Genomic DNA, 55766 nt, shown 5'->3' with positions numbered 1-55766 from the left:
GCGATCCCGCCGGAACTCCTGCCTCGGCTCTTCGACCGATTCGTGCGGGGTGACCCCGCCCGGGAGCGGTCGAGCAGCCATCACGGCCTTGGCCTCGCCATTGTCCGAGCCGTCGCCGTCATGCACCGCGGACGAGTGTTCGCTCATTCCCAGGATGGCTGGACCGCCGTGGGCCTCGAGTGGCCTTCATCTGCGGCGGCGGGCGAGCAACTGCCGCCGTGACATCGCCGACCCGCTTCACGGATTCAGTGCCGGTTCGACGAGCCTGACCTTTGTCACCGGCCTTCGTCACCGCCTACCCAATGCGATAGAGACCCGCCCCATGCGCCGGCAGCGTCTGCGCGAACCGTCCTACCGCCTCGCCCAGCGGGCGTCTCGCCCACAGATCTCGCACCGGCTGTGCCCCGTCGAGCGCCAACTCCCGCAACGCGATCGACACCTCCCGCGCCTTGTCGCCGGTATTGAAGAGCGCCACATACCTCCCCTTCCCATCCGCCGGCCGCGCCGACCAGATCCGCACGCCGTCCTCGAGGAAATGGGGCCGGTTGTCCGAGCTGGCCTGGTCCACCGCCAGCATCTCGGGATTCGTGAGCAGCGCCAGCGTCGCCTCATCCAGGTGTCTCAGATCCCCGCCCATGATCAGCGGCGAGCGCGTGATCGCCCACAGCGTCATCAGCGTGCACTGCTCATCCGGCGTGAACTTCGTATCCCGCTCGCCCAGCGCCAGGCGCCCCAGCGGCAGCATGTCCGGATCCGGCCACGCGCCCGGCCGGCGCCACGGGTTCCAGTTCTCCAGCCGCGTGAACTGCGCCTCCAGCATCTTCCAGTCGTCCCAGAAGTCGTCCGAAATTCGCCACATCTGCGCGTGCTCGCGCACATGCTCGCCACGGATCACGGGCGTCTCGCCCGGCGACAGGCTCAGCACCATCGGCCGCTTCGTGCGACCGATCGCGAGATGCGCCGCCTCGATCTCCGGCGCGTGCGCGTCGTAGGGCCGGCTCATGTCGTCCATCTTGACGAAGTCGACGCCCCACGAGGCATAGAGCGCGAAGACGCTGTCGTAGTACGCCTGCGCCCCCGGCTTGCGCATGTCCACGCCGTACATGTCGGGATTCCACGTGCAGACGCTCGAGGTGTCGGCGATGTCCGCGGCGCGGTAGGGCGTGCCCAGGATCGGCAGGTTGCGCTTGACCGCGAGCCGCGGAATCCCGCGCATCAGATGAATGCCGAACTTCAGTCCCATCGCATGGACGTCCGCCGCCAGTGGCCCGAAGCCGCGGCCGCCGGCGCTCGACGGAAAGCGATTCACCGCGGGCACCAGCCGGCCGTGCTCATCCATCGCGGGCTCCGGATTCGCGCTGTATGTGTAGCTCGACGCCGTCGGCTCGTACCACTGGATGTCGATGGTGAAGATGTCATAGCCCGCCGGCAGCAGCTTGTCGGCCATGATGCGCGCGGTCTGGCGCGCCTGCGCCTCGTTGATGGTCGTGGCGAAGCTGTTCCAGCTGTTCCAGCCCATCGGCGGCGTCGGGGCGAGCACCTTCGGCGCCGCGCCGCTCGCGCTGTCCGTCGCGGCGATGCCGGCCGTTGCGCCGGTTGCAGCTGTTGCGGCCATGCCGGCCAGGCCCGTGCGGATCACCGCGCGACGACTGATCATTCCTGTCTCCGTGAGTTCTGCTTGCAGGGCGCCGCCAGGCAAGGCCTGGCACCGCGACGGCGCCTCCACGTCGAACGGCGGAGGCGGCAGGAAACTATCACGTGCCGTGACGGCGTCCGTGCGGCCGCGCGATCACAATTTCCGGCCCATCGATATCCAAGCCGATATCAACCCGGGCCCGCAGCCGCGTCGAGGACAGGCTTGAGGGCCGCGTGTGCCCCGATGGCGCCACCGATCGCCATGGCGGTGCGCGGATCCGCGCCGCGATCACGGTCCGACATCGGACGCGCAAGCGGAGCGGCCGCCGGGCTCGCCGCCGATGGCATGGCCGTCATGCCCTTCGTCAGCGACTCCCGGGACGCCGCCATCCGCGCGCGCTGACCCGCGTCCGCGGCCGGCTCGGCCTTCCCCGGCAGCCGTTTCGCGAAGAACAGCGGCACCTTGTGCACGCCAGGCTGCTCGCCACCGCGGGACTTCATCAGTTGCTCCAGCGCCTGCGCGCCATCGGCGGGACGCGATGCCACCAGCGCCCTCAGTTGCTCAGCGTCCGGCACGGTGACGGTCGCCACCGATTGACGAGTCGCCATCACGCCGCCGATGACGCCGCCCGCCGCCGCCGCGGCCCCGAGGCCGAGCCCCGCCTGTCCCGCCAGACCCAAGGGCGTCGCCATCAACGCCACGCGCGCGCGATTCGCGGCGTCCTCCGACAGCTTCGCGAGCTTCGTGTTGCTGGCGCTGCCGAGGTCGACGATCTCCGCCTGCCGTGCCGATACCGACGCGCGAAGCTTGTCGCCCGCCCCGGGCACCAGCGCATTCATGTCGCCAACGATCTGGTCCGGCACGACGGCCCTGGCGTCGATGGCCTGGAAATGACGGGGCAGCCGGTCGATCAGCGGTCCGGCGAGCTTTCTGCTCAGCACCTCGCCGGTCTGTCCCGCGCTCAGACGCGCGAACAAGGATCCTGGCGCCGCGGCCGCGGCCGCCACGTGATCCACCTCCGCCGAAGCGCTGGTCACGCCCTGGCGCAGCACCGAATGGACCAGCGGCACCGTCCGGTCCAGCCAGGTGGCCGATCCCTTCCCATAGGCCACGGCGGCTGCGTGGGCGTCCAGCTGCGCGGCCCCCTGCCCCAGGTCACCTCGCAGCGCCGATTGAAGCGGCGCGCTGGAGACCACCGGCCGCATGAACTGCTTCACCGCCTTGACACCGGTGGCGAGCGCGCTGCCGATCATCGACACATTCGGCAAGGCGATGTCCTTCGCCGCCTCCACGACCCGGGGCAGGCTGACACGGCGCGCCGTTGGCGCGCCCGGTTCCGCGCCAGTGGCGGGCGGACGCTGGCGAAGCGCCTCGGGCGATTCGAGCGTCTGCGATCGCGCCGGCTCCGGTGGCGTGGACGAACGCCCGCCGTCGACGCCACTCGGGCCCGTCGCCAGTCCGTGCGAGACGCAGTGGACGCCGCTGGCGCTCATGAGCAGCCCTTGCTCATTGCGTCCGGGTCGCCGTGAAGTCCTGCAGCAGCACGGCAAGCTGCCGCACGGCCAGCAGATCCCGCGCCAGGCTCGCCGAGGTCGCGGTCCCGGCGTCGGCCGTGCCATGCAGCATCAACTCGCCGTCGGGATCGCAACCGATGGTCATGCGGTGCACCGCCAGCAGCCCCGGCGCCTGCGCCAGCACGCTGGACAAGGCCGAGACCGGCATCTGTCCGACGCGCCGTCCCAGACTCACCGAGATCACCAGCGAGTTGGCCTCGGCGGCCCCCAGCGCCACAGGCGAGATGAGGACCGCCTCGCCATCGAGCACAAGCCCGCCATCGAGGGCCGCCTGCTCCGCGGCCTCGGCGTCCATGCCGAGCGCGCGCGCCGCGTCGCGCGTCAGCGCATGAATGCGGGTCAGCAGGTGGCTCGCCTCCGAGGGCGGCCTGAACTCCGGTTCCGCGAAGGGTGTCGAGCGTTCGAAAGTCGTGATCATGGGATCGTCTCCAGGAGGTTTCAGGTTGGCGGGGGCAGCGGTTCGTCCGGGGGCGCCGCCGGGGACTTCGCCGGGGTCGCCGCCGGTGGCGCTGCGCGTGGCGGCGGGCCATCGCCCGGGCGCGGCATCAGGTGGCGCTGCGCGAGCTCCTCGGCCTTGGGCTTCACCACCTCGTTGAACAGCTGCTTGCCGGTTTCCTTGACCGCGGCCTTCGCGGCGGTCTTCGCGATCACGCCGGTGCTCGCGGTGACCGCCTTGCCCGCGCCCGGCGCGGTCGCCACGCTCAGCGCATTGCTGCCGAAGCTCTTGCCCGCGTTGGCCGCGGCCCGCTTCACGTCGCCCCCGTCGATGGCGGTACGCCCGACGTCGAGCCCGCCGGCGATCGCGTTCGTCACCATCGATCCGACCGCCGCCGCCTGGCTGACGAGCGGAATCTTCAGCGCCGCGATCGCGCCCAGGGTGGTCGAGCCGATCTTCTCGAAGATGGACAGCCCCTTCATCACGCCAGTCACGAGGCCCCGGAGCTTGCCGCCCTTCACGGTGCGCGTGTCGGGCTGGTTCCGGCGGCCATCGACCATCTCGCGCACCGCCGCCGGATCGGGCACCGCCGCCCGATCGCGCGGATCGCCCGGCGCGGCAAGAACTTCGTCGCGAGGCGGTGCCTGCGGCCTCGGTCCCGCGTCGACATCGTTGCGCTCGATGAAGCGCCGCAGATCCTTGCGTCCGATGCGGCCGTCGTCCGACGAGCGCCATGCATTGCTCTTGTGCCCCCGCTCCGCGTTGTCGAGCAGGCCGAACAGCACCGGATCGGCCAGCAGCACCCTTGCCGCCTCGACATGCCCGCGCGGCTGGCGCGGGTCATCGGCGATGCGCCGCAGCTTCTCGCGATCGAACAGGCGTCCATCGAAGAAGTCATCGGCATGGCGCTCGATCGTGCGCACGGCGCGGCGTTCCTCCGGACGCAGCTGGATGTTGCGGCCCAGCGCATCGGCCAGCCGCGCGCGGGCGATGCCCTCGTCCTCCGCGCGGCCCGTCATCTGCTCCCATTCGCCGGGGCGGTCCACGAAGTAGCGCGCCGCGGCGATCACCTGCGGCGGCCGCCGGTCCATCGACAGCGTGCCGTCGACGAGCTCCCGCAGCGTCTGCAGCGAGGTCGCCTTCGGCAGGTAGTCGGAGTACTTGTAGAGCTCGCGCGCCGCGTCGGAGCGCGTCATCTCCCGGACCTGCTCGCGCACCTGATCGCCGTTGTCCGACGCAAGGTAGTGGTGGCGGAAGCTCTCCGCGCGGCGGCGGTTGTAGCGGATCAGTTCATGGGACTCGGACAGGTGGCGCAGGTCGCCGCGCCCGATCAAGCCATCGATGCGGCCATTGCTGGCGCTGTCCAGGCCTTGCTTCAATTCCTCGTCCGCCAGCACGGTCCGCAGCGCGCGGCCGAGTTCCGGCGCGGTGTGCGGATCGTCGGCCAGACGGCGCAGGTCCTCCTCGGACCTGGGCTTGTCGAACAGCCGCTCGTTGCGTTGCAGCGTGGAGACGGTCTCCAGGCGGTCCATCGGCACCGGCATCGGCGCCGGCATCGGAGCCGGCACGGGGGCGGACGGCGCCCCGGGCTCGGCGTCCGGACACGACGCGTCGGCCGATCGCCTCAGCGACGTGGTCACGGCGGCGTCCAGGCGCTGCTGGTAGTCCTCAGGAAGACCGGCGGCCGGGTCCGCGCTCGGGCCACCGCTCGCCGGGAACGGCGTCGTGGACAGTCCCCGGTTCACGATGGGCTGCGACATCACTCTTTCCTCTTGCATGGACCGATGAAGACCGGCGCGGCTTGGCAGCGCCTGGACGCATGCTCTTTCAGCGGCCATGGCATCGATCGGCCACGGGCGAAGCGCGGGCCGCCCGGGCGAAGCCGGCCGCGCGACAGCGCTCACGCCGTGCCCGGCTCCGGCGCCCCCACCGTGCCGTGCTGGTGCGGGAACACATCGACGGTCAGGGCCGATCGGCCTATCCGGCTTCGCATGCCACAGGACCGCTTCGCGTCCTCCCCACGCCGGTGCCCGTCTGCACCGAATCTGGTGACTTCCAACGACACGTCCACCAGAGGCCCCCCATGCCGGAAATCCCCAGCTCCAGCAGCCCCGCGCCGCTCCTGTCCGCCAGCACCAGCCCCAGCATCCCGCGCGAGACCTCGCAGCAGACGGCCGCGCAGCCGTCCTCCGACACCTCGGGCTCGCATTTCCTCGGCCTGCGCCGGCGCCCGAAGCGTCAGGGCGACATCGAATCGGGCAGTCCGCCCGCCGGCGACCGGGCGGTGGGCTTCTCCTCCGCGGTGGCGCCCAAGCTGCAGCAGGCGCTGATGAGCACCTACGGCTCCAAGAAGCAGCATCCGATCACCACCACCGGGACGATCCTGGGTTATCAGGCGTGGAATCAGCTCTCCGCGGGCGGCCCGCCCGGCGAGATGCCCAAGGCGCCCAAGCTGCCGCCGCTGGAGCCGGATCGTTTCGCGTTCTCGATCCCCGCATCCAAGCCGGAGCAGTTGAAGCTCGCCACGCAGTTGCTGGACACGCCCGCGCTCGACAAGTGGATGCCCGCGCCGCAGGCGTCGCCGGGCGCCGCCGCGGCCTCACCGCTGGCGCAAATCCTGGGCGCGTCCGCGCAGACCGTGGCGGCGGCTGCCACCGCGGCCCTGCAATCGGTGGGGATCGCGGCCCGTCCCACGGCGACGCTGACCGACATGGCCTCGCCCGAGGCCCGCGCGGCGGCCGCCTCGCGCCCGCCGATGCTTGACGCCCGGGTCGGCGAGCAGAAGGCCTTCATCGAACTGGCCGGGGCGCAGTACGCAGCCCGCGGCATCGAGATCGAGGTCGACAAGGCCGTGCTGTGCCTGCAGGCCGCCGCGGGGGACCAGGGGCCGCAGGTCGAGGCCTTCGCCAAGGGCGTGAAGCCATTGCTGACCGCGCTGCGCCGCCTGCCCGCCGACGCGCCGCCGGAGCGGCGAGAGGAGCTCGAGGGCGCGCTGCGCCGGCAAGGCGCGGCCATCATCGATCTGCCGCCCGAGCTGCAGACGCCGCTGCACCAGGCGATGGCCAAGTTCGACGGCGCCGTCATGGCCGAGGCCCAGGCCACGCAGCGCCATGCGGCCGCGCAGGACCGCCTGTCGACGCTGCAGAACGAGCGCATGAGCACCCTCATCGACCAGGCGCGTGGCGTTCACGCGCCGCTGGGCGAGGTGCTGCGCTCGGTGGCGGACCGGCTGAGCGCACGGCCGGCCAAGGGCGATCAACTGCCGCGCGACACGGTGCTGGAGAACGTCTTCAACGCCGGCATCGTGGCCTTCGCGCCGCGGACGGCGACGGGGCCGCTGAGCCTGGGCGAGATCCAGGCGGCACCGATGACGCACGCGCTGCAAACCCTGGGCACGCTGGATGCGGGCCGATTGGCCACCATCACCGCGGACCCCGGCTCGCGTACGCCCGCGCAGTCCGCCGCCGTGGCGCTCGCACGGGAAGTCGCGGTGCTGCCCCGCGGCGTCGAGATGCTGTCCGCGCTGCTCGCGCCGCCCCAGGCGGGCGCGCCGGCGCTCGACCTGGAGACCTCCGAACGCCGCGTCGCGGCCTTGCGCGTGATGTTCACGGCTGATGCCGCGCTGCAAACCTCCGGCGGCGAGCTGCCGCAGCTGGCGCGCAGCGCCGCCGCTCAGGCGCTGCAGACCTCGGACTTCAAGCTCGACGGTCTGGCGCCCGAGCTGCGCCGCGCTTTCAACGCGGTGCGCAACGGGTTCTTCGAGCAGGGCCCGGGCACGCCGCTGCAGCAGGCTGACAACTACCTCAAGGGTCTGACCACGGACATGCTGTCCAGCGTGTCGCGCGAGAACTCGGTGATGGGCGCGATCGCGCGCGCGCTGCCGGTGGGCGGCGCCACGGCGCTGAACCCCTCGGCCATCGCCTCGGCCACGCGCACGCTGGCGCAGGCGGGCCTGATCACCAGCACGCCGCAGGCGGTCGATGCGATGCGCGGCGGCATCGAGACGCTGCGCGGCGGCGACGGCGCGCTCCCGGCCGAACTCGCGCTGAAGACGCTGGCGCGCGCGCTGGACGCCGCGGTGCCGAAGGAGACGCCGGAGCACCTGCTCAGCGCGACGGTGGCCGAGGTCCAGGTGCCGGTGCGCTTCGGCCTGGATGACCGGACGCTGCAGGCGCATCCGAAGCTCGCCGACCTCTGGGGCCGCTACGCCGAAGGCCAGATCAAGCCGGCCGAGGCCGCGCATCAGCTCGCGCGCGTGGCGGCGGCCGATCTCGCCGCGGCCGGTGAGCCGGAGGTGGCCAAGACCGTCGGCGCGTTCCGCAAGACGCTCGACGGCGCGGTCGGCTCCGCGATCTGGAACCGCGGACAGATCGACAACAAGGAGCAGTTGCTCGATGGCCTGATCTCGATCGCCCGGTTGATGTCGGTGCGGGACAAGTTCAAGTTCAGCGGCGGCAACAGCTACGGCTTCGACACCTCGCGGGTGCAGATGGGCATGAAACCGGCCGACTTCCCCGACCCGCTGTCGCTGACGATGCGCGTGGCCGCGGCCGGCAAGTACCAGCACGACCTGGTGATGGAGATCGGCATGACCACGGCCGCCTATTACCTCACCGCTGGCACGCAGAGCACCGTGGCCGGGAAGCTGGGCTTCGGCGCCGGCGCCTCGACCAGGCTCACGGCCGGCGAGGTGTCGCTGAGTCTTCGCGCCGCGGACCTGACCGCCGCCGCCAGCTACGAGAACCAGTGGCAGAACGGGCTGCAGGTGCGCGTGCCGCAGGACGTGCCGACCCAGCCCAAGAACCAGCTCGAGTTCGAGGACATGCTGCGCCATGCGGTGATGTGGCAGGAGATGGGGCACGCCGGGCCGGTGGACGCGATCCTCAAGAACGTCGACGTGGCCTCGCTCAATCTGCTGGGCAAGTACAACCGCGAGGCCGTCCGCGGCGAGCTGTCCGGCACGGTGCTCAGTCCGCAGATCACGTTCTCGCGGCCGCTGGACGGCACGCCAGCGGCGGGTCCGTCCGCCTCGGAGGCAGTACCGGCACCGGCACCGGCCCCTTCCGCGGCCGGGCAGAAGCTGGCGCAGGTCGTGCAGGGCCGCGTGGCGCTGGCGCAGGGCCGCACCGTCGGCGAAGTGCGTCACGCGATGGCGGACGAGGCATCGGGCTACTACCGCTATCCGGAGGAGCGCGCTGGTGCCCGGACGCTGCAGCAGAGCGGCGCGGCGGCCAACCTGAGCGTGAACCTGAAGCGGTTCGACGATGGCAAGACGATCAACGCCACCGACGTCGCCGGGGCGAGCCGGATGGGCGACCACCTCGGCGGCACCGAAGTGACCAAGCGGCTGGTCACCGTGGACGGCGTCACGGCACCGATGCGCACGCGCCGCATCACCGAGTTCGTCGACCTGCCGCGCTTCGAGCAGGCCATCGAGTCCGACCGCGCGCGGTGGATCAACCACGGCAACACGTACACGAAGTTCCCGGACGGGTTCAAGCAGCCGGCGGACGACTTCCGGCTGCGGCAGCAGTCGTCGGAGTCGGACCTGCGGCAGATCTTCCAGGACGCGGGCAAGCTGGACAACCAGTTCAAGCAGTACCTGGCCGTGGATTGCATGCAGGTGCCGGCCGCGGCCATCGTCGACGGCTACGACGCCAGCGCCGTGCTGGCGCGCAAGCTCGGCAGGCCTGAAGAGGCCGTGGCGATCCACGCGGAGCGCGAAGCCTTCCTGGCCGAGGACTCGAGCTGGCAGCCGCGGCGCATGGCGATCAACAACGTGTTCAACACCGCCAACCAGCCCGGCGTGACGCTGCTCGGCCTGGAAGTGCGCGTCGCCGACAACTCGGAAGGCGCGCACAACGACGTGTTGTTCCCGCGCGGTTGACGGCTTCGCACTGCCACCGCCACCGGCCCTCACCCCTCTCCCGCTTCGCGGGAGAGGGTGAAAGAAGGCTGCCGCAAGCTTCGCAACGCATCGCAGCGCTTCGCCCCGCCGCCTGCCCGCGATGGCTTGGGCTCATAGATTGACTCCTGTCGCAGCGCCCCCGCTGCTCCAGCCTCCGAGGCCCGTCCACCATGTCCGGCGAAAAGACCGAAGAGCCGACAAAGAAGAAACTCGACGATGCCCGCAAGAAGGGCCAGAGCCCCAAGAGCCAGGACGTCAACGCGGCGCTGGGCCTGGTGGGCCTGCTCATCGTCCTGATCGTGATGGCCGAGTCGACGCTGGACCAGCTCAGCGGCCTCATCGTCCGCGCGCTGCGCGAGGGCGTCGCCGCCAAGAGCAACGAGGAACTGCTCGCGCTGACCGTGGACATCGCCCGCGCTGGCTTCCTCGCCACCCTGCCCTTCGTCGCCGTATCGGTGGCGCTGGGCCTGATCGCGTCCTTCGCGCAGGTCGGCTTCAACCTGTCGTTCGAGCCGCTCAACCTCCAGTTCGACAAGCTCAACCCCGCCGAGGGCGTCAAGAAGCTCTTCTCCGTCCGCTCGATCGTCGACTTCCTGAAGATGGTGGCCAAGGCCATCGCGCTGGGCGCGGTGCTCTGGGTCATGATCCGCGGCCTCGTGCCGCTGCTGGTCGGCGCGGCCTACTTCGACGCGGCCGGTGTCGGCGTGCTCGGCTGGAAGGCGCTGATCAAGCTGATCTCCGCCGGCTGCCTGGTCTTCATCGTCGTCGGCCCGGTCGACTTCGGCCTGCAGCTGTGGCTCTTCAAGCGCGACCAGAAGATGTCCAAGGACGAGATCAAGCGCGAGCACAAGGAGAGCGAGGGCGACCCGCAGCTCAAGGGCAAGCGCAAGGAGCTCGCCCACGAGATGGCCACCTCGCCGCCCGAAAAGCGCGTGCCCGGCTCCACCGTGGTCGTCACCAACCCCACCCACTACGCGGTCGCGCTGCGCTACGAGCCGGGCGAGACGCCGCTGCCGGTCATCGTCGCCAAGGGCATGGATGCCGAGGCGCTGCGCATCCGCGCGATCGCCGAGAAATCCGGCGTCCCCATCGTCGGCAACCCGCCGCTGGCGCGCGCGCTGCACAAGCTGCCGGTCGACGACGCCATCCCCGAGGAACTCTTCGAGGCCGTCGCCGCCGTGCTGCGCTGGGTCGCCTACCTGCACACGCTGACCTCGCCGGCGGCCCTCCCCGCTTCGTCCGCGCCCGCCGCTTCCTCCACCGCGCCGCCGCGCCCCGCCGCGCCGCCGCCGTCCCCCTGACCCTTTCCGGAAGGACCCGCCGCCATGGCCGCCCTGCGCCTCAGCCCCACCATGGGCAACGACCTCACGATGGCCGCGCTCATCGTCGCCATCGTGGCGCTGATGATCCTGCCGCTGCCCACGATGCTGATCGACACGCTGCTGGCGATCAACATCGCCGTCAGCGTGCTGCTGCTGATGACGACCCTGTTCATCCCCAACGCGGTGTCGCTGTCCTCGTTCCCGTCGCTGCTGCTGTTCACGACGCTGTTCCGGCTGTCGCTCAACATCGCCTCGACCAAGGCCATCCTGCTGCACGCCGACGCCGGCCACGTGATCGAGAGCTTCGGCAACCTGGTCGTGGGCGGCAACCTGGTGGTGGGCATCGTCGTCTTCATCATCATCACGGTGGTGCAGTTCATCGTGATCTCCAAGGGCTCGGAGCGCGTGGCCGAGGTCGGCGCGCGCTTCACCCTGGACGCGATGCCCGGCAAGCAGATGAGCATCGACGCCGACCTGCGCGCCGGCATCCTCACCGCCGAGGAAGCCAAGCGCAAGCGCGCCATGCTGGCGATGGAAAGCCAGATGCACGGCGGCATGGACGGCGCGATGAAGTTCGTCAAGGGCGATGCCATCGCCGGCCTGATCATCACGATGGTCAACATCCTGGCCGGCATCGTGGTCGGCGTGCTGTACCACGGCATGACCGCGGGCGATGCGTCCAACCGCTTCGCCGTGCTGTCCATCGGCGACGCGATGGTGTCGCAGGTGCCCTCGCTCTTCATCTGCGTGGCCGCCGGCGTGCTGATCACCCGCGTGGCCGACGAGCAGGAGAAGAAGCCGCGCTCGCTGGGCCAGGAGATCGGCGCGCAGCTCTCGCGCAATCCGCGCGCCATCTATCTGGCCGGCGGCCTGACCATGGCCTTCGCGCTGGTGCCGGGCTTTCCGGCGCTGCAGTTCTTTGGCCTGGCGCTGGGCCTGGTGGCCATCGCCCATTGGCTGGGCAAGCGCCAGCGCAAGGAAGAGGCCACCGTGCTGTCCAAGCCCATCGGCGCGCTGCAGCGCGAGGGCGGCAAGGGCGACGCGCCCGCGATCCTGCAGCAGCCGCCGCACTTCGCCAAGCCGCTGGCGATCCGGATGTCGCGCCCGCTGGGCGAGCTGCTCGAGGCCGACCGCCTGGACGAGGCGCTGGAGTCCGAGCGCCACAAGCTGCAGGCCCATCTGGGCCTGCCCTTCCCCGGCGCGGCGATGTGGGTCTCGGCGGAGCTGCCCGGGCACCGCTTCGACGTGCTGCTCAATGACGTGCCCGCGAGCCAGCACACCGTGCCCGGCCGGCTGCTGCTGGTCACCGACCCGGCCAGCCCGCTGGCCGGCTCCGCCCAGCGCCACGGGCCGATCCTGCATCTGGCCGAGTCGCTCTGGCTGCCGCCCGCGGCCGTGCCCGAGGCGCAGCGCGCCACCTGCATGGACCTGGAGTCGGTGATCGCGGCGCAGGTCTTTGGCGTGCTGCGCCGCCACGCCCACCTGTTCATGGGCGTGCAGGAGGTGCAGTGGGTCATCGACCGTGTCTCGCCCGAGTACCCGGGCCTGGTGGCCGAGGTGCAGAAGGTGCTGCCGCTGCAGCGCATCGCGGAAGTGCTGCGCCGGCTGCTCGAGGAGCAGGTGCCGATCCGCAACGTGCGCTCCATCTTCGAGAGCCTCATCGCCTGGGGTCCGAAGGAGAAGGACATGCTGCTGCTGACCGAGTACGTGCGCGGCGACCTCGGCCGCTACCTGGCCTTCGAGGCGACGGCGGGCCACGGTCATCTGTCGGCGGTGCTGCTGGATCCCGCCATCGAGCAGGCGATCCGCCAGTGCATCAAGCCCACTCCGGCCGGCAACTACCTGGCGATGCCGCCCGAGAACGCGATCGCGCTGACCGACCGCATCGCCGAGCTCGCCGGCGCGCCGTCGCAGGGCGTGGCGCTGGTCACCTCGATGGACATCCGCCGCTACGTGCGCAAGATGATCGAGGGCCGGCTCGACTGGCTGCGCGTCTACTCGTTCCAGGAACTGGGCAGCCTCGTCGAGCTGCGGCCGATCGGCCGCGTGAGCGGCTGAGCGCGCGGACCGCCGGGCCCCATGTCGCGCACCGAGCCCCGCCGCCCCCTGCGGCTGCTGCAGCCCGCCGAGGTCGCGGGGCGCCCGGCCGCGGCCGCGCAGGCGGCGGCGCAGCAATCCGCGGACCGCTTCAGGCGCACGCTGGGCGCCACGCGCCGGCAGGACGCGGGCGACGCCGCGCCGGACTCGCCGTCCTCGCCGGGCGCGGCCGCCGCGCGGGACACCGTCTCACCGCACGCCGAAGGCGGCGGGCTCCAGCCCCCCAGCGACCGTCACTCGACGCTGGCCCGGCCGATCGCGCCGCCGGCTGCCGCGCGAACCGCGGCGGTCCTCCACGCGCTGCCCGCGCGCGACGACGGACCGGCGCCCGAGGCGCTCGACGTCCCGCCCGACGACACCGGACCGGACGCGCCGGCCGCCGGCGCGGACGACTGGCCGCAGCGCATGGCCGCGTCCATCGCGACGCTGTGCGCCCGCGCCGATCCGGCCATCGTGAACTGGACCGTCACGATCCCGATGGATCCGGCCGTCCTGCCCGACACGACGCTGCAGCTGAGTCTTTCGCAGCACTGGCTCGCGCTTCGCTTCTCGACGCAGTCACCGCGGTCGCACCACCTAGTCTGCCAATACCGCCCCCGGCTGCTCGAGCAGCTTGAGCGCCTGCCCCAACTGCCCCACGGCATCGACATCGAAGTCCTATGACGCCTGAGCTGCTGACCGCCACGACGCCAGACACCGCCCCGCCCCGGCGCCGCGCCGTGGCACGCGCGGAGAGCCTGACCGGCCGTCTGCCGGCGCTGCGGCCGGCGGCCGCGCGCGCGGCGCGCGTCGGCTTCGATGGCCGCTTCCCGCGCTGGCTCGCCGAAAGCGTTGGCGTGGCCGCGCAGGTCCATGCCGCGCGGCCGCCGACGGAGCTGCTGTCGCTGGACCTGCGCAGCGCCGCCGGCCGCGCCGACGTGGCGCTGGATCCGGCGCAATGGCCCGCGCTGGCGATGGCGGCCGAGCTGCCCGATGCCGAGCTGGCGCGCGAAGTCGCCGATGCGCTGCTGGCGCCGCTGGCTGCGCGGCTCGCGCCGCTGCTGCCCGGGCTGCGCCTGGGCGCGATGCGCCGCTATCCATCGAGCGCCGTCAGCGCCGGCGGCCTGCCGGCGCTCACGGTCGGCGGCGCGCAGCTGTCGCTGGTGCGGCTGGATCGCGCGCTGGCGGATCACCTCGACGCGCTGATGCGCGACGGCGCGGCCTCGCCACTGGGCCGTCTGACCGCGCTGCGGGTGCCGATGCGCCTGGCGCTCTTCGACCGGCCGCTGGGCCAGCGCGCGCTGCACGGCCTGGCGGCCGGCGATGTCGTGCTGGCCGGGGCCGCGCGCCGCGCCGGGCCGCGCTGGCGCGTCACCTTGAAATTCGGACTGGGAATCACGATGCAAGCCACTGCCGACCTCGACCTCGACGCCTCCCGCGCCCACCTCGCCGCCCCGCCCCGCCTCGTCGACGAGGCGGCCGCGCCGCTCGCCACGCCCGATGTCCAGGGGCTGGAGCATCTGCAAGTGCCGGTGTCCTTCGAGATCGACAGCGCCCGCATCGCGCTGGGCGAGCTGGCCAGCCTCGGCGAAGGCGCGGTGATCGAGCTCGACATGCCGCTGTCCGAAGCCGCGGTGCGCCTGGTCTGCCATGGCCAGACGCTGGGCATCGGGCACCTGGTGGCGATCGGCGACCAGCTCGGCGTGCGCATCCAGCGCATGGGGGTGGGCGCGACGGGCGCCTCGGGTGCAGCCGGCGCGATGAGCGCGATGGGCCTGGGGCAGCCGTCATGATGCCGCTGCCGAGCACCGATCCGGTCTCGCTGTTCCTGGTGCTGGCCGCGATGGCGGTGCTGCCGTTCGCGGCCATGGTCGTGACCTCGTACACCAAGATCGCGGTCGTGCTGGGCCTGCTGCGCAACGCCATCGGTGTCCAGCAGGTGCCGCCCAACATGGTCCTCAACGGCGTGGCGATGATCGTGTCCTGCTACATCATGGCGCCGGTGCTGATGGAAGCCTCGGAGCAGATGCGCAGCGCCTCGCCGGCCCAGACGCAGTCGAATGCGCAGCAGCTGCTGGGCGCCGCCGACGCCGCGCGCGAGCCCTTCCGCCGCTTCCTCGACAAGCACGCCGATCCGGCCGAGAAGGCCTTCTTCCTGAAGTCCGCCGCCGCGATCTGGCCCGCCGAGCGCGCCTCCCAGCTCAAGAAGGACGACCTGCTGGTGCTGGCCCCGGCCTTCCTGCTGACCGAGCTGTCGGCGGCCTTCCGCATCGGCTTCCTGCTGTACCTGGCCTTCGTCGTCATCGACCTGGTGATCGCCAACGTGCTGCTGGCCATGGGCCTGTCCCAGGTCACGCCGACCAACGTCGCCATCCCGTTCAAGCTGCTGCTGTTCATCGTGCTGGACGGCTGGCCCAAGCTCATCCACGGGCTGGTGCTGACCTACCGCTGACCTGCCGCGGACCACCAGCGCTCCGCCATCGCCCGCCCTGCCACCGCTCTCTCTGCCGCCGCTCCGCCATGCACTTCGAGAACATCATCCGCCTCACCTCCGAAGCCCTCATGATGTGCCTGATGCTGTCGCTGCCCGCGGTGGCGGTGTCGGCCATCGTCGGGCTGCTGATCTCCTTCGTGCAGGCGATCACCTCGCTGCAGGACTCCAGCATCTCGCAAGGCATCAAGCTGCTGGCGGTGACGGTGGTGGTGGCGATCTGCGCGCCCTGGGCCGGCTCGACGCTGCTGCGCTTCTCCGAGAACCTGCTCGCGGCGATGTTCCTATGAGCGCCGGATCGATCCGCCGCCAGTTGGCTGCAGAAGCCGCCGCCGCCGCGGCGCGCGTGTCCGAGGCCAGGAGCGCCGCCGTGGCGCACCGGCACAACCTGGACCCGCACGAGAGCGAGCTGCAGCGCAGCCAGGGCCATCGCGGCCATTTCCGCGGCTACGTGTTCCGCAACGTCCGCGCGCCCACGCCGCCACCCACGCGGCGCACGCCGACACCGCGCCGCCGTCCCCCCGCGCCGCCCGGCGCTGGCGCGTCCGGGCTCGACCACGACGAGCAGGCCACGGCACCGCCGCCTTCGCCGGGCGGTGCGGCGGCCGCCGAGGCGCTGTTCGCGCCCGCCTTCCAGCCCGGGCCGCTGACCCGCCATGACGAGCCGGGGGAGCGCGACCAGGAGCACCGCCGCGAGGAAGCGCGCGGCCGGCAGCGCTGGCGGATCGGCGCGCGGTCCGAGCCGCCCGCCAGCCCGGCGGACTGGCACGCGGCGCTCGAGGCCCGGGCCGGCGGCAACGCGAAGGCGCTCGCACCGGCCGCGGCCGGCATGATCACCGCGGCCTCGCCGGAGTACCGCGCGATGGCGCTGGTGGGCACGCTGCTGGCGCTGGATGCCGACCCGGCCGTGGCGGCCGGCGCGGCCGGACAGGGCACGGCGCTGGCGCTCGCCGCCGTGCGCGCCTATCTGCTGCATCGCGCCGAGCCCGGGCCGCTCGCGACGCTGGCGCGCGTCAAGCAGGCGCTGCTGGACCAGCGCTCGGAACCGCGCCCGCCGTCCCCCGCCCCGGCCGATCCCGCCGATCCGGCCGTGCAGGCGCGCGAGAACCGCCACCTGCTGCGCCCCTTGCAGTTGCTCAACGCCGACCGGCCGCGCACCGAGGCTCAGAACGTCCAGGCCTGCGACCGCATCGCGCTGGTCTGCGCCGCGTCGGGGATGCCGCCGCGATGAGCCAGGAGCGCTTCCAGGCGCTGGTGCGCGACCTGTGCCGCCACATCGACCTGCCGGATCCGGAGGACGTGCTGCGCCGCGGCACCATCGAGGTCGAGGGGTTCGAGGTCAACCTCGCCAACTTCTCGAACGATCCCGGCGCGATGTACCTCAACTTCCATTACGGCATCGTCACCGCCGGACGCACGCTGCGCGTGTTCCGGCTGCTGCTGGAGGCCAATCTGAGCGTCTACGCGCAGGACCAGGCGCAACTCGGCCTGCACGCCGACACCGGCGGCATCGTGCTGATCGTGCGCGTGCCGCTGAGCGACAGCATCGACGCGCCCTGGCTGGCCGAGACCCTGACCCACTACGCCGAGCACGGCCGCTACTGGCGCGACAACATCGCCAATGCGACCGAGGAAATGTTCGCCGGCATCTGCGCCGGCGACTACTTCTGGATCCGCGCCTGAAGCGGCGCGCGCCCGCGCGGGCGCGTGCTCAGAACTCGCCGGGCCAGAGGTGGCGCAGGTAGCCGGGCGGCTGCTCCTGCGGCCGGCCTTGCGCGTGCAGCGGCAGCCCGCTGGCGGCAAGGCCGTAGTCCGGCATGGCCCAGCCCAGCGGCTGCTCGTGCAGCAGGTCGAGCCGGTAGCCGATGCTGTAGACCGCCTGGATCCGCACCGCCGACTCGGTCGCGCCACAGCTCAGCTTGCGCCGCAGCCGGTAGACATGCTGCTCGAGCGTGCGCTTGCAGATGTCGGTGCACCCTCCCCAGACCCGCGCGGTCAGGCTGGAGGCGCTGACCACGCGCCCGGCGTTGGAGAACAGCTCCCACGCCAGCGCGAACTCGCGCGCGGTCAGGCTGATCTCCCGGTCGTCGCGCCGCACCGCCGAGGCCGACGCGTCCAGCGAGTACGGCCCGACCTCCAGCCCCATGCGCCGCAGTTGCCGCGGCCGGCCGACGCGCGCCTGCAGGCGCGTGAGCAGCGGCTCGACCGAGTCCTCGTAATCGGCGTAGTCGGTCGCGCCGTGCGCCAGCGCGTCGACCATGCCGACAGCGTTGTCCCCGCTGACGACCAGAATCGGCGCGACGCCGCCCAGGCGCAGCTGCAGCATCGCGAGCCAGTCGATGAGGCTGGCATCGGCATCCTCGAGCAGCACCGCCTGCGCTTCCCCCCGCTTGAGCGCATGCACCACCGCCGCGGCCGAAGACAACGGCCGCAACTCCACGCCATGCGCCCTCAGGTCGCGAACGAGGGCGGCCTGCCTGGCCTTGTTGATGAACAGTCCAACGAGCTTCACTGAAATTCTCCTGTGCCACGCCGGTGGAATGTGTCTTCCATTGCACTCCGGCGTGACGGCTTGGAACGGTTGCCCATTCCGGTATTGACGGCCCATCCCGAAGCCGTCGCCATTAGCGAAATAGTTCATTCGCTGATCTATCAGGGTTCCAGTTTGGCTCACGTTCAGTTGCGTCTCGATGGCCATTCTTGTGACAAGAAGCACAACTTGGGGCTATCACCCACCGGCTGGACGAACGCCATGTAACGTTCCCATCCTGCTCATTGGAGATTCACTTTCATCCCATCAATAGTTTGGGGTCAAGACTTCGTCGCCAGGAGCGGGATTGGTATCTACCGCAAAGATGCCAGTCGCGACCATCCGGCGGCGCTTCGCCACCGCGCGCAGGCCTTCGCGCCGCTCGTCCCGCCGGGCCGGACCGCGGCGCAAGCTCGCCCGGCGGCTGCCCTGGCGGCCGTCGCGGCGGCGCACCGCCCGCCCCCTTCCCTTTCTTGCCCCCGGAGGCCTTGATCCATGAGCAGCACGCGCGGATGGCGCACCCTCGTCCGGCTGAAGGAGCGCCGGCTGGAGCAGCTGGACGCGGCGCTCGACGCCGCCCGCGCCCAGGTGCGCCAGCAGCAACAGCAACTGGAGGCGCTGATGGCCGAGGCCGACGGCTGCCGCGAGCGCGAAAACGCGCAGCGGTCCAAGCTGGACGCGCTGGCCGGCTCGGCGCAGGGCTTCCGTCCCAGCGACCTGGTGACGCTGCAGCACCTGCTCGAGGACGCGGCGCGGACCACGCTCGCCGCGGCCAAGCGGGTGCAGGACGGCGAGCGCCAGGCCGAGACCGCACGCCAGGCGGTGCTGTCCGCCCAGCACGCGCGCCGGCGCGGGGAGCAGCAGCTCGACGGTTGCCGGCAGCGGCTGGAGAGCACGCTCCGGGCGCAGCAGGCGGAGCAGGACGACCAGCAGGACGAGGAGGCCGAGGAGGCCTCGGTCGCCCGCCTGCTGGCCGCGCGGCCGGACCGCCAGCCGGAGGCGGCCTGAGATGGCGGCCCCGGATCCGCTCGGCGGCACCCAGGCGCTGATCCACCTCGGCGAATCGATCAAGAGTCTGCTGACGCTGCTGGCGCTGTGCAGCCTGCGCGGCTATGTCGCGATGCTGGTGCTGCCGGTCACCAACGACCAGGTGCTGCAGGGCGTGGTGCGCAACGGCCTGGCGCTGACCATCGGCATCTTCATCGCCTGCGGGCAGCCGCTGCAGGTGGTGGACGGCCTGTCGACCTTCGCGCTGTGCGTTCTGATCGCCAAGGAGGGCCTGATCGGGCTGCTGCTGGGCTACGCGGTCTCCACCGTGTTCTGGGTGGCCGAAGGCATCGGCGTGCTGATCGACAACCAGGCCGGCTACAACAACGTCCAGCAGACCAATCCGCTCAGCGGCGAACAGAGCACGCCGGTGGGCAACCTGCTGTCGCAGCTGGCGATCTGCGGCTTCTACCTGCTGGGCGGGCTGATGGCGCTGGTGGGACTGCTGTTCGAGTCCTTCCAGTGGTGGCCGCTCCAGCGCGCGATGCCGGACTGGTCCAACCTGCTCGAACGCTTCCTGCAGGCGCAGATCACCGGCTACCTGCAGGCCATGATCAAGATCTGCAGCGCGGTCGTGATGGTGCTGCTGCTGATCGACCTGGGCATCGGCCTGATCTCCAAGACGGCCGACAAGCTCGAGCCCAACAACCTGAGCCAGCCGATCAAGGGCGCGGTCGCGCTGCTGATGCTGGTGCTGCTGGTGGCGGTGTTCTTCGACCAGGTCAAGCCGCAGCTGGCGCTGCACACGATGGCCCGTGAGCTCTCGGCCTGGTTCCAGCCGGCCCATTGAGGCCCCATTGAGGCCCCATTGAGCCCCCCCTGGAAGCGGCCCCGCCGTTGGGAACGTTTCCGCCGGATCGTTTCGTTTCGTATCCAACGGCGCCGCTTCGCCCGGGCGGCGTCCGGCGCCGCGGCGGCGCGGATGCTGTGCCTACCCAAGCTGTCCCTGGAAGGAGGACTTGTCATGACCCTGGCTTCATCATCATCGACCGCGCGGCGCGGCACGCTGCCGCTGACGCCGCACATCATGCTGGACCCGCCGTTGCCGCCCGCGCGGCGCGACGGGCCGGCCGCCCCCGGCACGGGGCTGTTCGACGCCGACGTCGGCACTGTGTGGAAATCCGCCCACGCGATGCCGGACGGCGGCGACGCGCTGCTGACCATGCGCTGCTTCAGCATCGAGGGCCTGCAGTTGCGGCTGGCCCAGCTGCTGCTCGGCCAGGAAGGTCTGCTGCGGCCCGAGGCCGTGCGCTTCCTCGCGGGCGGTCTCGACCAGGCCTACGTGGACGCCGTGAGCTACCGCCGTCTCGCCGCGGCCGCGCCGCGCGTGATCGGCGATCCTGACAAGCATCCGCTGTATGTCGACCTGCTCGCGCAGCGGCTGGTGATCGATACCTCCCGCTGCTTCGTCCCTGGCCAGGCGCGCATCACCGGCGAGACGGTGCACGGCGTCGTGGCGCTGCTCGAATCGCCGCAGTTCCGCGCCGTCACGATGCATCACCGCTGCGCGCTGGGCCCCGAGGCCTCGGAGGCCGAAGTGGCCCTGGCGGCGCGCGCCCTGCTCGACGCCGCTCGCCGTGTCGCCCGCCAGGTGCTGCAGGAGCCGGACTTCGCGCTGAGCGGCACCGCGGAGCAGCTCGCCCGCGATGTCGGTCCCAAGCTCGTGGCCCGCGCGCTGTTCACCGGCGCCGTCAGCGCCACGAGCGCCGTCGCGGCCGCCTTCGCGGCGCGCTGGAAGACCGGCGCGCTGCCGCTGCCCAAGGATTGATCCCCCGACCGCGCGCCCGGTGAGGACGCGCCCTTCCCCCAACCGACTGCCGCGCAGTCGTCACCAGGAGCCCTTCATGTCCGTGAACAACATTCCCGGCAGTACTCCCGCACTGGTCCGTCCTTCGGACTTCCTGCCCAAGCCCGTCAAGCCCTCCGACTTCCAGACCCCGCCCCAGACGCCGGCGGCACCGGAAGGGCTGTCCACACGCGTATCCGCCGACGCCGGCATGCCGCCGCGATCCGCGCTCCCGGGCGGGCCCGGAGGTCCCGGGGGCCCCGGGGGTCCCGGTCCCAATCATCCGGTCCCGCCGAACGATCCGCCCAACCCCAACGGCATCCTGGCCAGCGGTGGCAAGGAGTCCACGACGCAGGCCAAGGCGGATGCCAAGACCTCGATGGACAACCTCCGGGAGATCAACGAGATCAACATGAAGTTCCAGATGGACATGGCGCAACTGCAGATGATCAAGGGCTTCGTCGAAGCGCAGGCCAAGGCGATCAAGGACATCGGCACAAAGATCGCTCAGGCGGCCAGCTGAACCTGGCGTTCCTCATTCTTCGCGGCCTGCGCCGCGCCATCTCCCCCCAGAGGCCCGCCCGTCGGAAGACGCGCGGGCCTCGCCGCATTTGCACGCGCGCCGCCGGCCCGCAAGCGCTGTTGCGTCCGTTCACGAATGAGACGGCAACGTCGTGAAACCAGTGGGAAACGAACAGAGGATTCGTGAGGATTTCGCCGAGGCCTTGTGATCCATCGCGAAGGGGCTCGCTCCTAGCATGAGCGCATTCCGTTCACGACTCGTTGGAGATTTCATGCTTCTGCTTGCTTTGACCGCGCTGCGCGCCACGCCCCTGCATGCCGACCTGGCACGCCTGACGCTGGAGGGCCAGTTGCCCGCGGCGCTGCGCATGGGCGGCGACCATTTCGAGCGCCTGCAGCGCACACCCGACACCGCGCCGCAGCGTTCCGCGCTGGGCCAGTTGCTGGGCCGCGCGCTGCTGGCCTGCGGCCGCGAAGAGGAGGCCGAGGAGTTGTTCCAGCGCCAACTGCGCCATTACGAGGCCATGTCGCGCCACATGGTGCGCTGGTATGGCGCGATGGACCAGGGCGCGATGCTGCTGCACCTGAACAAGCCCGGCCGCGCGATCGAGTGCCTGGGCCAGGTGGGGGACGACGTGCGCGCGCCGGTCGCGGCCCGCGTCGAGGCGATGGCCGGCGTCGCGCAGGCGATGCTGAGCGCCGGCGACTGCGGCGGCGCGATGCGCTCGCTGGACGCGGCGCGCAACCTGGCGGCCGCGCTCGGCGATCCGCGCTTCGCGCAGCTCGTCGACTGCATGGCGCTGGAGCTCGCGACGCTGCACCGCGAGCGCGGCGGCGACGCGCTCAATGACCACGCGCTGGGATCGGTCTACCGCGAAGGCGCCTGCGACGCGCCGGACAACACGCTGATGCGCCAGCAGCTCGGCGCGGCCGCGGAGGCGGTCCGGAGCTGGTCGCCGCTGGTGGCCGCGCGCATGGACCATCTGCGCCGAATGCTGGCCGCGGACTGCACCGGCCCGGCCGCCGCGGCCCAGGTCGCGCAGCACCTGAGCTGGCTGCGCGAGCGCCGCATGAGCGAGTTCGAGACCCAGGCCCGCATCGAGGGCGCGCTGATGCTGATGGGGCGCGGGGCCTCGCATGCCGCGTCGGAACTCCTCGCGCCGCTGACCTTCAACGAACAGCAGATGCACCGCAGCCGCCATGCGCTGGAGCTGCAGTACTGCCAGGCCAAGCTGCACCAGCAGCAGGGCCGCCATCTGGACGCCCTGCGGCTGTACCGGATGCACACGCAGCACGCGGTGCAGTCGCTGCGCACCTACGCGTCCGCGGCGCGCGCGCCGGGCTTCGTGCAGCAGGCCAAGGCCAGCGCCGCGGACGCCGGCGACTCCGCCAAGCTGCGGTTGCCGCTGCGCTATCGCCGCGCCTACCAGTTCATGATGGATCACCTGACCGACGAGCATCTGTCGGTGCGTCAGGTCGCCGCGCATGTCGGCGTCACCGAGCGCGCGCTGCAGCTGGCCTTCCGCACCCACCTGGGCGTCACGCCGGCGGAGATGATCCGCACCCGCCGCGTCGAGCGCATCCACGGCGAGCTGCAGGCGCATGGCGGCGAGGCCGGCGTGCTCGAGATCGCCTCGCGCTGGGGCGTGAAGAACCGCTCGACGCTGGTGCACAACTACCGCAGCCGCTTCGACGAGACGCCGACCCAGACGCTGCGCGGCGGCGCGGAAGGCGACATCCTGCAGGCGCGCTCCGACGCCTGATCACCCGGGGACACAGAGCGCGCATCGGGCGCGCCTTGCTTCCCGCATCGGCCCGGGTCCGGGCCGCATCGGACAGGCGCCTCGCCGGATTTCCGGCCAGGCGCCTGATGTCATTCGCCGTCGTAAAGCTTGAGGATCCGGCGCACGTAGTCCTGCGTCTCGCGATACGGCGGGATGCGGTTGCCGTAGCGCTTCACCGCGCCCTCGCCGGCGTTGTAGGCGGCGAGCACCAGGTCGACGCGGCCGTCGAACATCTCGTTGAGGTCGCGCAGGTAACGCGCGCCGACATCGATGTTGGTGGCGGGATCGAGCAGCTCGCGCGTGGAGCCGACGCCGTAGCGCGCGCCGGTGGCCGGCATGATCTGCATCAGGCCGAGCGCGCCCTTGGGCGAGCGCGCCTGCGTCTGGTAGGCCGACTCGACATGCACCAGCGCGCCCACCAGCCGCGGATCCAGCCCATGCTTGCGGCTGGCCTGCTGCACCATCAGCTGCAGATGCGGCGCGCCCAGCGCCAGCGGCGGCCGGTTCGATCCCGGCCGCCAGGGCATCGGCGAGGGCCGCGGCCGCGCGAACGCCAGGCTGGCCGGCTCGCTGTCGATGCGGGCGGGCAGCTCCGCGGCCTCGAAGGCCGCGCAGCGGCGCACCGCCGCGCTGAAGCGCACCGACAGATCCTCCAGCGCGATCCGCTCGCTGCCGTCGAGCATCTCGCAGCGATAGCGCACGCCGGCCTCGGCGCAACCCGCCCACAGCGCCATCAGCACGATCGGCACGATCGGCAGCGCCGCGCGCCCTTCAGGCATCGCCGCGCAGCGCCGCCAGCTCTTCGCCGGCCTGCGCCAGGAGCAGTTCCGCCTCGGTCGACGCAAGCTGCGTGCGGCTCAGCAGCGACGAGAACTCGGCCATCGCCCCGTCGAGGTCGATCGCGCCATCGTCTGCGCCACCGTCCGCGCCATCCTCCGCGTCCGCCGCGGCCGAGGCCGCCGGCTGCGCCATCAGCGCGCCGCCGAACAGCAGCGTGTGCACGCGATGCAGCTTCAGCGCGATCTCGCCCGCGCTGCGCAGGCTGTCGTCGTCCTGGCGCAGCGCGCTGACGCGCTTGATCTCCAGCATCAGGCGCTGGAAGCGCTCGACCTGCGTCTGAACGGTGGCTTGCACCGTCTGCAGCGAGGCGAAGAGGTCGTGGTAACCGGCGGCGGCCAGCGTGGGGGCAGTCAGCATGAGGGACTCCTGGTTGAGGAACGTGGGATGAGGGACTCCCGCGCGAGGCGCGCTCCGGTCCCGCCGGCAGTGTCGGCAGCGGGCCCGGGCGGCGGCCCGGCCGTGCGAACACCGGTGCGCCGATGCGAACGCGGCGGCGCCGGGCGGCGCGCGCGCCGCTGTCCATGAGGAGCGTCCCGCTCCGGCCACGTCCGCGCGTTCGCCGTGACGCACGCCGCTTCGTGTCACCAGGTCCTCACCGCGGGGCCGCGCCCTAGCCTCCCGATCGTCAACAAGAAGGAGCTGACCATGTCGGTGAATGGTGTCAATGGAGTGGGCGGTCCCAGCCCCTCGACGCCCGGCAGCACGCCCGTGCCGTCGAGCGATGACGGCGGCGGCGACATCACCCAGTCCAAGGCCTTCCAGCAGGTGGTGGCCGGCATCTTCCAGGGCGGCCAGGGCATGATGAAAGATGCGCTGGGCAAGTTCTTCGAGGAAGAAGAGCCCGACGAGGACGACCCCGACGCGGAGCCGCTGTGATGCGGGCGCCCCACTTCCAGCGCCGCGCGCTCGCGGCCTGCGTGGCGATCGCCGTCGCGGGCTCGGGCAGCGCGCCCGCGACACTGCTGGCGCAGGACGCGCGCGGCGCGGCACCGGCCGCGTCCAACGCGCCCGCGGCATCCGCCACGTCCGCCGCATCCGCGATGGCGCCCGCTCCGGCGGTCACGTCCGCGACCTCCTCCGCGGCGGCATCCACGGCGACATCCGCCGCCAAGGCTCGCCCCCGCGCGGCCGGCAGCGATCGCCGTCTGGAGCGCCGCTTCGTCTATCGCGCCGAAAGCCGCCGCCTGTCCGACGTGCTGCAGGACTTCGCCGCCAGCCAGGGCGTGCCGGCGGTGGTCGGCGACGGCGTGGACGGCGTGGTCAACGCCAGCTTCGACAGCTCGCCGCAGGTCTTCCTGAGCGCCATCGCCAAGGCCTATGGCCTGATCTGGTACGACGACGGCACCGCGCTGTACTTCTATCCGGCCCGCGCGGTCCAGAGCCGCATGTTCCGGCTCAAGGGCTACAGCCGGCGCGAGGTCACCGAGCTGCTGAACTCGCTGAACCTGGGCGACAAGCGCTATCCGCTGCGCTTCAACGACGCGCAGCGCACGCTGTTGGCCTACGGGCCGCCGCGCCATGTCGAGCTCATCGCGCAGGCGCTGGACTCGCTGGACCTGGGCGCGGCCGAAGGCAACGAGCGCGTCGTGCGCGTGTTCCCGCTGCGCTTCGCGTCCGCCAACGACCGCCTGCTCGGCGAGAGCAACGTGCCCGGCGTTGCCACCATCCTGCGCAATCTCTACGCGGCGCAGAGCATGCAGCCCGACACCGTGACGGGCCAGCCGTCCAATCCGGTCGACCAGAAGATCAAGGCCATGCAGTCGATGTACGGCGCCGGCAAACTGGTGCCGGACCTGCCCTCGGCGACGCAAGGGGCCGGCGGACCGCCGGCCGAGAAGCCCGGACAGAGCGGCCGCATGCTGCGCAGCCCGGTGAACTTCGAGGAGGACCAGCCCCGCTTCGAGGCCGACGAGGGCACCAACGCCGTCATCGTGCAGGGCCGCGCCTATCGCATGCGCGAGTACGAGGCGCTGATCCAGCGCCTGGACCAGCGCCCGGTGCTGGTCGAGCTGCAGGCCATGATCATCGACGTCAGCGAGGACAACGCCCGCTCGCTGGGCATCGACTGGTCGGTGCAGGGCAACCGCGGCCAGCTGTCGGTGACCTCGCCCGGCGGCGGGCCGCCGCAGACCGGCGGCGGACAGGGACTGCTGGGCAACGGCACCTACACGATCGGCACGCTGGTCGCGGATGCCGGCCGGCAGCTGATGCTGCGCATCAACGCGATGCAGGGCGAAGGCAAGGCCCGCGTGGTCTCCAAGCCCTCGGTCCTTGGCGTCGCCAACCGGCCCGCGGTGATGAAGGAGAAACGCGTGGCCACGGTGCGCGTGGCCGGCAACCTCGATGCGAAGCTCTACCAGATCGAGGCGGGCACCCTGCTCCAGGTCACGCCGCAGGTGGTGTCCGCGGGCGGCGTCAACCAGATCAAGCTCTCGCTCTACATCGAGGACGGCAACTTCGAGGCCAGTTCGGTCGACCAGGTGCCCGTGCTCAAGAAGACCGAGATCCGCACCGAGGCCCATGTGCGCGAGGGCGAGAGCCTGCTCATCGGCGGCCTGATGGTCGAGGCCAGCACCGACCAGCAGTCCGGCGTGCCGCTGCTCAAGGACGTGCCGCTGGTCGGCGGCCTGTTCCGGTGGAGCGGCAGCCGCGCCACGCGCACCGAGCGCCTGTTCCTGATCACGCCCAAGCTCGTTGGCGGCAGCGCCGCGGCCGCCCTGCCGCAGCCCCCCGCCGGCGAACTGGATCCGGGCGCGCCGGCCGCGCCGCTGGCGCGTTGAAGCGCCCCGTCCGCAACCCACGCGCAGGCGTTCGCAATCCATGAAACAGCTTCGTGTCCTGACCGGCGTGCATGCGGGGGTCCACCTACCGTTGAGTGCATCGACATACCGCATCGCCGCGGACGAGCAGGCCGACATCCAGCTCGTCGACTGGCACGCGGAACCCCTGGTCCTCGAACTGACGGAGAACGGTCAAGTGCTCGCCCTCGCCTCCCCGCTGAACGGCTCGCTGAACGCCGCGCCCAGCGCCACGCTGAACGCAGCGTCCGGCGCCGCCGTGGACGAAGCCGCCGGCGCGAGCGCGCCGATGGCCGACTTCGAGCCGCGCCGCTTCGGCGACGTGGTGCTCTGCGTGGGTCCCGCGGACGCGGCCTGGCCCTCGGACATCGAGCTGATGGAACGGCTGATGCGTCCGGCGCGCGCGGTGGCCGAGGCGGCCGCGCCCGTGATCGAGGCCGCCGCGACGGGCAGCCGCCGCATGCTGGCCTGGGGCCTGGTGGCGGCGCTCACGCTCGGCGGCCTGCTGGTCACGGTGATCTCGCGGCATGCGCAGGCGGCGCGCGCCGCGGTCAAGCCCGAGCCGCTGGTCGGCCAGGTGTACCGGGCGGTCTCCAGCGCCGCGATCCCGGAGATCACCGTGCGCGCCGCCGGCGAGCGCGTGATCGTCGAAGGCCTGCTGCCCGACGCCGCCGCCGCGCAGGCGCTGCGCCAGGTGCTGGACCGCTTCCCGGCCGAGCGCATCGAGCACCAGTACGCCTCGGCCGCCGACATCGCCCAGAGCATCTCCGATGCGCTGGACACGCCCGGCCTGGTGGTGCGCTACCGCGACCACGGCGTGTTCGTCGTCGGCGGCCGCGCGGCCTATCCCGACCGGGTGCGCGATGCCTCGACGCGCGTGGCCGCCGACCTGGCGCCGCTGGTGCGCGGCATCGAGGTGGCCGTCGCTCCCGCGCCGGTCCCCGACGCCGTGCCGGTGGGAGCCATGCTCGCCACCGACGGCCTGCAGTACGTGCAGACGCGCGATGGCGCCAAGCACCTCTCCCTGACCCCGGAGTCCATCGGCGAACTGAGCGATCCGCCGACGCCGCCGGCCCGTTGACCCCACCCGGACTTTCACCCGACCCCATCTTTTTCACGGAGCAACTTCGACCATGAACGAGCAACTCGAGCAAACCGTCTTCGGCGACCTGGCCAACCTGGAGAAGTCGCTGACCGAGGACACCACCGGTGACCGCGCGCGCGCCATGCTGTCCTACTTCGCCGACGTGGCCAAGAGCAGCGAAGGCCTGCTGCAGACCGCCGCCGCCGCCGAGCGCCAGCTGATCTCGCAGCTGATCGAGGCCTTCCACGCCGCGCAGCGCATCGTGCGCCACATCTGGGAGACGCTGCACAACGCGTCGCTCGCCGTCTGACCCGCGGAGGCCCTTCATGCACGACATCCACGCCAGCAACGGCGCCGCGCCGGGCGCGCAGTACCCCGAGGTCTACCGCAACCTCATGGCCATCGGCCTGCTCGGCGCGATCTATCGCGCCAGCGAGGACGCGGCCATCGTCCACCAGGCCGTCGAGATGACCCTCGAGGACCCGACCATGTACGTCATGCACCGCGCCATCGCGGTGGCGATGGGGGGCGACGCCTCCTATGCCAAGACTTCGCTGGGCCGCCGCATCGAGCAGCAGCCCGACGACGACAACTCCAAGGTGGCCCTGGGCGTCTCGATGATGCTCAGCGGCGACCCGGAGTGGAAGCACTGGTTGAACAACGTGCTGGCCACCAGCACCGACCAGCAGGCCCGCGAGGCCGCCAACGGCGTCCTCGCCTACCTGGCCGGTCTGCGGACCAGCCACTGATCCCCCCGGGGGCGCAGTCCCGGCTCCCCTTTTCGAGCAAGCCGCATCCCGCGGCGCAACCCAACGCGGACCTTCCGCATTCCCTCAGGAGCAGACGATGTCAATTCCCAGCACCAGCAGCAGCGGCAGCACCGGCGCGAGCATGGGCAACACCATGAACATGTTCCAGTCCGGCGCCGCCGGGCTGAGCGCGCAGGGCACCCAGGCCGCCGGCACCGACGGCTCGGCCATGATGGACCAGATCCAGCAGACGGCTGCGATGCAGATGCAGTTCCAGACGCAGATGGGGATCATCCAGATGGTCGTGAAGATGAATGAAGCGCTGGCCAAGCTCTTCAAGGCCATCGGCGAAGCGATCAAGGGTCTCGCGTAAGCAGCGCCACGTCCCACCCCCCTCTCATCCATCCGAATCCGTTCTCGATTCATTCCTCATTCCCACGGGAGATCTTCATGAGCGTCAATTCCCTGCAGCAATCCCAGGTCAACAGCTACAACATGCGGCTGGGCCTGGACAGCACCTCCTCCTCCGCCGTGTCCAGCCCGCTGGGCGCCGTGCCCCTGTCGCTGGACCCGAGCCGGCTGGGCAACGTCCTGAGCTCGATCGGCGACGTGCTGAACGCCATCTCGCCGCTGCTGATGGCGGGTCTGCAACGCACGCCGATGCTGCCGAACCTGCCGGCCAATGCCTTCGGCGGTCATCCCTTCGCGCAGCAGCCCATGCCTGGCCTGCAGCAGCCCTTCCTGCCGCAGCTGGGCATGAACCCCGCGTTCGGCGCGGGCGTCAACCCGATGCTGGCCAACCCGATGCTGCAGAACCCGTTCGGCGCGGTGCAGCAGCTGCTGCAGATGCTGGGCGGCGGCGCGCTGCCTGGCGCGGCACTGCCCAACGGCGGCGTGGCCAACGGCGCGCCGCTGCCCAACGGCAACTTCCCGAACGCGCCGCAGACCAACGCCTTCGGCGCCGCGCCCAACGTGCCGACGCAGATCGCGCCGACCGGCGAGCTCAAGTTCGACGCCGCCGGCAACGTGCAGATGGACAAGGACCGCGCGACCCGCGAGATCGCCCGCAACTTCGACCAGCTCACCAGCGGCAAGGACAAGTTCATCACCAAGGATGACCTGAAGGCGATCGCCAACGGCGAGATGCAGCGCTTCCAGGTGTCGGCGAACTACACGCCGGAGCTGCGCGCCGCCGCCAAGTACATGCTCGACCATCCGGACGACTTCAAGGCGCTGGAGACCGCCGACTCCAAGGCGCAGGGCTTCAAGGGCCACGCCGACGGCAAGATCGGCAAGGGCGACACCACCGCCGCGATGCAGACGGTCAGCTTCAGCGTCGGCGAGAAGGAAGCGCTGCAGACGCTGGCCAAGTACGGCAACAGCTTCTTCGCCTCGGGCGACAAGATGGTCAGCAAGCCCGAGCTGGAAGCCATCGTGAAGAGCGGCAAGATGCCCGACGGCACCGCCGCGCCGCAGGACATGAAGGACGCCGCCAAGCTGATCCTCAGCCAGCCCGAGCTGTTCACCAAGCTCGACAACGCGTTCCAGATCCGCCAGAAGCATCGCGGCGACCAGCGCGGCGACGGCCTGATCAGCGCCGACGACCTGCGCGACGTGCTCAAGGGTGCCGACGCCAACCCGGGCCCGAGCGGCCTGAAGGGCGAGATCTTCGGAAACGTGCGCGCCGATTCGCTCGCCGGCCTGCTGCTGCGCGGCCTGAATGACAACGTGCCGCAAGTGCCGCAGTCGTTCAAGGACAACGTCTCCACGACCTTCCAGAACATGCCGACCTCGGTCCGCCTGTACTGATCGGAACGCTCGCACAACCCGCTTGAAAGGACTCACACCATGAGCTTCTCGATCCCTCCGACCTCCTCGGTCTCGTCGTACGCGGCGCCTCAATCGCCGCTGGGCTCGGCCCTGTCCAGCACGATGGACATCGCCTCCACGCTGATGCAGTTCAGCACCGGCCTGCTGCAGAACCTGCTGCAGGCGCAGCAGAGCCAGTTCGGCGGCCTGCCCGGCGCGGGCGCCCCGGGTCTTGGCGCTCCGGGCCTGGGCGCTCCCGGCCTGGGCGCACCCGGCCTCGGCGGCCCGCAAGGCGCCGGCCAGGGCCTGCAGGGCATCCTGCAGAGCGTGGTCCAGCTGCTGCAGGCGCTGACCCCGCTGCTGCAGGCGCTGGGCGGTGGCGGCCTGGGCGGCCTGGGCGCGGCCAACCCGCTGGCCAACTCGGTGGCCAGCCAGCTGGGCGGCGGCCTGGGCGGTGGTCTCGGCGGCGGCCTCGGTGGCCTCGGTGGCCTGGGCGGCGGCCTCCCCGCCGGCCAGCAGCCGTTCGCGGCCTCGCCGTACGCCTCGCCCTACACGCAGTCGTACGCGCAGCAGCCGTTCACCGCGTTCCAGCAGCCGTATGCCGGCGGCGTGGCCTCGCCGTACAACGCCTCGTTCGCGCAGCAGCCGTTCACCAGCCTGAACCAGCCGTTCACGCAGGCCGATGCGCTGAACTGGGCCCAGACCTACGGCGGCCCCAACCTGTCGCAGAAAGAGCTCACCCAAGGCGTGAACCTGTTCAACATCTTCAACGGCCGCACCACCGGCATGTTGTTCTGATGTCCCGCGCGCGGGGGCCCTGCGGGGCCCTCGCCAGGCACGCCGCGTCCTCGCACGCGACGTGCCTGTCCCGAGCGGACACGCGTCCGTTCAGGACAGGCACTTCCCCAGGAGCACACAGATGGATCCGACCTTTCACCGCAAACCCTTCGTCCGCGCCCTCATCGAGGTCGTCAGCCTCGGCATCACGCACAAGCGCACCGAGGATGCCGAGACGGTGCTGGTGGCGGTGCGCCAGCTGCGCCCCCACCTGACCGAGCTCGACACCTTCGAGGCCTGGATCGCGATCAGCCGCGGCCATTGGCACGACGCGATCCGCACGCTCAACAACCTCGACGCCAACACGCGGAACTGGAGCCTGGGCCGCGCGCTGATGGCCTTCTGCCAGTTCGCCGTCGGCGATCCGGCCTGGAGCGTCAGCGCCCACGAGGTCATCGAGGGCGACTCCACGCAGGAGGCGCGCAGCCTGGTGCGGCTGCTGCTGGGCAAGGACGTCAACGTCGGCGAGCCCGAGCCCGACGCCTCGGCCGCCACCAGCTTCGCCGACTACGACCCGCGCTCGCTGCCGCACGCGCCGCTGCTGCGCGCCTGAAGCGGCGCGCGCCCGAAGCCACCCCGCAGGAGAACCGCATGACTGTCCCCGCCATCGGCGCCGTGTCCGGCGCCGCCCCGACGCAGGTCCTGGATCGCGCCGCCGCCGCGCCGGATGCGCTCGGCGGCCTGTCCGACCGCTTCCAGCGCCTGATGCTGGAGCATCCCGCCGCGCCCGCGCCGCACGGCACCGAGGTCGGCGAGCGCTCGCCGGTCTCGCACTTCATCGAGGCGCAGGAAGGCGTGCTGCGGCAGACCTTCGACAGCGTGCGCGCGTTCTCGCAGCAGGCGCCGGCGCTGAATCCGGGCGAGCTGGCCTCGCGCCACATCTCGCTCAGCTATCAGCTGGCGATGGTGCAGGTGCAGTTCAACGCCGGCGTGTACGTCGCGCAGAGCAGCAAGAGCGGCCTGCAGACGCTGATGAAGAACCAGTGACGCGTCGCGGGGCCGGCGCAGTCCGGCCGCGACGAACGGACCCAGGGAGTTCCGACATGCCTTCCCCCTTCAACGACCGCGCCGCCCGGCCCTGGCTGCGCCTGCTGCTCGGCACCGCGCTGGCGCTGTGCCTCGCCGCCTGCGACACCGACCTCTACACCAAGCAGTCCGAGGCTGACGCCAACCACATGGTGTCGGCGCTGCTGGAGAGCGGCATCGCCGCCGGCAAGCAGACGCCCGATGGCGGCAAGACCTGGAGCGTCAAGGTCGACGAGGCCGACGTGGTGCGCGCGCTGGCGGTGCTGCGCGCGCAGGGCCTGCCGCAGGACAAGCACGTCAGCCTGGGCGACATGTTCAAGAAGGAGGGGCTGATCTCGTCGCCGACGGAAGAGCGCGTGCGATTCATCCACGGCGTCTCTCAGGAGCTGTCCGAGACGCTGAGCCAGATCGACGGCGTGGTGACCGCGCGCGTGCACATCGTGCTGCCCAACAACGATCCGATGGCCCAGGAGGCCAAGCCCTCCAGCGCGTCGGTGTTCGTGAAGTACCGGCCGCAGGCCAACCTCACGGCGCTCACGCCGGCGATCAAGAACATGGTCGCGCGCAGCGTCGAGGGTCTGTCCTACGACAACGTCTCGGTGACGCTGGTGGCCGGCGCGATGATCGCCCCGCCGCCCCCGCCCGCGCCCGGCGGCTTTGGCATCTGGATCGCGGCGGCGCTGGCGCTGCTCGGCCTGGGCGGCGCTGCCGGGGTCGCGTGGAAGAAGCCGGAGTGGCTGCCCGAGCCGCTGGCGCGCCGGCTGCGGCCGGGCGCGATCGAGACCGCGGCGGCCGCGCCGGTGGCGGCACCCCCGGCCCCTGGCGCCGGCACCCCCGCGGCCGGCGCGGCGCAGGCCGCCGCGACCTGAGGCTCGCGATGAACGCCACACTGACGCCTGCTCCGGCCATGACGGCGGCCTCGGCCGCCACGGCCGCGAACCCCGGCGAACTGGCCCGGCTCGCGCTCGTGTTCCAGCGCCGCCTCGATCGCCTGCCCGACGACATGGACGACGGGTGGGCGGCGCTGAACGCGCTGCGGCCGGCGCTCGATCAGGTGCCGGACGGCCCGTCGCGGCGCCGGCTGATGCTCACGCTGTACCGCCGCTGGTGCGGGCCCTTGCCCGACCCGCGCCTGCTCGCGACGCCAGGCGGGCGCCTGGCGCTGCATGGGCGGCTGGGGCTGCTGTCGCGCCTGTGCGCGGTGGCGCTGGCGGGCCGGCCCGGCGTGCTGCGCTGCTGCGTCGAGATCCGCGCGCGTCAGGCGCTCGAAGGCGCGCTGGGCCCCGCGATGGCGGCCTTGCGCGAATCCGCGCGCCAGGGCGCGGTGGTGCCGGCGCAGGTGGCGGCCTGGTCGCCGATCCAATGGGCCTGCGTCGGCTACGCCGATCTGGCGCTCGCGGGCGCGTGGCCGCATCGCGGTCTGCGCCGCCTGGTGCGGCTCGCGCTGCCGGCGCGCTGGCCGGTGCCCGGCGGCCGGCATCAGGTGCCGGTGCGACACGCCTGCGCGCTCGAGGGCCTGACCCGCCTGGACGCGCTCTTCGCGAAGGAACCGACATGATGATCTGGCTGCATGGCGGCGGCACGGACCGCCTGGGCGGACTGGGGGCCGAGGACGGCATCCTGCGCGCCGCTGAACTCGACGGCGCCGCGGAACTCGACGCGCTGCGCCGCGCGATGGACGAGCAGCGCGACGCGGTGCTGGCGCAGGCGCGCGAAGAGGCCTCGAAGCTGATGACCGATGCGCGCGAGGAGGCGGACCGTCTGCTGGCCCAGGCCCGCGCCGAGGCCGAGCGGCTGCGCGTCGAGGCCTGCGAGGCCGGCCGGCGCCAGGCCGCGCTGGAATGGCACGAGCGCCAGACGGTGCAGGCGATCGACAACGCGCAGGTGCTGCGCGGCATGCACGAGAAGCTGGCGACCATCGTCACCGGCGCGGTGGAGCGCATCGTCCACACGGAGGAACGCGCGGCGCTGTACCAGCGCGCGCTGCGCAGCGTGCGCAGTTTCGCGCGCGGCGCGAGCACGCTGGCCCTGCGCGTCAGCGCCGATGACCACGCCCATGCGCGCGCGGCGCTGGACTCGTTGAAGGCGTTGCAGACGCATGGCCTGCACATCGAGGTCAGCGTCGACCCGGCGCTGCGCGCCGGCAGCTGTGTCTTCGAATCCGAGGTCGGCATCCTCGACGCCAGCCTGCAGACCCAGCTCGACGGGCTGCGCGCAGCGATGGACCGCGCAGTGCGCAAGGCGCTGGCGACCAGCCTGCCGCTGACCGACGCCGGCGAGGGCGATGAAGGCGCTCATGAGACTCATGGCGCTCATGGCGATCAACATGGTTATGGCGTCGATGACGCCGAGGCCGGGGCTGAGGCCGCAGAGGAAACGCTTCACGACGACGAACTCGTCGAGCACTGAATCAGGAGCGCCGGATGAAGGCATTGCAGGGATTCACCGAGCTGATGGAGGCCGAGCTGGCCTCGGCCACGATGGTGGGCCGCACCGGCAAGGTCACGGAGGTGGTGGGCACGCTGATGCGCGTGAGCGGCCTGGACGCGCGGCTGGGCGAGCTGTGCGAGGTGCTCGACGACGACGGCGGCGTACTGCAGACGGCCGAGGTGGTGGGCTTCGCCGGCGGGCGCAGCATCCTGTCGCCGTTCGGGTCGATCCTGGGCGTGCGCGGCGGCACCCGCGTGGTGGGACTGGGTCAGGTCTTGTCGGTGCCGGTCGGCGATGCGCTGCTGGGCCGCGTGATCGACAGCCTGGGCCGGCCGATCGACGGCAAGGGCCCGGTGCGCACGACCGAATCGCGCCCGGTGTTCGCGCTGCCGCCCACGCCGATGGAGCGCGAGATGATCGAGCGGCCGCTGCCGACCGGGGTCAAGGTGATCGACGGACTGATCACGCTGGGCGAAGGGCAGCGGATGGGCATCTTCGCGCCGGCCGGCGTCGGCAAGTCCACGCTGATGGGCATGCTGGCGCGCGGCACGCAATGCGACGTCAGCGTCATCGCGCTGATCGGCGAGCGTGGCCGCGAGGTGCGCGAGTTCATCGAGCTCATCATGGGCGAGGCCGGCATGGCGCGCTCGGTGGTGGTGTGCGCGACGTCCGACCGCTCGTCGAGCGAGCGGGCGAAGGCGGCGCACGTGGCCACCGCGGTGGCCGAGTACTACCGCGACCAGGGCCTGAAGGTGCTGCTGATGATGGATTCGCTGACCCGCTTCGCGCGGGCGCAGCGCGAGATCGGCCTGGCGGCGGGCGAGCCGCCGGCGCGGCGCGGCTTTCCGCCCTCGGTGTTCGCCGAGATCCCGCGCTTGCTCGAGCGCGCCGGCATGGGTGCGCGCGGCTCGATCACCGCGCTGTACACCGTGCTGTACGAGGACGAGAGCGGCAACGACCCGATCTCCGAGGAAGTGCGAGGCATCCTGGACGGCCACATGATCCTGTCGCGCAAGATCGCCGCGCGCAACCAGTACCCCGCGATCGACGTGCTGGGCAGCCTGTCGCGGGTGATGTCGCAGATCGTGCCCAAGCACCACCAGACGGCCGCGGGCCACCTGCGGGCGCTGATGGCCAAGTACGACGAGATCGAGCCGCTGGTGCAGATGGGCGAGTACAAGCCCGGCAACGACGCGCTCGCCGACGAGGCCATGCGCAAGCTGCAGCCGGTGCGCGAGTTCCTGTGCCAGGCCACCGACGACCTCTGGACCTTCGACCGCACGCTGGGGTCGCTGGGCCAGGTCGTGTCGGGATGAGCGGCCGCGCCCGTCGCGGTCCCCGCCGGCCCTGAGGCCAGGCTGTTTCAACGATCCGGAGTTGCCAGATGAATGCACACCATCGCTCCCTTCGCGCCCCGGGCCGCGACCGGCGGGCCGCGCGCGTGATTGAACGGCTGGCGCTGCTGGCGCTGCTCACGCTGGGGGCCGGCCTGACCGGCTGCGCGTCCCGGCGTCCGCCGCCAGAGCCGCCCGCCGCCGCGCCGGCGCCGATCCCGGTGCCACCGCCGGCCCCGCCGCTCGACGTCAAGGACGGACACGTCTGGTCGCCGGACATGGCGGCGGTGGCGCGGGAGCTGCAGCAACTGGCGCTGGACAACGGCCAGGTGGAGGTGATGCGCACGGCCAGCAACCAGGTGCGCGTGCGCATCGACGCGGCGGATGCGGTCGATCGCCGCGATGCGCTGCAGCCGCGCTTCCGGCGCTTCGTGGAGCGCGCCGGCGAGGTGCTCGCGCGCGCGCCGGCGGTGCGGGTGCGCGTCGAGGCAGGCATCCGCGCCAACTCGCCCGTCAATGCCGTTGCGGCGGCGAAGGGCCGCAACCAGGCGCTGGGCTGGGCCCGCGGCACCGAGGCGATACTCGCCAGCCGCGGCGTGCCCACTGGCCGGCTCACCGCCGAGGTCCGCTCCGGCGGCGATGCCGAATCGGCGGGAAACCTGGACACCGGCCCGCGGCGCTTCATCGAGCTGCTGGCCGCCGATCCGATCGCGCAGTGATGCGCCGTCTCGCCAGACCCGCTCGAATGAATGCCGCGGCCCTGCCTGAAGTCATCGCATGGCTGGCTGATGCGGGTCCTGGGCTGAGCTCGATGCCAACGCCTGCTTCAGCCCGGCGACGACCGGTGCCGCGGCCCGGCGCATCCGCACGGGCGTGAAGAGATGCATCTCGTAGGTCGGGAGACTCTCACGAAGACGAAGCGGCACGAGCTGGCCCGCAGGCACGGCGCTCAGGAGCGCCGGATGAGGGATCACGCCAATGAGGTCGCTTTGCGTGAGCAGTTGGACCAGGCTCGAGAAGTCCGGGCAGGACGCTGCCACCCGCGGCGGTGCCAGGCGCCGCACGGCGAATGCCTCCCGCAGCACGTTGACGGGCCCGCGGACGCTCGGGCCGACGATGGCCCATTGAGCGAGCCCGAGCTCCGCCAGTGATTGAGCCGCAACCAGGGGGTGTGCGCGACGCACGTACGCCAACGGCGCGAGCCGATACAGCGGCTCGCATGCCAGGCCAGCGGCCAGGAAACCGCGCGGACGCGGAGCCAGCACCAAGTCAAGATGGCCCGCCTGCAACTCGGCCAGCATGCGTCCTTCGTCCTCACTCCTCATGTCGAGACGCCGATGGGGATGACCGCCGCACCATGCCGAATAAAGAGCCGGCCCGCAGACCAGCGCGGCTGACGGCGTCATCCCGGCTCGCAGGACGTCGCGTCTGACCGCCGCCTTGCGCGATGCGGTCAATGCATGCACCTGCTGCTCCAGCAGCGCCCCCTCACGAGCCAGCCTCAATGCGGCCTCGGTGGGGCGTTGCTGCCGTCCCGTGCGGACGAACAGAGGCTCGGCAAACTGCTGCTGCAACTGCCTCATGCCGTGGCTGATCGCGGGTTGAGTCACCCCGCCCGCCTGCGCCGCAGCCGCGAAGCTGCCCTGCTCGATCACCAGCCTGAGGTACTGCAGATGGCGCAGATTCATAAACGGCCTTGATGGATTGGCGTCCCTTCCCGCTTGTTCACGGACGCCGCGTCTGAAAGGATCGTGTGCCCTGAACTCATGAAGGATGGAAATGCATCAACGTCAGCTCGATACGGTCCGCCACTATCTCACGCAGCTGCAAGCGGGAAACACCGCGGCGATGATCGATGCGTTTGAAGTCGACGGCTTGGTGCATTCACCGTTCCTGGGTGAAATGGCGGCCCGCGACTTCTTTCCCAGGCTCGCACAGGCATCGCGGCAAAGCGTGATCACCGTGCACGACCTGTTCTTCACCGTGCAGCCAACCGAAGAAATGGCTCGTGCCGCCGCCTATTTCAGATACGACTGGACGCTCGCCGATGGTCGCGTCGTCAGCTTCAACTGCGTGGATCTGTTTGAGTTCCACGCGGGGAGCGACCGCATCGACAGGATGCACATCGTCTATGACACGCATCCGCTGCGCGAGCGCGTGGGAGGCAATGTTCTCGATGACCGTTGAGCACCGATTTCGTCCCCTCTAGCCCAGCTCCGCCGCCTGCAGCGTGCGCCGCGGCACATGGGGATGCAGGTGCGACACCACCACCCTGCCCTGCACGAAGTCCAGCGAGTAGCTGCTGTGCTGCAGCGGCGTCGCGCGCTCGGTGCGATCCAGCGCATTGCTGAAGCCGCGTCCCACCTGGCGGCCGTGGTCGAACACCAGATCGGTCACGCCGCCCGGCACGCGGGCCACGGCGCTGTCGAACTCGCGGCGGTTGCGCGCCGCCAGCACGGGCCGCAGGTCGGCATGCCAGGACACATGGGCATGCAGGTCGGCGACCACCCGCGACAGCGTCACCAGCGAGTCGTAGCTGCCCACATGGCCGGTCTCCGGCGCGCGTTCCCGCATGGCCTCGTCGCTGATCCCGACATGGCGGTCGATGGCGCGCTCCCAGGCCAGATCGCTGATCGCAGCGCGGCGCGCCGGCGCTTGATGCAGGGCCTCGCGGAGCTCGCCGATCCGGCCCTCCGTCACGGCGAGCCGCTCGCGCAGCCCGGTCAGCGCTTCGCGGGCTTCCTCGCGTTCGCGGCTGGCATTCGCGGCCTCCCGCGCCAGCGCCGCGACGGCCGCCTCATGCGCCTGCTCGATGCGCCGCAGCTCGGTCTGCGTCTTGCCGATGTCCCGCGCGGTCTGATCGACGCGGCTGCGCGCTTCCCCGGCGTGCGCCTCGTACCGGTCCACGTCACCGCGCAGCCGCATCCTGCGAGCTTCGGCATCTGGCGCCGAGAACCCGGCCGCCACCGGGAGCTGCGGAATGGCCGCATCGGGCCCGGCATCGCGCGAGGCCGGCGGCCCGGATTGCGCCGGCTGCGCGGCGTCCCGCTGCCGGCGCTCCTCGCGAAGGCCGCTGAGCATCGCCTGCGCGGCGCCGAGTTCGCTCGTCAACTGCTCACCGCGCGCAACCAGGGCGCTCTGGTCCTTCAACGCGCCGTCCAGCGCGGACTGGGACCGCTGCACGTCGCCACACGCCGCGAGGTACTCCTCGGCGATGGTCTTCATCATCGACGTCGCCTGCTGGATCGCACCCACGACGATGCGGCCGCGATGCGCCGGCAGTTCCTGCAGCGGCACCAGATCGCGGGCTCGCGCGCGACCTTCGGCCAGCGCCGTCTGCGTCACCCGGTTGCCGCTGGGCATCCTCACGCGGCGCGCCGTCGTGCCGTCGGGCGTGCCCGTGGCGGCGGCCGCGCCCGCGCAGCCTCTCATCTCCTCCGCGAACTGAGCCGCCACATGCCGGCCGACCGCCTTCCCCAGGCCTTCGCCGCCCGCGCGCACAGCCGCCATCACGGCGCTCATGTCGCCGCCAAGCAGATTCCTCAGCAGGCTCTCGTTGACGCGGCCGGGCCACAAGGTGCTGTACAGCGCGGAGAACGCCGAGAAGCTGTGCGCCGGGTTTTCCAGCAGCGGCTCGTCCAGACGCCGCGGGCCGTCGTCGACGTTGGTGAACATGTCCAGGTAGCTGGCATGCCGGGTGTCCTCACCCTGTGGCACCCGATCGATGGCGGGGAGCTCATAATGCGCCAGGAACCGGTTGAGGTTGGTGGCGACGGCCTCTTCGATCCGCGGCTCGTAGGAACGCGGATCCAGCACCAGCGCCGCGAAGTCGGTATCGCGCTTCAACGCCGCGCGCGCCTCCGCCACGCGGCGGCTGGCCGCCTCCATCTGCGTCTTGAGGCTGTCGCGTTCCCCCTCCAGCTGCTTGATGCGCGCCTGAGCCTGGACCTCCGCGGGACTGCGAGGATCCGGCTTCGCGGCCGCCGGCGTCGGTCTCGCCAGCTTGGCGCCGCCACGCCGGCCCGTCCGCGCACGCGCAGGTCGAGCTGGCTGAGCCGGCCGCGTCTCAGCCGCCAGCGTCAGGCCCTCGAGCTGCCGCCGCGCGGACGCCAGCTTGCGCTCGACGTCGGCCAGTTCGCCGGACTCCTTGTCATGCCTGGCCTGCAGCGAGGCCACCTGGCCGCGCGCGTGATCGGCGCGCGACTGAAGACGGCCAACTTCGTCACTCCGCTCGCCCGCGCCGGATACACGCGTGTCCTGGCGCTGCTCCTGCAGTTCGGCCAGGCGCGCCTGCAGCGCGGTCCGCTCCGTCTCCAGCCGGGAGAGCTCTTCCGCGAGCGACCTCAGCTGGACGGACGGTGACGCCGCCAGAGGCGCGCCTGTCGATGAGACCGCCATCGCCGCGGTCCCCGTCCTCCTCGACATAGGCAATGACGCGCGCCGTTGCGCGGCCGCCGACGCGCTCTCGGCCTCGCAGGCACCGGAAGGGCCGGCCGGTCGCGCCGGCGCCTGATCCAGTCCGGGAAATCCCGCCGCGGGATGAGTCTGCGTGGCGGATGCCGGCGGCGGCTGCCGGCCTGCGGCCGGGTGTGGCCCGCGCGATGGCGCGCCTGCCGCGGTGGATCGGACAGGGCCGGTCATGGCTTCTTCAATCGAGTTCGGTGACGTTGACGCGGGGCCGGCGCTGCTGCGGCACCGGAATGTCCGCCACCGACGAGGCCGAGCTCGACGGCAGACGCGGCGAGTCCGGACGCTGCCCCAGCTCCAGATCGACGGGCGCCTGCGGCACGGGATTGGCCCGCACCGCCTCCTGCGCCTGCCACAGGCCCGTGATCGGTGAATCGAGCATCGCGCCCAGGGCCGCCGCGCCGACGTTGCCGATGAACTGCTGCACGGCGGGCGGCAACTGGCTGTGCGCCATCCCCTGCCCCGCGGCGGTCAGCGCCGAGAAGAGCGTGTTGGCGAGCGCGGTCCGCGCCTGCGCCTGATCCAGCACGCGGCCGCGGTCCGTGCCGGTGCGCACCGGCGCCCACTCCTGCGTCGCGCCGGGCGTCTGGTTGGCGAAGAGCTGCAGACGCTGGAACCAGTCCGTCGTCTCGCCCAGGGTGTTGGTCAGCGCGCTGATGGCGGCGGTTCCGGCCGCCACACGCCAGGCGTCGCCCGCGCCCATGGCCGTGGATTGCCCGAGCAGCACCGCGGCCGCCGCGCCTCGATCCGGCACCCACGCCCCCTTCAACGCGTCGCCAAGGAAGTTGTTCACCACGTTCACGCCCGCGTAGGTGGCCACGGCGGCCGCCTGCGCGGCACCGGACATGCCGGCCGCCAGCTCCGGCTGCGGGCCGCCGCCCTCGGGCGCCGGGGGCTTGTTCACCTTGACCATGCTGAAGCTGGCCTGCAGGCCGTCCCGCATCGCGGCATAGACGCCGACCTTCAGCTCGTTGGTCAGCGGCTGCAGCGCGGCCGCACGGTCGCCCTGCTGGAACCCGTGATGCATCAGCATCAGGTTGGTGAAGGACGACGAAGCCTGCAGCACCGTGAACAGCCGCGAGATCTTGGCCGTGTGATCGCGCATCGCCTGCTGCTCGCCAGGCGTCTTCGCCTGCCACTGCTCGGGGGTGAGCGAGTGGTAGGCGCGCGCCGCCTCGTCGGGATTGCGCCGCTCGCGCAGCTCCCGCACCACCTGCAAGACCACGTTGGTCATGCCGACCGCGGCCTGCAGACCCATCACGGCCGGCGCCGGCGCGTGCCTCAGCGCGTGGCTCACCGCGTTGGCGAGCATCTCCCGCGCGAAGGTGGGCAGCGCCACCGCGACGGTCTGGTGGATGGCGTGCCCGGCCACCACGCCAGCCAGCCGCGCCTCGGGCAGCGGCGGAACGACGGACCCGAGCGTGCGCACCGCCTCACGGCCCGCCACGCCGGCCAGGCGGGCGACCTCGCCGGAGATCGCGCTCGCGACGGAGCGCCAGCTGCGCTCGGGCGCGGCGGGACGGGACAGGTTGAAGGTCGGTTCGGCCCGCAGTTGCCGTCCGATGTCGGAAGGGGTGGCCGAGAGCGGGCCGCTCAGGCCGCGCTCCCGCGCCAGGACTTCGAGGCGTCGCGACGACCACTCGCGCGAGTCCGACAGGCTGGGCGTTTCCCCCAGCAGCGAGCGGTTCGGACTCGTGCCGACGAGTTCCGGCAATGGCCGGCGCTCGCGCGTCTCCTCGCCGCCCGAGGACGCCAGAGGCACGGACCCGCGCGACGGCGGCGCGTTATGCGGCCGCTCAAGCGCCGGGGGCGCGGCGCCAGCCGCGGCACCCGCGGTGCCCGAGGTGCCGGGCACGGACGCGTCGGCATCGGCGGGCAGACGGAACGATTCAATGCGGGTGGATGTCGAAGGCGTGATGGATCCGGACATGTCTGCGTCCCTCCTTCAATGCGCGGCGGCGGCGTCGCGCGACGCGGTGTCGCGGGATGCGGTGTCGCGGGAATCGGATGTGGCGCGGGCCAGGCGCGCGAAGTCGCGCAGCCAGGCGGCAAAGCTGTCGGCGAAGTCGACGGCGCTGCGGCCGTCGACCGGGCAGCGCGACATCAGCCGCGCGCGGCCGCGCTCGCGGGCCACGGCGACGCCGGCGAAGACCATCAGCGTCGTGTTGGCCTGCAGCGCGAGCCGCCGCCGCTCGGGCGTGTCGAGCGCCTCGGCACCGAGATCGGCGACCACCACGAGCGTGCCGGTCTCGTCCTCGCAGGCCAGACCGATCGACTGCCCGTCCAGCGTGAACGCGCCGCTGCGCGCGCCGGCCAGCGCCTCCTCGGCGGGCAGACCCGCTTGCAACAGCGCCTCGTGGACGCGCACGAGCACCCGTTCGGGCGCCTCCAGGAAGGGCGCGCCGGCCGCGCCACCGCCATCACCGCCGCCGGGCGCCGCTTCCACGGCGCCTGTGTGGATCACCGGCGCCGCGGCGGGCGCCTGCACGCCCTCGAGCAGCGCCTGCCGCAGCTGCAGCAGCCCGGCCAGTTCAACCGCGAGCAGATCGGGATGCTCATGCCCGGCGGCGGTGCGCAGGATCAGCACGGCCTCGCCGTCATCGTTCAGTCCGAAGGCCGCGTGCGAGGCCACCAGCGTCTGCCCCGTGGCGAGCAGCAGCGCATCGCACCAGACCTCCTCCGCGACGGCCGCCGGCCGCGCCGCGCGCGTGACGGCCAGCCAGGGCCCGGCGGGTTCCTCGCCCAGCGGGTGCAGCGACAGTGGCTGCCCGTCGAGCTCGATCAGGCCGGTCTCGCCGAAATGCCGCGCGACATCGAGGCCGGCGCCCAGCCGCAGCGCGGCCTCGCGGCGCCAGCCGGTGATGAGAGGGGAAACGGAGGCGGCGTGACCAGGGATCTTCCCGGTCGCTGCAGACGTCGTTGACGCAAGAGGGGTCGTCATGGTGGGCTCCCTGGCCGAGTGGTGGGTGGTTGGAGTTCGGCCGGGAATGACGATAGGCACGCGGGGATGACGTCCGCGCGACGGACGCGAAGACCGGTGCCTCGAAACGAATGCGCCGATGCCGCCGATCCGCCCGGGCGCGGCCCGGGCGCGGCTCGGGCTCGGACTCGAGCGCGCTAGCCGGCGCGGCTGCCGATGGCCGCCTGCGCGAGCGCCGGCAGCACGTCCTTCAGCTTCTCGCGCGCGCGCACCAGCCGCGCCTTCACCGTGCCCGAGGGGCAGCCCATGATCCGGGCGATCTCCTCGCAGGACTCGCCCTGACAGTAAGCCAGCTCCAGCGTCGTGCGCTGCGTCAGCGGCAGCTCGGCCAGTCCCCGGTTCACCCAGTCCCGCAGCTCGCGATCCGGCCCGTCGTCGAAGGCCGGCTCCGCCTCGATCAGTTCCGCCTCCGGCACGGCCGACGCGTTGATCTCCTGCGCGTTCTCGCGGTCCCGCAGCGCCTTGAGCATGCAGCGGTAGGCGATGCCATGGACCCAGGTGGTCACGCGCGACTCGCCACGGAAATGCGCGGCGCTGCGCCAGACCACCCAGAGCGCGTCGTTGACCGCCTCCTCCGCCAGGTGCGGACGCGAGCAGCAGCGCTGGATGAAGCGCGTGAGCCGCGGGCGGAAATGGCGGTACAGCTGCTCGAACGCCGCCCGGTCCCCCATGCCCGCCGCCTGCAGCCAGGCGCCGAGCAGCGCTTCCAGATCCTCGTCCTTCATTGATCCACCTCGAAGGCCAGCACCTGCGTGCGCTGATGCGGCGAGAAGTTGTCGTCGGAAATCATCACCAGCGTGCGCCGGCCATTCGGCCGCACCGGTCCCCAGGCCATGCCTTCGAGGTTGTCGATCGGCCCTAGCACGCCGGCGGTCTGCAAGTCCAGCACCAGCCGCTTGCGCATCGGCACGACGTCCGCGCCGCGCAGCGACGCCAGTTGCGCGACATCGGTCGCGCCGTCGAGGCGCGCCTCGTAGAGCCGCACGTGGAACGCGAAGACGCGCTCGGCGACCTCGCGGCCCGACCGCTCCAGCACGAGCAGCGTGCCCGCGGGCGTGACCAGCAGTTCGCTGACGCCGTTGTCGGCGCGGTGCTGGCCGCCCGTCGGCGCCAGCGGGATGGGATCGACCGGGTAGGCGTACTGCCCCAGCACGTGGCCTTGCCGGTCCAGGTGCGTGAAGCGGGTCAGCGCGCCGGCGCGCAGCGTCGGCGGCTCGCCGTCCTCGATCAGCGGCGCCTCCATGCTGGCCCACACCGTGCCGTCCGCCGCCAGGCCCAGCCCTTCCAGGCTGAGGTTGTCCCGCGCGCCGCGAGGCTCGTCAGGATGAACGCACAGACGCTCGGGCAGCGGCAGCTCGCCAGCGAAGCGCCCGTCCCGGTCCGACCAGCGGATGAAGGGCTGGATGCCGCGCGGCCGGTCGCCTTCGCTGGACCAGAGCAGCCGTCCGCTGCGCGGGTCCAGGCGGACCGCCTCGGGATCGGGGATCTCGGGGCCCGGCTCGCCCGGATGCGCCGGCGCGAGGCGGTTCGGATACGGCTGGCCATCCCGCCGCAGCAGCGTCGTGAGGCCTGTCACGCGCACATCCTCGATGCCATTGGCACTCCATCGCATCGTTGCCGTGTAGAAGCGCGCTGGCGCCTCGTCGGACCGGTCGTCGCTGAGCAGATACCAGGTGTCCTGGACCGGGTCGTAGTCGAGGCCGGAGATGCCGCCCAGGTGGCGCCGCAGCGGGTCGCCGTCGACGCGCGCAAGGACGGTCTCCCCGATCAGGCGCAGGCGCATCGGCGGCTCCGCCCACCGCGTCAGCGGCGCGCAGCCGCCCAGCAGCGCCGCGGCCCAGGCGGCGATCGTGAGCAGGACCGCCGCGCCGCCGGACCGGGCCAGCGGGGGGCGCGTCACAGCTCCATCCTCGCCCAGACCACGACCGTGCGCGGCGCGCCGATGAAGTAGCGCCCAATGCTGGAGGGGCTCGTCATCAGCTCGGGCGCGACGCCGGAGAGATAGCGCTTGTTCGTGATGTTCTCCAGGTTCAGGCCGAGCGTCAGGTGTTCCCACTGGTACGAACCGCTCGCGCCCAGCAGCGTGTAGGCGGGCATGCGCTCGTCGACGCCGCTGCCCGCCACGCGCGGATTGGCGTAGTAGCCGGCTTGGCTGGAGACGTGGCGGAGATTGGCGCCGAGCCGCCAGGCCTCGCCCGGCCGCCAAGTGGCTTCCAGGAACAGGTTGCGCGGCGCGATGCCGACCAGGTCCGCGCCATCGCGGATGAAGCCCTTGGCCGGATAGCCCTGCGCGTCGACATCGCCCAGCGCGTAGCGGGCCTTCTGCCAGGTGAACGCGCCATACAGCCGCCATGCCGCGCCCACGCGCGCGTTGGCGCTCAGCTCGATGCCATCGATGCGGCGGCCCTGGTCCACGTTCTCCGACTGCAGCGTGCCGGCGATGTCCGCGGCCACCGTCTCCTTCGAGCGGATCGAGAAGCCCTGCACGCTCAGCGCATAGCCGTCGCCCTTGTGGCGCAGTCCCAGGTCGAAGGCCTTGGCGCTGTCCATGCCGCTGGGCCGCGCGGCGGCCGCCATCGTCGTGGCCGCGCCGCCCTCCAGCGTCGCGTCGGTCACCGTGGCCGCGTTCTTGGCGTAGCCGGCGAACAGCTCGGTGTTGGCGCCCAGCGGCACCAGCGCGCCAACCTTGGGCAGCACGCCGGAGTTCACGCGGGCCTCGTTGACGAAGTCCAGCTTGCCGGTGCGCGAGTCCTGCGTCGGCGCCCGGTAGTCGACCCGGTTGTCGAGGTAGGTCAGGCCGTAGTCCAGCCTGAGGCGGCCGTCGAGCAGGCTGCTGCGATTGGCCACGTACACCATGGTGCTGCGGTTCTTCCAGTGCTTGTCCTCGCTGATCGCGACCGGCTCCGCGGCGTAATCCGGCCCCGCGGCCTCGTCGAGGACCGGATACCAGCGCCGCACCTGACCGCGCTCGTAGCTTTCGTACCAGGCGCCCGCGCGCCAGTCGAGCAGGTCGCCGTGCCGCGCGCCCACTTCCACCAGCGCGCCGTTGCGCGACAGGTCATAGTCGTTGGCGCGGAAGTACAGGCTGCGGGCCGAGCCATCGAGCCCCGGATAGCCGCCATTGCCGAGCCCGGTCTCCTTGCCGGTCCCGTCCTGCCCATGGTGATAGGCCTTGGCCGAGACCTTCAAGCCCCCCAGCGTGGTGCTCAGGCTGAGGTAGCTCAGGCGGTCCTCGCGCGGGTTGCCCTTGAGGCCGCGATAGTTGCGGTCGACAGCGGGCACGCCGGTCCAGTGGTCGGTGTAGCCGTCCTGCTTGGGATCGGTCTGGAACTGCTTGAGCGTGACGATGTTGCTGGCGCTCGTCTCCTTGCGTTCATTGAAGCTCGAATACAGCTTCAGCGTCGTGTCCTGGCCCAGCCGCCACGCCAGCTTCAGGTCGGCGTGATCGCGGGTGTCGTGGCCGGAGGGATCGTCCACGTAGGAGACCTGCCACTGCTGCCGCGACACGCTCAGGTAGGCGGTGAGGCCGGGCGCGAGCTCACCGCTGTCCACGCGGGCATAGAGCCGGCCGAGGGCGGCGCTCCCGGCCGCGCCTTCGACGCGAAGGCCGAAGGCGCGCCCGGGATCCTGCGTCAGGTAGTCGATGTGGCCCGCCAGCGCCTGATGGGACGGCGCGCCGACGATGCCCGCCGATTGCGACACGTCGATCGCCGCCAGGTTGCTGCTGTCGAAGTAGCGCGTCGGCACCGAGCCGCCGCCCAGCGTCGTGCGGCCGTTGGGGATGCCGTCGATCGAGAAGCCGATGCTGTCCTTGCCGAAGCCGCGCATGCTGATCGTGCTCTCGAAGCCGTCGCCGCCGAAGGCATTGGACGAACCGACCTGGATGCCGGACACGCGCTCCAGCAGCTTGTCGGCGGAGACACCGGTCGGGTACTGCTCGAGGTCGGACGCGGTGATCTTCACGTTGGCGCGCGACTGGCGCATGCCGATGGATTCGCCCATCACCGTCACCTGACCCAGCGATTGCGAGGCCGGCGCGGCATCGCCGCCGGCCTCGCTGGCGGGGCGGGCCGGGGCTTGCTGCGCCAAGGCCGGCTCCGCGTGAGCGGCCAGGAGCAGCGTGGCCAGCGGCAGCGCCGCCAGGGGCAACGGGGGGAAGGGAAGTCGGGGAAATCGTGCGGGGGAGCGCATGGTGGAGGGGCTTTCAGCGGAATGACCGGAACAGGGGTGGAGGAGGTACTGCGCGGTTCCGGGCCGGATGATCATTCACTGGTACGTACCACGTCAATCTCACCGCAAGGTGTTTTGCTTGCAATTTCGGCTTTTGCTTATGACGCAACACCTTTCACGGCGCTGTCAAAGAGCCGTGAGAGAGGACTTGGGAAGACGCCTATTGACCATCTGGTACGTACCATGAGAGCATTGATGGACATGAGCAAACGCCCCACCGAAGCCTCGGCGCCCGCGCCCCGCTACCGTCAGGTCGCTGACGCGCTGCGCGCCGCCATCGACGCAGGCCGGCTCGCCGACAACGAGGCCCTGCCCTCCGAGCGCGAGCTCACCGAGCAGCACCAGGTCAGCCGCGACACCATCCGCAAGGCCGTGCGGCTGCTGGAGGATCACGGGCTGGTCTACAGCGACCACGGCCGCGGCACCTTCGTGGCGCCGGCGCTGGTGCGCCGCATGTCGCGCTACATCGACGGCTTCTCCGAGGACACGCGCCAGCGGGGCGGCGTGCCCAGCCAGCGCATCCTCAACCTGGAGTTCAGCCCCGCCACGATGGCGATCGCCCAGTTGCTGCAGCTGGAGTCGGGCCACCCGCTGACCCGCGTGCGGCGCGTGCGGCTGACCAACGGCGTGCCGATCGGCCTGCACGACGCCTACTTCCCGTTGCCGCCCGGCGTGAAGCTGGCGCTGCAGGAGGTGGAGCGCGCCCGCTCGCTGTACCAGTTGCTGATGGAGCGCGCGGGCTTCGCGCCGGTGGAGGCCGTGGAGAACCTGTTCGCCGCTTCGGCGGACGCGGAGGAAGCGCGGCTGCTCGGCGTGCCCGAAGGCGCGCCGCTGCTGGTCTGCGAGCGCATCACCCTGTCGGAGCGGCGCGAGCCGATCGAGTACTGCCTGATGAAGTACGTCTCCAGCTACCGGTACAGCGCGCGGATCACGCAATCCAGCCGCCTGGCCTGAGCGGCCCGGTCCATCCTCCGTCGCCGCCGCCGATGCGCCCCGCTCTCCGCTTCCTCCTGGGACAGCTCCTGTGGCTGCTCGCCGCCGTGGTGCTGCTGTACGCCCTCAAGGCGGCGGGCGAGCGGCTGCTGCCGCGCGCGCAGGCCGGGCATGGACTGCGCGCCGTGCTCTTCATCAATGGCACGCTGGGCGACAAGTCCTTCTTCGACGGCGCCGCCAAGGGCATGCGCGAGGCGGCGCGGCAACTGCCGATCACGGTCCGGATCGTCGAGGGCGGGACCGACCCGACGCGCTGGCTGCCTGCCCTGACGGCGCTGGCCGACAGCGGCGAGTTCGACCTCATCGTCACCGGCACCTTCACGATGGCGCCCTACGTCGAGCAGTTGGCGAAGGCCTATCCGGCGCGGCGTTTCGTGCTCTACGACGCCGCCGTGGACGCTGCCCGCTGCGCTTGCCGCAACGTGCGCTCGCTGCTGTTCCGCCAGAACGAAGGCGCGTATCTGGCCGGCTGGCTGGCGGCGCGGCTGGACCGCGCCGGCCTGCCGGGCGTCGCTCCCGGCGGCGGCCTGGGGGTGATGGGCGGGATGCAGTTCCCGGTCGTCGACGACTTCATCGTCGGCTTCCGCGCCGGCGCCAAGGCCGCGGAACCGGACCTGCCGGTCGCGACCCAGTACGCCAATTCCTTTTCCGATCCGGCGCTGGGCAAGGAGATCGCCAAGACGCTGTTCGCGCGCGGCGCCGGCATCGTGTTCCATGTGGCCGGCGCGAGCGGCCAGGGCGTCAACGAGGCCGCGCTGGAAACCGGCCGTTATGCGATCGGCGTCGACGTGGACCAGCAGGCGCTCTACCAGGCGCGCCAGCCGGCGCTGGCGGCGCGCATCGTCACGTCAGTGGTCAAGAACGTCGACGTCGCGGTGCTGGAGGCGCTGCGCGCGTCCCTGCGCCAGCCGGCCGCGCCGGGCGGCGTCGTGTCGCTCGGCCTGGCGGAGCACGGCGTGAGCCTCGCGCCCCGCGCCGGCCTGCTGGCGCAATGGCCGCCTGCGCTGTGGCAAGAGCTCGAGCGGGTGCGCGCGGAGATCGTCGCCGGCCAGCGCCGCGTGCCGAGCGCCTTCATGCCGAGGACGCCGGGATGAGCGCCACCCCTGCCGCGCTGCTGTCGCTGCACGGCGTCTCCAAGCGCTATGCCACCGGCACGCTCGCCGTGGATCAGGTGAGCCTGTCCATCGCGGCGGGGCAGGTGCACGCGATCGTCGGCGAGAACGGCGCGGGCAAGTCCACCGTCATGAAGATGCTCTACGGACTGGAACAACCCAGTGCCGGCGAGATCCGCCTGGAGGGCCGGCCGGTGCGCTGGCGCACGCCGCGCGAGGCGATCGCCGCCGGCATGGGCCTGGTGCCGCAACACGTGACCCTGGTGCCGTCCTTCAGCGTTGCCGACAACGTGGTCCTCGGTCAGGAGCCGCGCCGCGGCCCGCTGCTCGATGCGCGCGCCGCGGCCGAGCAGGTCGCCGAGACCGCGCGCCGCTTCCACCTCCCGCTCGATCCGCGCACGCCGGTGTCCCGGCTGTCGCTGGGCGAGCAGCAGGCGGTGGGACTGCTCAAGGCCCTGCACCAGGGCGCGCGCATCCTGATGCTCGACGAGCCGACGGCGGTGCTGGCGCCCCAGCAGGCCGCGGCGTTGATGCAGGCGTTGCGGCGCTACGCGGACAGCGGCCTGGCGGTGATCCTGATCACGCACCGGATCGCGGAGATCCGCGAGGTCTCGGACCGGTTCACCGTCCTTCGCGGCGGCCGGGTGGCAGGCGGCGCCGCGACGCGGGCGCTGAGCGATGCGCAGATCGCCGCCCTGGTGACAGGCCACGCCACGGCGCCCCAGCGGACGCGGGCTTCGCCGGCGCCCTCGCCGCGCGCGCCGGTACTGCGCGTGCGCGGGCTCTCGGCCCGCGATCCCGGCGGCGGTCAGACGCTGGAGGACCTGACGCTGGAGATCGCCGGCGGCGAGATCCTGGGCGTGGCCGGCGTGGAGGGCAATGGGCAGAGCCTGCTCGCCGACGTCATCGCGGGACTGACTCGCCCCGGGCGCGGGCAGGTCTGCGTCGACGGCGTGCCGCTGAGCGGACAGGGGGACGCCGGCATCCGCGCGGCCCGGGCCGCCGGTGTCGCGGCGTTGCCCGAGGACCGGCTGCATGACGGCGTCGCGCCGGACATGAGCATCATCGAGAACGTCATCGCCAACCGCCATGCGGCGCCGCCGCTGGTGCGGCGCGGCCTGCCCGGATGGTTCGGCGCGCTGGACCTGGCGCGGGCCGCGCGCGAGACCGCTCAGCTGCTGCGGGACTTCGGCGTCGTGGCCGCCTCGCCCGAGGCGCCCATCCGCTCGCTCTCCGGCGGCAACATGCAGAAGGTGGTGCTGGCCCGCGAGATCGCCCTCGGCCCGCGCCTGCTGATCGCGAGCCAGCCGACCCGTGGCGTCGACATCGGCGCCTGCCAGGCGCTGCACGAGCGCCTGCGGGCCCTGCGCGACGGCGGCGCGGCCGTGCTGCTGATCTCGGCCGACCTGGACGAACTGCTGGCCCTGTCCGATCGCATCGCCGTGATGTCGCAAGGCCGGCTGGTGGGGCACTTCGCGGCCGCACAGGCGGATGCGCGGCAGCTCGGCCTCTACATGACCGGCGTGCGCCGCGACCCGCAGGCCCGCGCCGCCCTGGACGCCCCCTTCACCGCTGTCACCCCTTCCACCCTCGACGAGGATCTCCTGCCGTGATGTCCGCCGCTCCTCCCGCGTCCCGGACCTCGCGGCGCGCCAGCCTCATGACGCTGATCGCACGGGCCGGCGCCCGCATCGGCACCCTGCCGCTGTCCCTGGCCGCGGCGCTGCTGGCCGGCTTGGGCCTGACCGCGCTGGTCAGCGACGAGCCGCTGCGCGCCTGGCTCGCGCTGCTGACCGGTCCGCTGCCGGAGCTGCACCTGGGCGCGCAGGGCTGGGAAGCGCGCCGCCTGGTCCTGTTCGGCGCCGCCATCGAGGACGCGATCACGCTGGCGCTGCTGGGCCTGGCGATCGCGCTGCCGCTGCGGGCGCGGCAGTTCACGCTGGGCGCGGATGGCCAGATGTTCCTCGGCGCGCTGGCCGCGGTCGCGACCAGCCTCGCGCTGGCGGCGCTGCCCGCGGCCATCGTGCTGCCGGCCTCGTTCCTGGCGGCGATGGCCGTGGGCGGCGCCTGGGGCCTGCTGCCGGGGTGGATGAAGCTGCGCTACGGCGCCAGCGAGATCGTCACCTCGCTGATGCTCAACCTGATCGCCGTGCAGCTGTTCCGCCTGATCCTCAGCGAGTGGATGAGCGATCCGGGCGCGGGCTTCATCGCCACGCCGCTGCTGCCGCCCGCCGCGTCGCTGGGCGTGCTGATCCCCAGCACCCATGTGAGCGCGATGCTGCTGCTGGTCCCGCTGCTGGCCTGGGCCGCCCAGGCGATGCTGGACCGTACCAGTGCCGGCTATGCGCTGCGGGCGGTCGGGCAGGCGCCGGACTTCGCGCGCCGGATGGGACTGCCGGTGGCGCGCACCGTGATGCTGTCGACGGCGCTGGGCGGGATGGTCGCGGGCTTGGCCGGGCTGCATGTGAGCCATGCGCTGCTCGGGCGGCTGCCGGTGGACCTGCCGGCCGGGCTCGGCTACGAAGGGCTGGTGGTGGCGCTGCTGGCGCGCAACGAGCCCCGCGCCATCCCGATGGCGGCGCTGCTCTACGCTTATCTGCGCGCAGGCGGCCAGGCGATGGAACGCAGCACGGACGTGCCGCGCGAGATGGTGCTGGTGATCCAGGCGCTGATCATCCTGTTCGTCGTCGCCGAGCGGCTGTGGCCCCGGCTGGCCGAGGGCCTGGCGCGCCGGCGCAGCCGGCGTGGCGCCCTCCCCGCCGAGACCGTCGAGCCCGCCCCCGGAGCCGTCGCATGACCGATGCCTGGACGCTGGCCGCCGCCGGACTCGCCGTCGCGCTGCTGCGCGCCGCCACGCCGATTCTTTTCGCGGCGCTCGGCGCGCTGGTGTCGGACCTGGCGGGCTGCGTCAACGTCGCGCTCGAAGGCCTCATGCTGATCGCCGCGTTCTTCGGCGTCATGGGCGCGGTGCAGGCCGCCGAGCTCTGGCCGGCGCTGCCCGTCTGGGGCCACGCGCTGATCGGCGGCGGCGCGGCGCTGCTGGCGGCGCTCGCGCTGGCGCTGCTGCTGGCGGTCTTCCATCTGGAGTTCGGCGCCGACCTGATCGTCGCCGGCATCGCGATCAATCTGCTGGCCGCCGGCCTGACGGTGTTCCTGATGGCGAGCTGGGTGGGCGACAAGGGCTCCACCGCCGCGCTCGTCAGCCCGGCGTTGCCGTCGCTGCGGCTGCCCGGCCTGGCCGGCTGGCCGGCGCTGGACCTGCTGCTCAACGGTGAGGGCGGCCGTGGCCATCCGCTGCCGCTGCTGCTGGCGCCGCTGGCGGTGGCGGCCGTGTGGCTGCTGCTGCAGCGCACCCCGTGGGGCCGCTGGCTGCGGGCCTCGGGCGAGAACCCGGCCGCGGCGCTGGCCGCCGGCATTGCGGTCAAGCGCATGCAATACCTGGCCCTGCTGGCCAGCGGCGTGCTGGCGGGCCTGGGCGGCGTCTACCTCAGCATGGGCTACGTGACCCTGTTCCAGGCCGACATGAGCGCCGGCCGCGGCTTCCTGGCGCTGGCAGCCGTCTTCCTGGGCGGCCGTGCGCTGGCGGGCACCACCGCGGCGGCGCTGCTGTTCGGCGCCAGCGCGGTGCTGGCCACGCAGCTCGGCGCGCTGGCCTGGCGGCCTCAGTTGCCGCAGATGCTGCCGCCCGCCGTGACGCTGATCGCCATGGCGCTGGCGGGCGCGCGCCGCGCCCGGCGCCAGGGCAACCGCGCCCCCGAGATTTCCCAGAGACTTTGAAGGACCTTTCCCGGATGAATCAAGAGCAATTGCGCGATCGCATCCAGGCGTCGCTGACGCTGGCCGGCATGGGCGACGCGCTCGGCGCGCCGACCGAGCAGTGGAGCATCGACGAGATCGCCGCCGGCTTCGGCGGCCTGGTGACGCGATTCGAGACGCCCACGCCCGACACCTTCGCCGGCGTGAATGGCGGCTTGCGCGCCGAGGTCACGGACGATGCGAGCCAGATGTACTACCTGGCCCGCGCGCTGGTCTGCGCCGATGGCCGGCTCGATCAGGCCGGCTGGGTCGCATGCCTGCTGGACTGGGTGAACACCAGCCCGAAGGCCGGCTTCATGGGTCCGAGCACCGCCGGCATTGTCAAGGCGCTGCAGGAGGGCACGGACCTGGCCAGCGTCGGCGTGATCGGGCAGTCGCGCCGCAAGCTCACCGGCATGGGCACGACCAACGGCGCCGCGATGCGGGTCGCGCCGGCCGGCCTGATCCATCCCGGCGATCTGACCGCCGCGTGCGAGCAGGCCTTCGTTACCTGCATGCCGTCGCACGACACCGCCGTGGCGATCTCGGCGGCGTGCTCGATCGCCGCCGCGGTGTCGCGGGCGCTGGTCACGCCGGATGCGCCCGACGCGCTGGGCGAGGTGCTGGCCGCGGCCGTCGAAGGCGCGATCCGGGGCGAGGAGATCGCCCGCCAGCGCGCCCGCGGCGTCGCCGGCCCGCGTTACCTGGCGCGGCTGGAGGCCGCGCTCGAGATCGCCGTGGAGGCGCGCGACGACCACGGCTTCATGACCCGGATGGAAGGGCTGGTGGGCAACTCCGTGCTCGCGGCGGAATCCGTCCCCGCCGCCGTGGGCATCGTGGCCTACACGCGCGGCGATCCGATGCGGACCATCGCCATCGGCGCCTCGATCGGCAACGACACCGACTCCATCGCCACCATGGCCGGGGCGATCGCCGGCGCGTGGCGCGGACTGTCCGGGGTGCCGGCGGACCTGCGCGCCGAGTTCGAAGCGGCCAACCGCGCGGACTTCGACCTGGCGGCGATCTCGGCCGGCCTGGGCACGCTGGCCTGGCGCCACTGGCAGGAACGGCGCCATGACTGAGCGCCGCCGCTGGGACCTGCTGGCCTTCGGCGATCCCTGCATGGACCTGAACCTGGAGGTCGACCAGTGGCCCGAGGCCGGCGGCAAGGTGATGGCGCGCGCCGCGGGCCATACGGCGGGCGGCACCACAGCCAATGCGGCCTGCGCGCTGGCGCGGCTGGGCGGGCGCGCGGCCGTGTTCGGCCGTATCGGCGCGGACCCGTTCGGCGAGTTGCTGCGGCGCTCGCTGCGCGAGGACGGCGTCGATGTCGAGCATCTGCAGGTGGCGCCGGGCCTGCCGACCGGGCTGGCCGTGTCGCTGCTGCCGCCGGGCGGGGACCGCGGCCTGGTCGTCGCGCCGATGGCCGCCGCGCCGCCGCCCTTCCCCGCGCAGCGCCTGCACGACGCGCTGCTGCAGTCGCGCGTGGTCTACGCCATGCCTCGCGATCAGGCGGAGCTGTCGCGCATCAGCCAGCTGGCGCGGGGCACGAGGACGCGCGTGGCGCTCGACCTCGAACCGGCGGTGGCCGGCGACCCGCAGACGCTGGCGCAGCGCCTGCCCTTCGCGGACCTGGTGTTCTTCAACGAAGCCGGCTTCCGGGCCGGCACCGGGGAAGCGCCGTCGGCGGAGGGACTGCGGCGTCTGCTCGCGCACGGGCCGTCCTGTGTCGTCGTCACGCTGGGTGCGCAGGGCGCGATGGCCGTGGACCGCGATGGCGCGGTGCGTCAGGCGGCGTTCGACGTGCCGGTGCGCGACACCACCGGGGCGGGGGACGCGTTCAACGCCGCGTTCGTACTGGCTCATCTCGAAGGTCAGCCGCTGGCAGCGTGCCTGCGCTTCGCGTGCGCGGCGAGCAGCTTCGTGATCGCGGAGGTCGGCGCCCGCGCGGGCCTGCCGTCGCGGGCCGCGGTCGACGCGCGGCTCGACCAGGCGCGCTCGCGGCGCCCGGACGGGGCTGACACCGTCTGGTGATTCGCGAGACCCTCTCCCCCGCCCTTGTATGTAGCAAAGTACGCCCAGGCCGCCACAGGCCGACCCGCCCAGGGTAGGCGCTTGGGCGCCATACCGAGGGAGAGCGAGGGTCGTGGCGGCCGACCTCGGTTCGTCA

52 protein-coding genes (1 of these 52 running past the window's edge) are annotated in these 55766 nt (G+C 71.9%); 38 read left to right on the top strand and 14 right to left on the bottom strand.

The window, feature by feature from the left end; all coding sequences use genetic code 11:
- On the top strand, positions 1-222 hold the 3' end of the coding sequence (locus ABDW61_RS19210) for a heavy metal sensor histidine kinase (protein ID WP_343640970.1). Its footprint begins 1146 nt before the window's first position; 222 of the gene's 1368 nt are visible here — the last part of the coding sequence; its start codon lies beyond the left edge, outside the window; its stop codon occupies positions 220-222.
- A 73-nt stretch (positions 223-295) separates the two neighbouring features.
- Here ABDW61_RS19210 and ABDW61_RS19205 read toward each other — a convergent pair whose 3' ends face one another.
- From ABDW61_RS19205 to ABDW61_RS19190, 4 genes are all read right to left on the bottom strand, one after another.
- Positions 296-1657: a glycoside hydrolase family 27 protein gene (locus ABDW61_RS19205; RefSeq protein WP_343640968.1), complete on the bottom strand. Its 1362-nt coding sequence runs from the start codon at positions 1655-1657 to the stop codon at positions 296-298.
- 167 nt (positions 1658-1824) lie between these two features.
- A complete protein-coding gene (locus ABDW61_RS19200; protein WP_343640966.1) occupies positions 1825-3129 on the bottom strand; it encodes a hypothetical protein in 1305 nt (434 codons plus the stop codon).
- A 13-nt stretch (positions 3130-3142) separates the two neighbouring features.
- Entirely contained in the window at positions 3143-3628 is a 486-nt protein-coding gene (locus ABDW61_RS19195) for a type III effector protein chaperone (protein ID WP_343640965.1), read from the bottom strand.
- Between the two features lie 20 nt (positions 3629-3648).
- The gene (locus ABDW61_RS19190) at positions 3649-5406 is read right to left on the bottom strand and encodes an HrpF/NolX family T3SS translocon protein (protein ID WP_343640963.1); all 1758 of its coding nucleotides are present in this window, start codon (positions 5404-5406) and stop codon (positions 3649-3651) included.
- 323 nt (positions 5407-5729) lie between these two features.
- Between ABDW61_RS19190 and ABDW61_RS19185 the strand changes: the two genes are divergently transcribed.
- The 9 genes from ABDW61_RS19185 (at position 5730) to ABDW61_RS19145 (ending at position 17126) form a co-directional block, all read left to right on the top strand.
- Entirely contained in the window at positions 5730-9533 is a 3804-nt protein-coding gene (locus tag ABDW61_RS19185; protein WP_343640961.1) for a hypothetical protein, read from the top strand.
- Positions 9534-9724: 191 nt separating this feature from the next.
- Entirely contained in the window at positions 9725-10855 is a 1131-nt protein-coding gene (sctU, locus tag ABDW61_RS19180; RefSeq protein ID WP_343640959.1) for a type III secretion system export apparatus subunit SctU, read from the top strand.
- Positions 10856-10879: 24 nt separating this feature from the next.
- Positions 10880-12934 (top strand): type III secretion system export apparatus subunit SctV, encoded by a 2055-nt coding sequence (sctV, locus tag ABDW61_RS19175; RefSeq protein ID WP_343640958.1) that lies wholly within the window; start codon positions 10880-10882, stop codon positions 12932-12934.
- A gap of 21 nt (positions 12935-12955) precedes the next feature.
- Positions 12956-13636 (top strand): type III secretion HpaP family protein, encoded by a 681-nt coding sequence (locus ABDW61_RS19170; RefSeq protein WP_343640956.1) that lies wholly within the window; start codon positions 12956-12958, stop codon positions 13634-13636.
- Positions 13633-14745, top strand: coding sequence for a type III secretion system cytoplasmic ring protein SctQ (gene sctQ, locus ABDW61_RS19165; RefSeq protein WP_343640954.1), 1113 nt, complete (start codon positions 13633-13635; stop codon positions 14743-14745). The genes ABDW61_RS19170 and sctQ overlap by 4 nt, the downstream gene beginning before the upstream one ends.
- On the top strand, positions 14742-15404 hold the full coding sequence (gene sctR, locus ABDW61_RS19160; protein ID WP_343640952.1) for a type III secretion system export apparatus subunit SctR: 663 nt from the start codon (positions 14742-14744) through the stop codon (positions 15402-15404). The genes sctQ and sctR overlap by 4 nt, the downstream gene beginning before the upstream one ends.
- Before the next feature lie 68 nt (positions 15405-15472).
- On the top strand, positions 15473-15733 hold the full coding sequence (gene sctS / locus ABDW61_RS19155; protein WP_343640950.1) for a type III secretion system export apparatus subunit SctS: 261 nt from the start codon (positions 15473-15475) through the stop codon (positions 15731-15733).
- Entirely contained in the window at positions 15730-16674 is a 945-nt protein-coding gene (locus ABDW61_RS19150; protein ID WP_343640949.1) for a hypothetical protein, read from the top strand. Before sctS ends, ABDW61_RS19150 begins: the two co-directional genes overlap by 4 nt.
- Positions 16671-17126, top strand: coding sequence for a CesT family type III secretion system chaperone (locus ABDW61_RS19145; RefSeq protein WP_343640948.1), 456 nt, complete (start codon positions 16671-16673; stop codon positions 17124-17126). Before ABDW61_RS19150 ends, ABDW61_RS19145 begins: the two co-directional genes overlap by 4 nt.
- A gap of 28 nt (positions 17127-17154) precedes the next feature.
- On the opposite strand, the gene ABDW61_RS19140 is transcribed toward ABDW61_RS19145, so the two are convergent.
- Positions 17155-17955 carry a response regulator transcription factor gene (locus ABDW61_RS19140; RefSeq protein ID WP_343640947.1) on the bottom strand — a complete coding sequence of 267 codons (801 nt, stop codon included), beginning with the start codon at positions 17953-17955 and terminating at the stop codon, positions 17155-17157.
- A gap of 513 nt (positions 17956-18468) precedes the next feature.
- On the opposite strand from ABDW61_RS19140, the gene ABDW61_RS19135 reads away from it, so the two are divergent.
- The 5 genes from ABDW61_RS19135 to ABDW61_RS19115 all read left to right on the top strand — a co-directional run bounded on the left by ABDW61_RS19135 (position 18469) and on the right by ABDW61_RS19115 (position 23091).
- A complete protein-coding gene (locus tag ABDW61_RS19135; protein WP_343640945.1) occupies positions 18469-18981 on the top strand; it encodes a hypothetical protein in 513 nt (170 codons plus the stop codon).
- Between the two features lies 1 nt (position 18982).
- A complete protein-coding gene (gene sctT / locus ABDW61_RS19130; RefSeq protein ID WP_343640943.1) occupies positions 18983-19810 on the top strand; it encodes a type III secretion system export apparatus subunit SctT in 828 nt (275 codons plus the stop codon).
- 174 nt (positions 19811-19984) lie between these two features.
- Complete coding sequence (locus tag ABDW61_RS19125) at positions 19985-20788, top strand: hypothetical protein (protein ID WP_343640941.1); 804 nt, start codon at positions 19985-19987, stop codon at positions 20786-20788.
- Positions 20789-20864: 76 nt separating this feature from the next.
- Complete coding sequence (locus ABDW61_RS19120; RefSeq protein WP_343640939.1) at positions 20865-21329, top strand: hypothetical protein; 465 nt, start codon at positions 20865-20867, stop codon at positions 21327-21329.
- A 271-nt stretch (positions 21330-21600) separates the two neighbouring features.
- A complete protein-coding gene (locus ABDW61_RS19115) occupies positions 21601-23091 on the top strand; it encodes a helix-turn-helix transcriptional regulator (protein WP_343640938.1) in 1491 nt (496 codons plus the stop codon).
- Between the two features lie 110 nt (positions 23092-23201).
- Here ABDW61_RS19115 and ABDW61_RS19110 read toward each other — a convergent pair whose 3' ends face one another.
- Together ABDW61_RS19110 and ABDW61_RS19105 are read right to left on the bottom strand one after the other, a co-directional pair.
- Positions 23202-23891, bottom strand: coding sequence for a lytic transglycosylase domain-containing protein (locus ABDW61_RS19110; protein ID WP_343640936.1), 690 nt, complete (start codon positions 23889-23891; stop codon positions 23202-23204).
- Positions 23884-24309: a hypothetical protein gene (locus ABDW61_RS19105; protein ID WP_343640935.1), complete on the bottom strand. Its 426-nt coding sequence runs from the start codon at positions 24307-24309 to the stop codon at positions 23884-23886. Before ABDW61_RS19105 ends, ABDW61_RS19110 begins: the two co-directional genes overlap by 8 nt.
- 288 nt (positions 24310-24597) lie before the next feature.
- Between ABDW61_RS19105 and ABDW61_RS19100 the strand changes: the two genes are divergently transcribed.
- The 15 genes from ABDW61_RS19100 (at position 24598) to ABDW61_RS19030 (ending at position 36738) form a co-directional block, all read left to right on the top strand.
- Positions 24598-24828, top strand: a complete 231-nt coding sequence (locus ABDW61_RS19100; RefSeq protein ID WP_343640933.1) for a hypothetical protein — start codon at positions 24598-24600, stop codon at positions 24826-24828.
- Positions 24828-26732, top strand: a complete 1905-nt coding sequence (gene sctC, locus ABDW61_RS19095; RefSeq protein ID WP_343640931.1) for a type III secretion system outer membrane ring subunit SctC — start codon at positions 24828-24830, stop codon at positions 26730-26732. The genes ABDW61_RS19100 and sctC overlap by 1 nt, the downstream gene beginning before the upstream one ends.
- Before the next feature lie 40 nt (positions 26733-26772).
- Positions 26773-27831, top strand: coding sequence for an HrpD5 family protein (gene hrpD5, locus ABDW61_RS19090; protein WP_343640930.1), 1059 nt, complete (start codon positions 26773-26775; stop codon positions 27829-27831).
- A gap of 52 nt (positions 27832-27883) precedes the next feature.
- Positions 27884-28144 carry a hypothetical protein gene (locus tag ABDW61_RS19085; RefSeq protein WP_343640929.1) on the top strand — a complete coding sequence of 87 codons (261 nt, stop codon included), beginning with the start codon at positions 27884-27886 and terminating at the stop codon, positions 28142-28144.
- A gap of 16 nt (positions 28145-28160) precedes the next feature.
- Positions 28161-28583 (top strand): hypothetical protein, encoded by a 423-nt coding sequence (locus ABDW61_RS19080; RefSeq protein ID WP_343640928.1) that lies wholly within the window; start codon positions 28161-28163, stop codon positions 28581-28583.
- A gap of 97 nt (positions 28584-28680) precedes the next feature.
- Positions 28681-28956 (top strand): hypothetical protein, encoded by a 276-nt coding sequence (locus ABDW61_RS19075; RefSeq protein ID WP_343640927.1) that lies wholly within the window; start codon positions 28681-28683, stop codon positions 28954-28956.
- Between the two features lie 77 nt (positions 28957-29033).
- Positions 29034-30392, top strand: a complete 1359-nt coding sequence (locus ABDW61_RS19070) for an HrpF/NolX family T3SS translocon protein (protein ID WP_343640926.1) — start codon at positions 29034-29036, stop codon at positions 30390-30392.
- Positions 30393-30431: 39 nt separating this feature from the next.
- Complete coding sequence (locus ABDW61_RS19065; RefSeq protein ID WP_343640925.1) at positions 30432-31190, top strand: hypothetical protein; 759 nt, start codon at positions 30432-30434, stop codon at positions 31188-31190.
- Positions 31191-31311: 121 nt separating this feature from the next.
- Positions 31312-31782 carry an HrpB1 family type III secretion system apparatus protein gene (locus ABDW61_RS19060; RefSeq protein ID WP_343640924.1) on the top strand — a complete coding sequence of 157 codons (471 nt, stop codon included), beginning with the start codon at positions 31312-31314 and terminating at the stop codon, positions 31780-31782.
- A gap of 38 nt (positions 31783-31820) precedes the next feature.
- A complete protein-coding gene (locus ABDW61_RS19055; RefSeq protein WP_343640923.1) occupies positions 31821-32216 on the top strand; it encodes a hypothetical protein in 396 nt (131 codons plus the stop codon).
- A 56-nt stretch (positions 32217-32272) separates the two neighbouring features.
- The gene (sctJ, locus tag ABDW61_RS19050; protein WP_343640921.1) at positions 32273-33124 is read left to right on the top strand and encodes a type III secretion inner membrane ring lipoprotein SctJ; all 852 of its coding nucleotides are present in this window, start codon (positions 32273-32275) and stop codon (positions 33122-33124) included.
- A gap of 8 nt (positions 33125-33132) precedes the next feature.
- Entirely contained in the window at positions 33133-33813 is a 681-nt protein-coding gene (locus tag ABDW61_RS19045; RefSeq protein WP_343640919.1) for a type III secretion protein HrpB4, read from the top strand.
- Positions 33810-34664, top strand: a complete 855-nt coding sequence (gene sctL / locus ABDW61_RS19040; protein ID WP_343640917.1) for a type III secretion system stator protein SctL — start codon at positions 33810-33812, stop codon at positions 34662-34664. The genes ABDW61_RS19045 and sctL overlap by 4 nt, the downstream gene beginning before the upstream one ends.
- Positions 34665-34678: 14 nt before the next feature.
- Positions 34679-36001, top strand: coding sequence for a type III secretion system ATPase SctN (gene sctN / locus ABDW61_RS19035; protein WP_343640915.1), 1323 nt, complete (start codon positions 34679-34681; stop codon positions 35999-36001).
- 68 nt (positions 36002-36069) lie between these two features.
- Positions 36070-36738: a hypothetical protein gene (locus ABDW61_RS19030; protein WP_343640913.1), complete on the top strand. Its 669-nt coding sequence runs from the start codon at positions 36070-36072 to the stop codon at positions 36736-36738.
- A gap of 51 nt (positions 36739-36789) precedes the next feature.
- Here the strand turns inward: ABDW61_RS19030 and ABDW61_RS19025 are convergent, their stop codons facing one another.
- A complete protein-coding gene (locus ABDW61_RS19025) occupies positions 36790-37707 on the bottom strand; it encodes a LysR family transcriptional regulator (protein ID WP_343640911.1) in 918 nt (305 codons plus the stop codon).
- 91 nt (positions 37708-37798) lie between these two features.
- Here ABDW61_RS19025 and ABDW61_RS19020 point away from each other — a divergent pair, with 91 nt between their 5' ends.
- Positions 37799-38206: a nuclear transport factor 2 family protein gene (locus ABDW61_RS19020; protein WP_343640909.1), complete on the top strand. Its 408-nt coding sequence runs from the start codon at positions 37799-37801 to the stop codon at positions 38204-38206.
- A gap of 18 nt (positions 38207-38224) precedes the next feature.
- Here ABDW61_RS19020 and ABDW61_RS19015 read toward each other — a convergent pair whose 3' ends face one another.
- From ABDW61_RS19015 to ABDW61_RS18990, 6 genes are all read right to left on the bottom strand, one after another.
- On the bottom strand, positions 38225-40417 hold the full coding sequence (locus ABDW61_RS19015; protein WP_343640907.1) for a hypothetical protein: 2193 nt from the start codon (positions 40415-40417) through the stop codon (positions 38225-38227).
- 250 nt (positions 40418-40667) lie between these two features.
- A complete protein-coding gene (locus tag ABDW61_RS19010) occupies positions 40668-42416 on the bottom strand; it encodes a hypothetical protein (protein WP_343640905.1) in 1749 nt (582 codons plus the stop codon).
- A 15-nt stretch (positions 42417-42431) separates the two neighbouring features.
- On the bottom strand, positions 42432-43427 hold the full coding sequence (locus ABDW61_RS19005; protein WP_343640904.1) for a type III secretion system chaperone: 996 nt from the start codon (positions 43425-43427) through the stop codon (positions 42432-42434).
- A gap of 176 nt (positions 43428-43603) precedes the next feature.
- Complete coding sequence (locus tag ABDW61_RS19000) at positions 43604-44191, bottom strand: sigma-70 family RNA polymerase sigma factor (RefSeq protein WP_343640903.1); 588 nt, start codon at positions 44189-44191, stop codon at positions 43604-43606.
- Positions 44188-45366: an esterase-like activity of phytase family protein gene (locus tag ABDW61_RS18995; RefSeq protein WP_343640902.1), complete on the bottom strand. Its 1179-nt coding sequence runs from the start codon at positions 45364-45366 to the stop codon at positions 44188-44190. Before ABDW61_RS18995 ends, ABDW61_RS19000 begins: the two co-directional genes overlap by 4 nt.
- Positions 45363-47555 (bottom strand): TonB-dependent receptor plug domain-containing protein, encoded by a 2193-nt coding sequence (locus tag ABDW61_RS18990; protein WP_343640901.1) that lies wholly within the window; start codon positions 47553-47555, stop codon positions 45363-45365. The genes ABDW61_RS18995 and ABDW61_RS18990 overlap by 4 nt, the downstream gene beginning before the upstream one ends.
- A gap of 342 nt (positions 47556-47897) precedes the next feature.
- On the opposite strand from ABDW61_RS18990, the gene ABDW61_RS18985 reads away from it, so the two are divergent.
- From ABDW61_RS18985 to ABDW61_RS18955, 7 genes are read left to right on the top strand one after another with little or no spacing between them, the layout of a single operon-like run.
- Complete coding sequence (locus ABDW61_RS18985) at positions 47898-48650, top strand: GntR family transcriptional regulator (RefSeq protein WP_343640900.1); 753 nt, start codon at positions 47898-47900, stop codon at positions 48648-48650.
- 32 nt (positions 48651-48682) lie between these two features.
- The gene (locus ABDW61_RS18980; protein WP_343640898.1) at positions 48683-49783 is read left to right on the top strand and encodes a BMP family ABC transporter substrate-binding protein; all 1101 of its coding nucleotides are present in this window, start codon (positions 48683-48685) and stop codon (positions 49781-49783) included.
- Entirely contained in the window at positions 49780-51414 is a 1635-nt protein-coding gene (locus tag ABDW61_RS18975) for an ABC transporter ATP-binding protein (RefSeq protein ID WP_343640897.1), read from the top strand. Before ABDW61_RS18980 ends, ABDW61_RS18975 begins: the two co-directional genes overlap by 4 nt.
- Positions 51414-52598 (top strand): ABC transporter permease, encoded by a 1185-nt coding sequence (locus ABDW61_RS18970; protein ID WP_343640895.1) that lies wholly within the window; start codon positions 51414-51416, stop codon positions 52596-52598. The genes ABDW61_RS18975 and ABDW61_RS18970 overlap by 1 nt, the downstream gene beginning before the upstream one ends.
- Positions 52595-53578, top strand: coding sequence for an ABC transporter permease (locus tag ABDW61_RS18965; RefSeq protein WP_343640893.1), 984 nt, complete (start codon positions 52595-52597; stop codon positions 53576-53578). The genes ABDW61_RS18970 and ABDW61_RS18965 overlap by 4 nt, the downstream gene beginning before the upstream one ends.
- A gap of 14 nt (positions 53579-53592) precedes the next feature.
- A complete protein-coding gene (locus ABDW61_RS18960) occupies positions 53593-54678 on the top strand; it encodes an ADP-ribosylglycohydrolase family protein (protein WP_343640892.1) in 1086 nt (361 codons plus the stop codon).
- On the top strand, positions 54671-55630 hold the full coding sequence (locus ABDW61_RS18955) for a carbohydrate kinase family protein (RefSeq protein WP_343640890.1): 960 nt from the start codon (positions 54671-54673) through the stop codon (positions 55628-55630). Before ABDW61_RS18960 ends, ABDW61_RS18955 begins: the two co-directional genes overlap by 8 nt.
- Positions 55631-55766: the final 136 nt, after the last annotated feature.

The organism is Roseateles sp. (genome assembly GCF_039595595.1).
In the GTDB taxonomy this organism is placed as follows: domain Bacteria; phylum Pseudomonadota; class Gammaproteobacteria; order Burkholderiales; family Burkholderiaceae_C; genus Roseateles.
This window is presented reverse-complemented; position numbering and strand designations above follow the sequence as displayed.

Excerpts from the sequence above, each read along its gene's own strand:
- ABDW61_RS19170 (WP_343640956.1), top strand. The coding sequence starts at position 12,956 with ATGTCGCGCACCGAGCCCCGCCGCCCCCTGCGGCTGCTGCAGCCCGCC.
- sctS (WP_343640950.1), top strand. The coding sequence starts at position 15,473 with ATGCACTTCGAGAACATCATCCGCCTCACCTCCGAAGCCCTCATGATG.
- ABDW61_RS19185 (WP_343640961.1), top strand. The coding sequence starts at position 5,730 with ATGCCGGAAATCCCCAGCTCCAGCAGCCCCGCGCCGCTCCTGTCCGCC.
- ABDW61_RS19205 (WP_343640968.1), bottom strand. The coding sequence starts at position 1,657 with ATGATCAGTCGTCGCGCGGTGATCCGCACGGGCCTGGCCGGCATGGCC.
- sctC (WP_343640931.1), top strand. The coding sequence starts at position 24,828 with ATGCGGGCGCCCCACTTCCAGCGCCGCGCGCTCGCGGCCTGCGTGGCG.
- sctJ (WP_343640921.1), top strand. The coding sequence starts at position 32,273 with ATGCCTTCCCCCTTCAACGACCGCGCCGCCCGGCCCTGGCTGCGCCTG.
- ABDW61_RS19200 (WP_343640966.1), bottom strand. The coding sequence starts at position 3,129 with ATGAGCGCCAGCGGCGTCCACTGCGTCTCGCACGGACTGGCGACGGGC.
- sctR (WP_343640952.1), top strand. The coding sequence starts at position 14,742 with ATGATGCCGCTGCCGAGCACCGATCCGGTCTCGCTGTTCCTGGTGCTG.
- ABDW61_RS19010 (WP_343640905.1), bottom strand. The coding sequence starts at position 42,416 with ATGTCCGGATCCATCACGCCTTCGACATCCACCCGCATTGAATCGTTC.
- ABDW61_RS19045 (WP_343640919.1), top strand. The coding sequence starts at position 33,133 with ATGAACGCCACACTGACGCCTGCTCCGGCCATGACGGCGGCCTCGGCC.
- ABDW61_RS19015 (WP_343640907.1), bottom strand. The coding sequence starts at position 40,417 with ATGGCGGTCTCATCGACAGGCGCGCCTCTGGCGGCGTCACCGTCCGTC.
- sctQ (WP_343640954.1), top strand. The coding sequence starts at position 13,633 with ATGACGCCTGAGCTGCTGACCGCCACGACGCCAGACACCGCCCCGCCC.
- sctL (WP_343640917.1), top strand. The coding sequence starts at position 33,810 with ATGATGATCTGGCTGCATGGCGGCGGCACGGACCGCCTGGGCGGACTG.
- sctN (WP_343640915.1), top strand. The coding sequence starts at position 34,679 with ATGAAGGCATTGCAGGGATTCACCGAGCTGATGGAGGCCGAGCTGGCC.
- sctU (WP_343640959.1), top strand. The coding sequence starts at position 9,725 with ATGTCCGGCGAAAAGACCGAAGAGCCGACAAAGAAGAAACTCGACGAT.
- ABDW61_RS19060 (WP_343640924.1), top strand. The coding sequence starts at position 31,312 with ATGGATCCGACCTTTCACCGCAAACCCTTCGTCCGCGCCCTCATCGAG.
- ABDW61_RS19025 (WP_343640911.1), bottom strand. The coding sequence starts at position 37,707 with ATGAATCTGCGCCATCTGCAGTACCTCAGGCTGGTGATCGAGCAGGGC.
- ABDW61_RS19195 (WP_343640965.1), bottom strand. The coding sequence starts at position 3,628 with ATGATCACGACTTTCGAACGCTCGACACCCTTCGCGGAACCGGAGTTC.
- ABDW61_RS18980 (WP_343640898.1), top strand. The coding sequence starts at position 48,683 with ATGCGCCCCGCTCTCCGCTTCCTCCTGGGACAGCTCCTGTGGCTGCTC.
- hrpD5 (WP_343640930.1), top strand. The coding sequence starts at position 26,773 with ATGAAACAGCTTCGTGTCCTGACCGGCGTGCATGCGGGGGTCCACCTA.
- ABDW61_RS19125 (WP_343640941.1), top strand. The coding sequence starts at position 19,985 with ATGACCCTGGCTTCATCATCATCGACCGCGCGGCGCGGCACGCTGCCG.
- ABDW61_RS19190 (WP_343640963.1), bottom strand. The coding sequence starts at position 5,406 with ATGTCGCAGCCCATCGTGAACCGGGGACTGTCCACGACGCCGTTCCCG.
- ABDW61_RS19105 (WP_343640935.1), bottom strand. The coding sequence starts at position 24,309 with ATGCTGACTGCCCCCACGCTGGCCGCCGCCGGTTACCACGACCTCTTC.
- ABDW61_RS19115 (WP_343640938.1), top strand. The coding sequence starts at position 21,601 with ATGCTTCTGCTTGCTTTGACCGCGCTGCGCGCCACGCCCCTGCATGCC.
- ABDW61_RS19110 (WP_343640936.1), bottom strand. The coding sequence starts at position 23,891 with ATGCCTGAAGGGCGCGCGGCGCTGCCGATCGTGCCGATCGTGCTGATG.
- ABDW61_RS19080 (WP_343640928.1), top strand. The coding sequence starts at position 28,161 with ATGCACGACATCCACGCCAGCAACGGCGCCGCGCCGGGCGCGCAGTAC.
- sctT (WP_343640943.1), top strand. The coding sequence starts at position 18,983 with ATGGCGGCCCCGGATCCGCTCGGCGGCACCCAGGCGCTGATCCACCTC.
- ABDW61_RS19065 (WP_343640925.1), top strand. The coding sequence starts at position 30,432 with ATGAGCTTCTCGATCCCTCCGACCTCCTCGGTCTCGTCGTACGCGGCG.
- ABDW61_RS19085 (WP_343640929.1), top strand. The coding sequence starts at position 27,884 with ATGAACGAGCAACTCGAGCAAACCGTCTTCGGCGACCTGGCCAACCTG.
- ABDW61_RS18965 (WP_343640893.1), top strand. The coding sequence starts at position 52,595 with ATGACCGATGCCTGGACGCTGGCCGCCGCCGGACTCGCCGTCGCGCTG.
- ABDW61_RS19070 (WP_343640926.1), top strand. The coding sequence starts at position 29,034 with ATGAGCGTCAATTCCCTGCAGCAATCCCAGGTCAACAGCTACAACATG.
- ABDW61_RS19075 (WP_343640927.1), top strand. The coding sequence starts at position 28,681 with ATGTCAATTCCCAGCACCAGCAGCAGCGGCAGCACCGGCGCGAGCATG.
- ABDW61_RS19120 (WP_343640939.1), top strand. The coding sequence starts at position 20,865 with ATGTCCGTGAACAACATTCCCGGCAGTACTCCCGCACTGGTCCGTCCT.
- ABDW61_RS18970 (WP_343640895.1), top strand. The coding sequence starts at position 51,414 with ATGTCCGCCGCTCCTCCCGCGTCCCGGACCTCGCGGCGCGCCAGCCTC.
- ABDW61_RS19030 (WP_343640913.1), top strand. The coding sequence starts at position 36,070 with ATGAATGCACACCATCGCTCCCTTCGCGCCCCGGGCCGCGACCGGCGG.
- ABDW61_RS19005 (WP_343640904.1), bottom strand. The coding sequence starts at position 43,427 with ATGACGACCCCTCTTGCGTCAACGACGTCTGCAGCGACCGGGAAGATC.
- ABDW61_RS19100 (WP_343640933.1), top strand. The coding sequence starts at position 24,598 with ATGTCGGTGAATGGTGTCAATGGAGTGGGCGGTCCCAGCCCCTCGACG.
- sctV (WP_343640958.1), top strand. The coding sequence starts at position 10,880 with ATGGCCGCCCTGCGCCTCAGCCCCACCATGGGCAACGACCTCACGATG.
- ABDW61_RS18985 (WP_343640900.1), top strand. The coding sequence starts at position 47,898 with ATGAGCAAACGCCCCACCGAAGCCTCGGCGCCCGCGCCCCGCTACCGT.
- ABDW61_RS19145 (WP_343640948.1), top strand. The coding sequence starts at position 16,671 with ATGAGCCAGGAGCGCTTCCAGGCGCTGGTGCGCGACCTGTGCCGCCAC.
- ABDW61_RS19055 (WP_343640923.1), top strand. The coding sequence starts at position 31,821 with ATGACTGTCCCCGCCATCGGCGCCGTGTCCGGCGCCGCCCCGACGCAG.
- ABDW61_RS18975 (WP_343640897.1), top strand. The coding sequence starts at position 49,780 with ATGAGCGCCACCCCTGCCGCGCTGCTGTCGCTGCACGGCGTCTCCAAG.
- ABDW61_RS19000 (WP_343640903.1), bottom strand. The coding sequence starts at position 44,191 with ATGAAGGACGAGGATCTGGAAGCGCTGCTCGGCGCCTGGCTGCAGGCG.
- ABDW61_RS19135 (WP_343640945.1), top strand. The coding sequence starts at position 18,469 with ATGAGCAGCACGCGCGGATGGCGCACCCTCGTCCGGCTGAAGGAGCGC.
- ABDW61_RS19150 (WP_343640949.1), top strand. The coding sequence starts at position 15,730 with ATGAGCGCCGGATCGATCCGCCGCCAGTTGGCTGCAGAAGCCGCCGCC.
- ABDW61_RS18960 (WP_343640892.1), top strand. The coding sequence starts at position 53,593 with ATGAATCAAGAGCAATTGCGCGATCGCATCCAGGCGTCGCTGACGCTG.
- ABDW61_RS19020 (WP_343640909.1), top strand. The coding sequence starts at position 37,799 with ATGCATCAACGTCAGCTCGATACGGTCCGCCACTATCTCACGCAGCTG.
- ABDW61_RS18955 (WP_343640890.1), top strand. The coding sequence starts at position 54,671 with ATGACTGAGCGCCGCCGCTGGGACCTGCTGGCCTTCGGCGATCCCTGC.